The following is a 57671-nucleotide window of genomic DNA, read 5'->3' as shown; positions in this document are numbered from 1 at the left end:
ACCCTGGGCGCGTTCCGGGAGCCCGAGACGTTCTTCTCGGCCTGGACGCTGCTGGAGGCGGCGGTCAAGGCGACCGGGCGAGGGCTGTCGCGGGGCGCCCGCCAGGTCCGGCTGCACCGCCCGCCGGGGGCCGTGCGCTGCGTCCTGGCCGGGGTCGCCGACGGGAGCGAGTGCGCCTGGACGGGCCGCACGGACCGGTTCGCCGTACCCGGTTCGACCACGGAGGTGATGACGGCCGTGGTCACCCACGGCGCCCGCACCCCGCTCCGGCTGCACACCTGGCGGCTGCCGGAACCGGCTCGGCTCCCGGCCCCGGGACGGCCCCCGGGAGCCGCCGAACCCCTGCCCGACCGCGCCGCGCGGCGCGACGCCGCGGCCGTCCCCCTCACCTCGTCGGAAGAACTGGAGAGCACACCATGATGATCAGCGAGGAGCTGCGCCGGAGGATCCTGGACGACCGGGCCCTCGGCGCGGGCAACGCACTGCACCGACTGCCCCTGTACGGGCGGTCGCCGGACGAGCGGGTGCTGTGGCTGGACGGCACCTGGCAGGCGCCCGCGGGCGACCACCCCGAGGTGCTGACGCTCGGCGAGCTTCAGGAGGTCGTCGCGACCTACGCCGGGTTCTACCGGCGCAACGGGGTGCGGGCCAAGGACGCCGTCGCCATCGTGTCGACGTCGATCACCGACTTCGCGCTCAACCTGTTGGCGCTGACCAGCATCGGGGCGGTCGCGTCGCTCGTGAACGCGAACATGCCGCGGGAGACGCGGCGCGAGTACATCAGGCGGCAGCGGGTCGTGGGCATCGTGACCCGCGAGCCCTGGCACCAGGAGCTGCGCGGCCATCTGTCGGACGAGGAGCCGCCGGCGTTCGTCGCGCTCCAGACGGAGATCACGCCGGCGGACCGGGCGCACCGCCCCGAGAGCTACCCGTTCCGGCACGCCCCGAACGACCCGATCCTCATCTCGCACTCGTCCGGTACGACGGGCATCCCCAAGTCGGCCTTCCACACGCACGAGACGCTGTTCCACGGGGCGTTGAGCCGGCTGTCGGACGGCCTGGACTGCAGTACGCGGGCGCGGCTGCTGGCGCTGCCGGGGCACCATGTGTCGGCGATGTCGAACACGCTGCTCGGCCTGGTGCTGGGCGCGCCGGTGATCCACTTCACGGATCCCAGCGGGAAGGCCGTGCTGGACGGGATCGAGAAGTACCGTCCGACGATCGTCTTCGGCTTCACCCACACCTTCATGGAGATGGCGGGCGAGGACCTGTCGGACCGCGACCTGTCCTGTGTGGAGGGCTTCTACGCCTCGGGCGACGCGGCCCATGTGGTGCACATCAAGAGGCTGTTGGCCAAGGGGCGGCATCCGGTGACGGGCCGTGACCTCAAGCCGAAGACGCTGCCGGGCGCGATCTTCCTGGACATCTTCGGCTCGACGGAGATGGGTTACGTCCTCTTCGACTACGTGCACCGGCCGGGGGCGCCGAGCATGGGCCGCTGCATCGGGCGCCCCATGCGGTTCGCCGAGGCGGTGGCGCTCTCGGAGGAAGGGGCGGTGCTGCCGCCCGGCCAGGTGGGCCGGCTCGGGGTCAGGTCGAGGTCGCTGACGCCCGGGTTCTGGAACGACAACGTGCGCTGGCACCAGCAGTGGCTGGCCGGCTACTTCCTCACCGGCGACCTGGTGTACCGGGACGGCGGCAACAACTTCTACCACCTGGACCGCACGACCGACGCCATCCGCACCGCCGACGGCTTCGTCTACAGCGCGTACACGGAGGAGCTGCTGCTGGGCGAGTACGAGGAGATCCGGGACTGCACGGTGGTCGGCCTGGCCGACGAGGGGGTGCGGTTCGGCTGGGAGGACGAGGGCGTCGCGGAGACGTACCTGCTGCTCAACCTGGTCGAGGGGGCGACCCCGCCGGCGGACCCCACGGCGTGGGTGAACGCGGCGCTGACCAAACACGGGCTGCCCGAGGTCGCCGGTGCCGTGGTCGTCGCGGAGGACAGCATCCCGGTGGGGATCACCGGCAAGGTCCTCAAGCGGGTCCTGCGCGAGCGGGCGCGGACACTCGCCGTCGGGGACTGACGGCGGCATGGACCGACGGGTGGGCGACACGTCCCGTGCCGTCCACCCGGCCCCCCGGGGAACAGCCGGGGAGCGACGGGGAACACCGGAGAAGGGACCTTGGGAATGAGCGTCGACTTCGACGTGATCGTCATCGGCGCCGGTCTGGGCGGACTGGCCGCCGCCACCACCCTCCAGCGCGGCGGTCTGCGCACGCTGGTCGTGGAGCGGCACAGCATCCCGGGCGGCGCGGCCACCTCGTTCGTGCGGGGCCGCTTCGAGTTCGAGGTGTCGCTGCACCAGCTGGGCGGCATGGGCGGCCACGAGCCGCTGAAGGCGGTGCTGGACGAGCTGGACGTGACCCGCCGGGTGGAGTGGCTGGAGGACCGCGATCTCTGCCGGACGTTCGTGCCGGGCGAGGTCGATGTCACGTTGCCACACGACTGGGAGGCCCTGGCGGACGTCCTGGACGGCATCAGCCCCGGCAACCGCACGGAGATCGTGCGGTTCCTCGACCTCGTCCGGGAGACGGGCCTCTGGCAGCTGACCGCGCGGGTCAGCCTGCACCGGATGAAGGAGCAGCTGGAGTGGCTGAGGACGCTCCCCGACGTGCGGCGGTACGCGCTGCGGACGTTCCGTGAGGTGCTGGACGAGTTCTTCACCGACGACCGGCTGAAGCTGGTGCTTTCGTCGTACTGGAGCTACAACGGCCAGTTGCCGCACCGGATCGCGTTCGTGGACATGGCGCGGCTGCTGGCGCTCTATGTGGAGACCAAGCCGTACCAGGTGGTGGGCGGCAGCCAGGCGCTGTCGTCGGCGCTGGTCGAGTCGTTCGAGGAGGCGGGCGGCGAGCTGCGCCTCAACACCGACGCCGAGCGCATCCTCACCAGCGAGGGCGCCGTGGTGGGGGTGCGCCTTGAGGGCGGGGAGACCCTGGTCACCCGGCAGGTGATCTCCAACGCGCCGTCCACGACGACCTACACGCGGCTGCTGGACGATCCGGACGTGGTGCCGGCGCGCACGCTGAAGGATCTGCGGTCGCGGCGGCTCGGCTCATCGGCGACCTGTCTCTTCCTCGGGCTGGACGCGTCGGCCGAGGAGCTGGGGTTCACCTCGGCGACGACGTTCCTGTCGGCCGGCCTGGACGACGACCGGATCCTGCGGGCCGCCTACCGGCTGGACGAGCCCTGCCCGTTCGTGATCGCCACCTGCTACGACGTGCGACCCACCGGTTTCGCGCCGAGCGGCGGCGCCCAGGTGGTGCTGTCGTCGATCCAGTACGCGGAGCCGTGGGAGGCGCTGGCGCCGGAGGACTACGCGGCGGCGAAGGCGTCGTACGCGCGCTCCCAGCTGGAGCTGGCGGAGTCGATGGTGCCCGGGCTGCGGGACTCGATCGAGGAGGCGGAGCTGGCCACGCCGCTGACGTTCAAGCGGTACACCAACCAGCCGGGCGGGGCGATCTACGGCTTCGACCAGGACATCACCGACAGCTGGCTGTTCCACGACGAGGACCTCAGGCAGAACGTGCCGGGGCTGCTGCTGACGAGCAACTGGACGACGGCCGGCGGCTACAACTCCAACCTCGTGACGGCGGCCAGGCGATGTCAGCGGCTGCTGGCCGCGGGTGTCTGAACCAGAGGACCCAAGAGAAAGCGCAGGGAACATGACGGAGAATCCCTACACGCCCGCGGTCAACCCCCTCGCCCGGCTGCTCGACGGAGCGGACGAGGTGGTCGATCGGCTGACGGCGCACGCGGAGATCCAGGGGGAGCATCCGGCCGAGGCACGGGCCGAGGTGGAGCCGCTGCACCCGCGGAAGATGGAGCTGACGGTGGCCGAGGCCATCGAGGAGACCGCGACGACGCGGACGCTGCGGCTGCGGCGCCCGGACGGCGGGGACCTGCCGCCGTTCCGCGCCGGGCAGTACATCAGTCTGGACGTGCGGGTCGGGGAGGTGCGCACCAACCGGGCGTTCTCCCTGTCGTCCAGCCCGACCAGACGTGACCACTACGACGTGACCGTGCGGCGGCTGCCCGGCGGGCTGGTGAGCGGGTACCTGCTGGACGAGGTGTCCGTGGGCGACCGCTTCACCAGCGGGGGCCCGATGGGCACCTTCACCCACGACCCGCTGTTCCACGGCGACGACCTGGTGTTCCTCGCCGGCGGCTCCGGGGTGGCGCCGGCGATGAGCATGATCCGGGAGATCGTCGAGCTCGGCCTGGAGCGCACGATGACGCTGCTGTACGGCTCGCGGCGCTCGGACGACATCATCTTCCGCGAGGAACTCGACGCCATCGAGCGACGGCACCCGAACATCGTGGTGCACCACGTGCTCGCCGAGTCCGAGCCCGGCTGGACGGGCGCGGTGAAGCCGCTGGACGCGCCGCTCATCGCCGAGCTGGCCGGGCCGCTGGCCGGGCGGATGACCTATCTGTGCGGGCCCGCCTACAAGTACCCGTATCTGATAAGCGAGTTGGAGTCGCTGGGGCTGCCTGGACGACGCATACGCAAGGAGGCCAACTACGTGGCGGCACCGCCGCCGGACGATCCTCGGTGGCCGGCCGACGCCGACACCAAGGAGGAGGTCACGGTCAGCGTGCGGGGCCGGGGCTCGTTCCGGATGCCGCGCGGCAGGGAGCTGATCTACGCGCTGGAGGAGAACGGGATGCCGCCCGAGGCGTCCTGCCGCTCGGGGGAGTGCGGCGACTGCCGCGTCAAGGTGTGCTCGGGCGAGGTCTTCCACGCCGAGGAGGCCCGGCTGCGCATGGCGGACCAGCGGTTCGGCTACGCGCATTCCTGCGTCGCCTATCCGCTCACCGACATCGAGGTCGACTTCAGAACCGGCAACGGATTCTAGCCGATCGACCGGATCAACCGAAAAACAATCGCAGCCCCCTTGGCGTGGAATCCAAAATATGATGTGCTGGACGTGCACGTTCCCCAGCCGCCGGAAACCACATTCCCCCAAGGCGAACCCATGCGTCCCGAAGCATTCAACAGGAGGTATCAGCATGCCTACTGACCTGCGAAAAGTGATCGTAGAGACGCTCCGCGAAATGAATTTCGAAGTGGACTCGGTAACCGATGAGACGCCACTCGGGGACGGCGGGCTCGAATTGGAGTCCCTCTCCCTCGCGGAAATCACCATGCAGCTCGACAACTTTGGCGTTGAATTCTCCGACGAGGAGATGGAGAAGCTGGCCGGAATGACCTTCGGTGAATTCACCGAAGAGGCCAAGCGCCGCGCCGCGGGAAACTGACCCGCCCCACCATGTCCTGGCGCCCCGTCCCGTGCGGACAGGCCGGATGAAGGAGATGTGACGTTGTCGCAGCCGACCAGGGCGATGTGCGTCGTGGGGGCAGGGCCGCGAGGACTCGCCGTCCTGGAGCGGTTGAGTGCCCATCACGCCGACGGACGCCGACAGGTCGTCCACGTGGTCGACCCCTTTCCGCCGGGGCCAGGACGCACGTGGCGCACCAGGCAGTCCCACCATCTGCTCATGAACACGGTGACCTCCCAGGTGAGCCAGTTCACCGACGACAGTGTCCGCTGCTCGGGGCCGATCAGACCGGGGCCGAGCCTGCACGGGTGGCTGCGTCGTTCCGCCGCCGGCGCCGACCGGATGTGGGCCGGCGCGGAACGGCTCGGTCCCGACGACTACCCCTCGCGCGCCCAGTTCGGCCACTATCTGGAGTGGGGGTTCCGGCACCTCGCCGAGAACGCCCCGGCCGGCCTCAGCTTCGTCGTCCACCGCGCGACGGCGGTCGCGCTGGACGACGGCGCCGACGGCCAGTGCGTCACCCTGGACGACGGCACCCGGCTCGTCGGCCTGGACTCCGTGGTGCTGGCCCTCGGGCACGGGGCCAACCAACCAACCGCCGAGGAACGCCGGTTCGCCGCCTACGCGGACACCCACGGCATGCGCTACCTGCCGCCAGGCAACCCGGCCGACATCGATCTCGACGGCATCGAGCCGGGCGAGACCGTCGCCGTGCGGGGTCTCGGTCTTGCCTTCTTCGACGTGCTGTCGCTGCTCACCGAGGGCAGGGGCGGCAAGTTCGTCCCGTCCCCCGACGGCCTTCAGTACCTGCCGTCCGGTCAGGAGCCGGCGCTGTACGCCGGCTCCCGGCGCGGGGTGCCGTACCACGCGCGCGGCGAGAACCAGAAGGGGACCGCGGGCCGCCACGAGCCGCTGTTCCTGACCCCGGACGCGATCCGCCGGATAAGGGCCACCCCCGACGCCACCTTCCGGCGCGACGTGTGGCCGCTGCTGGACGCCGAGGTGCGCGCGGTCCACCGACACGCCCTCGTCGCCGAGCGCGCCGGCCGGGACACCGCCGACCGCTTCCTCGCCGAGCTGCTGGCCGCCCCCGCCGGCGACCACCCCGGGATACTGCGCCGCCACGGGCTGACCGCGCGGGACGAGTGGGACTGGCGGCGCGTCGAGAACCCGTGCGCCGGGCGGGAGTTCACCGACCGAGAGGACTTCAACCGGTGGCTGCTCGGCCATCTGCGCGAGGACGTCGGGCACGCCGGGCGCGGCAATGTCGACGATCCGCTGAAGGCCGCCCTCGACGTGCTGCGCGACCTGCGCAACGAGGTCCGGCTCGCCATCGACCACTCCGGCATCACCGGCGCCTCCTACCGGGACGAGGTGATGGGCTGGTTCACGCCGCTCAACGCCTATCTGTCCATCGGGCCGCCCAGGTCCCGGATCGAGGAGATGATCGCGCTCATCGAGTGCGGGGTGCTCCAGATCGTCGGCCCCGGGGCCTTCGTCCGGCCGGCCCCCGGCGGCGAGAGCTTCACGATCGGCTCGGCCGTCGTCGGCGGGCCCGAGGTCCGGGCCACGACCCTGGTCGAGGCCCGCATCGCCGAACCCGACCTGCGCCGCAGCACCAACCCCCTGCTGCGGCATCTGCTCGCCACCGGACAGTGCCGCCCCTACCGGATACCCGACGGCGCGGGCGCCTACGAGAGCGGCGGCCTGGACGTCACCGCGCGGCCCTACCGCGTGGTGGACGCCTCGGGCGTGCCGCACGCGCGCCGCTTCGCCTACGGGGTGCCGACGGAGTACGTCCACTGGGCGACCGCCGCCGGCATCCGGCCAGGTGTCGGCTCGGTGATCCTGGAGGACGCGGACGCCATCGCCCACGCGGTGTGCGCGTCATGACGGCACACCGGGTGAGCAGGACGTCCCCTCCGCCCCCATCCGCCCGGATTCCGCAGGGAGTCACGCCCGTGGACACGACCACGATGTTCGATCCCGAACTACTCGGTCTCCCCCTCTACGACGACCAGCACCGCCGCTTCGCGCGGGAGATCGGCATGTGGTGCGACGGCTACGGCGAGGTGTGGGAGACCGCGCGCCGCGCTCACCCGGACGAGGCCGGGCGCCGGCTGGTGGAGCTGCTCGGCGAGGACGGCTGGCTCGCCGGGCTCGACCCGGCGGCCGGCCCGCACGAGCTGCCCACCGACACGCGCGCCCTGTGCCTGGCCCGCGAGGCCCTCGCCTACACCGAGGACCTCGCGGACTTCGCGTACTCCATCCAGTCGCTGGCCGCGACCCCGCTGATCCGCTTCGGCGACGAGGAGCAGCGGCGGCGCCATCTGCCCGGCATGGCGAAGGGGCTGCTGGTCGGCGCGTTCGCCGTGTCGGAGCGGGAGGCGGGCTCGGAGGTCGCCGCGGTCGGCCTGACCGCGCGCCGGACGGGCCAGGGATACGTCCTCGACGGATCCAAGGCGTGGATCGCGCATGCCACGATCGCCGACCTGTTCGTGGTGATCGCCCGTACCGGCGAGGGTCCTGGGCCGCTCGGCCTGACGGCGTTCCTGGTGCCGGCCGACACCTCGGGGGTGCGGGTCGAGCCGTTGGACGCGCTCGCCCCGCGTTCCTTCGGGCATCTGGTCCTTGAGGGCTGCCGGGTGCCGCCCGAGGCCGTCCTCGGGCGTCCGGGCAAGGGCTTCGTCATCGCCCTCGACCTCCTCCAGCGGTTCCGGATGACGGTCGCCGCCGCCGCGCTCGGCTTCGCCCGCCGCGCCTTCGACGAGGCGCTCGCCCACACCGGGGAGCGCCGCGCCTACGGCGGCACCCTGTTCGACCTCCAGCTGGTGAAGGCGTCGCTGGCCGACATGGAGATCCGGCTCCAGGCGTCGGCGCTGCTGACCGCGCGGGCCGCCTGGGAGTGCGACCGGGGCAGCCGGGGCTTCGCCCGGCACTCCGACATCGCGAAGGTGCACGCCACGGAGGCGGCGCAGCTGACCGTGGACGCGGCCGTGCAGCTGGCCGGCGCGGCCGGTGTGGTCAGGGACGGGGTGCCCGAGCGGCTGTACCGGCAGATCCGGTCGCTGCGCATCTACGAGGGCAGCACGGACGTGCTGCGGCTCGCCGTCGCCGGCTCCCTGGACGCCCGGCGGGCCGACCGGGTGCGGGCCGCCCGTTCCCCGGAGGAGGCCCGATGACGCGGCTGTGGATGCGGCACGAGACCCGGGCCACCGAACGCCGGGCGCCGCTGGTGCCCGAGGACGCCGCCCGGCTGGTGGCGCGGGGCGTCTCGGTCACCGTCGAGGAGTCGCCCCAGCGGGCGTTCGCGCTCGACGACTACGTCCGCGCCGGCTGCGCCACGGCGCCGGCCGGCAGCTGGGCCGAGGCGCCGGAGGACGCCTATGTCCTGGGCCTGAAGGAGCTTCCCGCGCGGCCGCCGGCGCTGCGGCACCGGCATATCTTCTTCGGCCACGCCTACAAGGGCCAGGCGGGCGCCGCCGAGTTGCTCGACCGGTTCACGGCGGGCGGCGGTGCGCTGCTCGACCTGGAGTACCTGACGGACGACGCCGGAATCCGGCTGGCCACCTTCGGCTACTGGGCGGGCTATATGGGCGCCGTCCTCGCCGTTCTGCACCGGCGCGGGGCGCTTCCGGCGCCGCTGGCGCCACGGGGGCGGCCGGAGTGGGAGGCGTTGCTGCGCGCTGGCGGGGGCGGCGACGACGTCAGCGCGCTGGTGATCGGGGCGCTGGGCCGCAGCGGGCGCGGGGCGTGCGACGGGCTGGAGGCCGCCGGGGTCGCCCCGGTCCGCTGGGACGTCGAGGAGACCCGGGTCCTGGACCGCGCAGCGGTGATCCGTCACGACCTGCTCGTCAACACGGTGCTGGTGACCAGGCCGGTACCACCGTTCCTGACCCCGGCGGACCTGGACGCGGCGGGGCGCCGGCTGTCGGTCGTCGCGGACGTCTCCTGCGATGTGAACTCGGAAGTCAACGTGCTCCCGGTCTACGACGCCGTCACCGACTGGGACCGCCCGGCGCGGCGGCTGCGCGGCGGCGACCGGCCGCTGGACGTCATCGCCGTGGACAACCTCCCCTCGCTGCTGCCGGTGGAGGCCAGCCTGGCGTTCTCCGCCGAGCTGTCGCCATGGTTGGCGCGGCTGGGCGCTGGGGACGGAGTCTGGGTGCGCTGTCTGCGGACCTTCGCGGCGGCGCGGGCGATCAAGGAGGAGAGCCATGGGCGTTGAACGGCGGCGGGCGAGCGGCACGGTCCACTGGGTGGGCACCGGCCTGTCCACGGGCCGGACGGGGCTTCGGGTGCTGTGCGAGCGGGCCGCGCGGGTCGTGGTGTGGGACCGCACCGCCGAACGGGCGGGGCTGCGACTCGGCTCGCTCGGCCTGGCCGGGCGGGCCCGGACCCGGACGCTGGAGATGGCGGCCCTGGCGGCCGAGGTGGGGCCGGGGGACGTGGTCGTCTCCATGCTGCCGGCGACCGAGCATCTCTCGCTGCTGCGGCTGGCCCTCGCGGGGCGCGCGCACTTCGCGTGCACGAGCTACACGTCGGCGGAGCTGGAGGAGGCGGCGAAGGAGGCGACCGCGGCAGGTCTCGTCGTCCTCACCGAGGCCGGACTCGACCCCGGCATCGACCATCTGATGGCGCACCGGCTGATCGAGCGGGCCCAAGCGGCCGTGGGCGACACGGCCGCCTCCGTCGACTTCACCTCGTACTGCGGCGGGCTGCCAGCCGTGCCCAACGAGTTCCGCTACCGGTTCAGCTGGGCGCCCTACGGGGTGCTCGCCGCGCTCGCCTCGCCCGCGCGCTACCTGCGGGACGGGGAGCCCCGGACGGACGAGCGGCCCTGGGAGGCGACGCGTCCGCTGGTCCTCGCCGGGGAGACGTTCGAGGTCTACCCCAACCGGGACAGCCTGCCGTTCGTGGCGCAGTACGGCGTCCCGCCGGGCTGGCGGCTGTCGTCGTTCGTCCGGGGGACCCTGCGCAACGCGGGCTGGCGGGCCGCCTGGTCGGAGGTCTTCGACACCGTCGAGACCGGCGACCAGGCGCGGATCCGGGCGCTGGCCACCGAGTTGGCCGCGCGGTACCCGACCACCGAGACCGACAGGGACCGGGTGGTGCTGGCCGTCGAGCTGGCCGTCCACGACCCGGACGGCGCCACCCGGTGGCGGGAGCGGCAGCTCCTCGACGCCCGCGGGGACGCCGCCGAGAGCGCCATGGCCCGCTGTGTGTCGCTGCCGCTCGCCCACGGGGTGACCCGGGTCCTCGCCGGCGCGCTGCCGGCGGGGGTGAACCGGGCGGCCCACTCCGCCGCCGAGGCGGCGCGCTGGATGGACTTCCTGGGGGAGCACGGCCTCCACTTCGCCACCCACCGTCCGCAGGACCCACCGACCGATCCGCATCCCTCTCTCAACGAGCGCGGCGAGCCCCCCAAAGGAGAAGCCCGATATGGTGCATGAGCCAACCCGCTCCGGCGCGGAGCACTTCCGCTGCCTGGGAGTCGGCGTGGGACCGGCCAATCTGAGCCTCGCGTCCCTGCTGCACGGCCGGCCGGACGTGAGCAGTCTCTTCCTCGACCGGAAGGCGTCCTTCAGCTGGCACGACGGGCAGCAACTGCCGGGGAACACCCTCCAGGTCTCCCTCTTCAAGGACCTGGTGACGCTGGCCGACCCGAGGAACCAGTTCTCCTTCCTGTCGTACCTGCACGACCACGGCAGGCTGTACCACTTCGTCAACGCCCAGTTCGAGGCGGTGCCCCGCGTCGAGTTCCGCAACTACCTGGCGTGGGCGAGCCGTTCCAACAAGAACATCGTCTTCGGCGAGACCGTCCGCGAGGTGTCCTTCCAGGACGTGTTCACGGTCGTCACGGACCGGCGGACGGTCACCGCTGACAACGTCGTCGTCGGCGTGGGCAGCCGGCCCTGGGTGCCCGCGCATGTCCGCGACAAGATCGGGCCGACCCAGTTCCATGTCAGCGAGTACCGGGACGCCTCCCATGACCTCGGCGGCAAGCGGGTCGTGGTGATCGGCGGCGGCCAGTCGGGCGCCGAGGTGTTCCTCGACCTGATCTGCCAGCCGGGCGCGAAGCTGCCGCGCCGGGTGTCCTGGGTGTCGCGGCGCGGCAACTACTTCCCGATCGACGACTCGCCGTTCACCAACGACTACTACATGCCGTCGTACGCGGACTACTTCTTCGGCCTGGCCCCCGAGGTGCGGCACGCCTTCAACCGGCGGAACCTGCTGTCGAGCGACGGCATCTCGGAGAGCACGCTCAAGGAGATATACCAGCGCGCCTATCTGCACCGGTTCGCTGAGAACAACGTCGACCTGGTCGGCCTGTACCCCAACCGGGAGGTGACCGAGGTCGACAACGGGGTGTACGGGGACTGGCAGGTGACGGCCCGGCACAACGACCACTCGGAGGCCACCGAGGTGTTCGAGGCGGACGTGGTGATCTGGGCGACCGGTTTCCAGCCGACGCGGATGGACTTCCTGGACCCGATCGCCGACCGCCTGGAGCGCGAGGGCGACGAGCTGCGGATCGACGAGGACTACGCCGTGCACTGGGACGGCCCCGAGGACCGGCGGGTGTTCGTGCAGAACGCCGCCCGTGGGCAGCGGGGGCTGGCCGACCCGAACCTGAGCCTCAACGCCTGGCGCAGCCAACGCATCGCCGACCGGCTGGCCACGGTGTCGAGCAACGAGCAACTGCCCTCGTTCATCGAGTGGTCGAGCAAACCACGCGCCGGGAGGACCCCGTGACGACAGGTGCCGCACCCGGCACCGTCGTGGTCGGCGCCGGCGTCCTCGGCTGTCTGGTGGCGCGGGAACTCCTGGCCGCCGACCCCGGCGCCCGCGTCACGGTCGTGGACCGGGATCTGGTGGCCGCCGGGGCCAGCCGGCGGTCGGCTGGCCTGCACTTCCCGCGCGGGGCCAGCCCCGAGGTGCGTGCCATGGCCGCCGAGAGCCAGCGTTACTACGCCGAACTGGCCGCCGAACGCCCGGAGTTACCGATCCACTCCCTCGGGATGACCGTCGTGGCGCCCGAGCACGCTGGCCCTGCGCTGCGCGAGACATATCTGCGGGAGGCGGCGCTGCGGCCCGCGACCGCCGTGCCCGACGGCATCACGCTGCCGGCGGGCACGGCGGCCTGGACCGGGGACGGCTGCCAGTACGCCGATGTCCCCGCCCTCACCCAGGCCCTCGCCGCCGAACTGCGCCCGAGGGCCACGTTCCTTGAGGGCGTGACGGTGACCGGGGTGAGCTCGGACAGCGACGGGGCGCGGCTGGCGCTGGGCACCGGGGAGACCCTCAGCGCCGAGCGGGTGGTGATCGCGCCGGGCCCCTGGCTCGCGGCGAAGGCGTGGCGGCATCTGGTGGAGCCGCTCGGCGCGCGGGTGAAGAAGATCGTGGCCCTGCACATCGAGGAGCCGCCGGGCGAGCGGGACGGCGCGATCGTCTTCCAGGACGAGGACGCCTTCCTGCTGCCGTACCGGCACCGGGGCCACTGGCTGTTCAGCTACACCTGCGCCGAATGGGACGTGGACCCGGACCACGTCGCCCCGGGGCTCGCCCCGGCGCATCTGGCCCAGGCCGGCGAGCTGCTGCGGCGCTACGCGCCCCGCCTGGCCGAACGCTGCGTCTCCGGGCGGGTGTTCTGCGACGCGTACGCGCCGGGCGGGGTCCCGCTGGTGCGTCCGCTCACCGACGACGGGCGGCTCGTCTTCGCGGGCGCGGCGGGCGGCTCCGGGTACCGGCTGGCCCCGGCGCTCAGCCGCGCGACCGTCCGTCTGCTGCTCACGCGAACCCCGTCCGGCGGGGGCCACAAGGACCGGAAGGACACGACATGATCATCAGCGAGTACGACCCGCGGGCCCTGGAGCCGGCCTTCGGCATCGGCATGAGCGGCGTCGAGGGCCTGGGGACGGGCGCCGGCTGGGGGCGGGTCACGCCGGGCGGGGCGTCCACCAGCCATCAGCACGACGAGACCGAGTTCTTCGTCATCGTCGCCGGCGAGGGCGAGTTCGTCGTGGACGGCCGCCGCCATCCGGCCCGGCCCGGCACGTTAGCCCTCTTCGAGCCGTTCGAGTCGCATGTGCTGGAGAACACCGGCGACGCCGACCTGGTCTTCCTCACCCAGTACTGGCGCGATCCCGGACGGGCCCTCGCGTCGGCGGGCGAGGACACGCGGCTGGCGTTCGGGGAGCGCCCGGTGTTCGTGTTCTCCACACCGCCGACCCCCAACGGCGATCTGCACCTCGGGCACCTGTCCGGGCCGTATCTGGGCGCGGACGCGTTCGTCCGCTTCCAGCGGATGAACGGCACCGAGGCATGGCATCTGACGGGCAGCGACGACTACCAGAGCTATGTGGTGGGCGCCGCCCGCGACGAGGGCCGCGCGCCGGCCGAGACCGCCGCGCACCACAGCGCGGAGATCGCGCGGACGCTGGCGCTGATGGACATCGTCCCCGACCAGTACACGGTCACCGACGCGGAGCCCGACTACCGGCGCGGCCTGACGGACTTCTTCTCGCGGGTCGTCGCCTCCGGCTGGGCCTCGGTCACCGAACGCGACGCCCTGTTCGACGGGGAGAGCGGCCAGTACCTCTACGAGGTCGACGTCGAGGGCGGCTGCCCCGGCTGCGGCGCGGGCACCAGCGGCAACATCTGCGAGGAGTGCGGCGAGCCCAACACCGTGGTCGATCTCGTGGGGCCGCGCTCCCGCACGTCGGACGCCGAGCCGCGGCGGGCGCCGCTGGCGCGCTGGTCGCTGCCGCTGCACCTGTTCCGCGAGGAGGTCGCCACCCACCACACGCTGGGCCGGGTCCCGGCCCGGCTGCGGGAGCTCGGCGACCGGCTCTTCGCCCGCGCCGCCCTGGACATCCCGCTGTCCCACCCCGCCGACTGGGGCGTCCCGCCGGCGGAGGGGGACACCGAGGGGCAGGTCATCTGGGTCTGGCCGGAGATGTCCTACGGCTTCCTGCACGGCATCCAGGCGCTCGGCGCCCGCCTGGGCCGGGAGTGGAGGGCCGCCGCGCCCGAGCAGGACTGGAAGATCGTCCACTTCTTCGGCTACGACAACAGCTTCTACCACTCGGTGCTCTACCCGGTGCTGTACCGGCTGGCGCACCCCGGGTGGACGCCGGACATCGACTACCACGTCAACGAGTTCTACCTGCTGGAGGGCGAGAAGTTCTCCACCAGCCGCCGCCACGCCATCTGGGGCAAGGAGATCCTCACCGAGGACACCGTGGACGCCGTCCGCTACTTCCTCGGCCGCACCCGGCCCGAGGGCGAGCGCACCGACTTCCGCCGTGCGGAGTTCGCCTCGGCCCTCGACGGCACGCTGATCGGGACGTGGCAGCGCTGGCTGGGCGACCTGGGGGTCCGGATCGCCAAGCACTACGACGGCACGGCACCCGACGCGGGCACCTGGACGCCGGAGCACTCGGCGTTCCTGGCCCGGCTCGGCCGCCGGCTCGACGCGGTCACCGGGGCGCTGCGCGCCGACGGCTTCAGCCTGAACACGGCCGCCGCCGAACTCGACGGGCTGGTGGCTGACACCCTGGAGTTCTCCCGCCGGGAGGCCAGGACCGCCCAGAGCGAGGGATGGCGGGGCGAGGCCAGGACGGCGATCGCGCTTGAGCTGGCGGCGGCGCGGCTCCTCGCGCACGTGGCCACTCCGCTGATGCCGCGCTTCGCGCGCCGGCTGGCCGCCACGCTCGGGCTGCCGGCGCCGGCCCAGTGGCCGAGGACGGTGGAACTCGTCGCGCCGGGCAGCGAGATCCGGCTCGCCGACGCCGTGTTCTTCACCCCCGCCGTCGCACCGGCCGGGGACGCCAGCCAGGAGCCCGGCCGATGACCCAGGACACCATCGGCCGTCTCGTCAGCCGGGAGCCGGCCGCCGGGCGCATCGCGTTCGCCGGGCTCCAGGGCACGCGCACGCTCGAACTCGCCGATCTGTACCGGCGTTCGGGCCGGGTGGCGAGGTGGCTGCGGGAGCGCGGGATCGGCCCGGGCGACCGCATCGGCATCCTCGCCGCCAACGGCCCCGCATGGGTGCTGCTCGATCTGGCGGCGCTCCGGCTGAAGGCGGAGACGGCAGGGCTTGAGCCGGGGAAGTTCACCCCCGACGCCCGGCTGCTGGACCGCTACGGCCTGAAGCTGCTGTTCACCGACCGGCCCGTGGCAGCTCCCTCCGTCGTCTCCACGGCCGAGGTGACCGAGGCCGCCGAACGGGAGGAGCTGGACAACGGGCCCTCGCTGCCGCCGGTGACCTGGGGGCCGGAGGAGATCACCACCGTCAAGTTCACCTCGGGCAGCACGGGCGAGCCCAAGGGGCTGGGCGCGAGGGCCGGCAGCATCGACAGCTCACTGCGGGCCGTCCAGGAGATCTTCGAACACGGGCCCGGCGACGATCTGTTCGTGTTTCTGCCGCTCTCCCTGCTCCAGCAGCGCTACTGGATCTACTCGGCACTGCTGCACGGCCACGACGTCACCGTCAGCACCTACGAGGCGGCGTTCGCGGCCCTGCGCCGGACCCGGCCGACCGTGGTGATGGGAGTGCCCGCCTTCTACGAGACCGCCAAGCGCCAGATCGAGGCGCGCCGGCGGCGGGCCGGCTCCCTCGACGAGGCCGCCAAGGCGGTGTTCGGCGACCGTGTCCGCTATCTCTGGACGGGTTCGGCGCCGGCGCCCCCCGAGACCCTGCGCTTCTTCGAGGAGGCCGGGCTGCCGATCTTCGAGGGCTATGGCCTCAACGAGACCTGCATCGTCACCAAGAACCATCCCAAGGCGCACCGGGAGGGCAGCGTCGGGCAGGCGCTGCGCGGCAAGGAGCTGCTGATCGACGCCGACGGCGTCATCCACGTCCGCAGCGAACACCCCGTCAACACCCGCTACCTGTACTCCCGTCCGGGCGACTCCGAGCGGGTGTTCGCGGCCGACGGCACGGTCCGCACCGGCGACCTCGGCCATCTCGACGAGGACGGCTTCCTGTTCGTCCACGGCCGCGCCGACGACGTGATCGTGCTGGACAACGGCAGGAAGGTCATCGTCCGGCCGATCGAGGAACATCTCAAGGCGGACCGGGCGATCGCCGACTGTGTGCTGTTCTGCCCCGGCCAGACCGAGTTGGTCGCCGTGGTCTCCCCCGCCGCCGTGCCCGCCGACCTGGCGGCCGTCGCCGCCCGGCTCGCCCTGACCAACGCCGCGCTCACCCGGGACGAACGGATCAGCCGGGTGATCGTGGCCGAGGAGCCGTTCAGCATCGACAACGGACTGCTCACCTCCCAGTACAAACCGAAGCGGCGAGAGATCCTCGCCGCCCACCACGCCGCCGTACACGACCCCGAGGAGGGAATCCATGCGCCCTGAGCTGGAGACCGCCGCCCGCGAGCAGTTCAGCGCCGTCCTGACCCATGACGTCGACCCGACGGCCCTCGACCTCGACGCCGACATGGCCGGCCGCTACGCGCTGACCTCCCTCAACAAGGTGCTGTTCCTCACGGAGTTGTGCGAGAGCACCCAGGTCGACCTGGCCCATTTCACCGAGGACGAGCTCGCGGAGATGCGGACCCTGCGCGATGTCACGGAAGCACTCGCACGACACGCCGGGCCAGTGGGAAACTGAGCCATGACCTGGTCCGAGAAGGCGTCAACTGTGCTCAAGAACGAGCACGTCGAGTTGCGACCGGTCACCGAGGCGGACCGTGAGGGGGTCAGGGCGGTCGCCATGGACCCGCACATCTGGCGGTACTTCGTGTCGGCCGTGGAGAACGAGGGGGACTTCAAGACCTTCTTCGACACCTGCCTCGCGGACCATGCCGCCGGCCGCCGGGTGGTGTTCGCCATCACCGACAGGGCGAGCGGCCGGATCGCCGGCAGCATGAGCTACGGCAACCTGGCCGAGGCCGACGCCCGCCTGGAGATCGGCTGGTCCTGGCTGGGCCGCGACTTCCGCGGCACCGGCGTCAACCGCTGGGCCAAGTACCTGCTGCTCCGGCAGGCGTTCGAGCAACTCGGCGCGGAGCGCGTGGAGTTCAAGACCGACATCCTCAACGAGCAGGCCCGCCGTGGCCTGCGCAACATCGGCGCGGTGGAGGAGGGCACCCTGCGCAGCTTCAACTACATGCCGGGGGGCCGCCGCAGGGACGCGATCTTCTACAGCGTGCTGCGCGCGGAGTGGCCGGCCGTGAGAGAGCGCCTGGAGGCCGATCGCCCCTGACCACGGGGCGGTGCCGCTCCCCACCGGGACGCCACCGCCCCTCGGCACGTGCCGCGCCGCCGCCCAGCCCTCTTCGTGGGGTTGGCATCTGACGTCGCGTCGGGCAACGTTTTCCCAGTTGTGATGAGACGCGCCGCTCGGACGTGATCGCGAGTGGCAGGCTGGGCGGGTGGGCCCTGACACCACCGACACCCCCGACAGCGAGGCGCCGATGATACGAAAGCGACAACAGTCCGACCGTGAGTTCGCGGCGGCCTTCGCGCGCAGACCGGCCGTGGCACGCCGGGGACTGCTGCCGGGGCGGCGGGTGTTCACCTCCCTGGTCTGGGGGGTCGCCCTGGTGGCGGTGGTCACCGGCTCGGTCCGGCTCGTCGGCGTCGTGCTGCCGGGCGGCGACCAGGGCGAACCCGTCGCCGCCCCGGCGCCCACCGCGCCGCCCCCCGAACCCGAGCCCGAGCCGGCACCCGAACCCGAAGGGCCGGCGGAACCGCCCGAGGAGCCCGAGCCGGAACCCGAGCCCGAGCCCGAACCGCCCCCTCCGCCGGCGCCCGAACCCGAGCCGGAGCCGGAGCCGGAACCAGAACCCGAGCCGGAGCCGGAGCCGGAACCCGAGCCGCTCCAGGAGGAGCCCGCCTTCGTGCCGCAGGACGGCGCGATCTACTCCCTGGTGGCGACCACCGCCGACGACCGCTGTCTTGACGTGCCGAACAGCAGCTCCGACACCAAGGTGCTGCTCCAGCAGTGGGAGTGCAACGGCACCGGCGCCCAGCAGTGGAGCCTGCGCATGTCCGACGAGCCGGACTACTTCGCGCTGATGTCCATGGGCAACTGCCTGGACGTGCCGAACGGTTCCAGCGAGCTGGGCCGGAAGATCATGATGTGGACGTGCAACGGCCTGCGCCCCCAGAAGTGGCGCGCCGAGCCGCTGGGCGACGGCACCGTCCAGCTCGTCTCCCGGGTCAACGGCCTCTGCCTTGAGGTGGCCGGCGGGTCGGTCAACATGGGGGCTGACATCCGCCAGTGGACGTGCAACGGCACCGTCGGCCAGGCGTGGCGGATGGAACGCGTCTGACGCCGAGAGGCCGGAGGAGAGACCGGAAGGGGGCCTGCCGTACCCGCTGGCGGGTACGGCAGGCCCCCGACCACGAGACCGCCGGCGCGTCAGACGCGGAAGATCTCAAGGAAGCTGCTCCAGAACCCCTTCTTCGGCCGGTCGGGCGCGCCAGCTGTGCCCGGCGTGCCGGGCGCCGGCACGCGCGGCACCGGCTGCGCGGCGACCGAACGCGTCGGGGTGGGCCGGTACGCCGACGCCGTCCGGGTGGCCGGGGCGGGAGCGAACTCGACGGGCAGCGTGGCCAGGGCCCGGTGGAAGGGCCCAGGACGCCACTGGAGCTCGCCAGCCGACTCGCTGATGGCGATGTCAGGCAGCGCGTTGAGGAGCTGCTCGATGGCGGTGACCGCGACGACCTGGGCGAGGCTCTTGGCGGGGCAGGCGTGCGGGCCGGCTCCCCAGGCGAGGTGGGCGCTCCGGCCGTGGGCCTGACCGGCCTCGGCGAGGGCGGGGTCGCTGTTGGCTCCGGCGAAGCTGATGACGACCGGCGTGTTCGCCGGCGCCAGCACCCCGCCGAGATCGACGTCCTGCAACGGGAAGTGCGTCGCGTAGTTGGCGATCGGCGGGTCGTTGAGCAGCACGCGGTCGAGGGCGTCCTCGATCCCCATGCTCGGCCCGTCGTCGCCGCCCCGTTCCAGCAGCAGGAGAAGGGAGTTGGCGATGAGGTTGCGCTCGGGCTCCACGCTGGCGCCGATCAGCATCACCAGCTGGTCCTTCAACTCCTCGTCGCTGAGGCCGGCGGAGTGCTGGACGAGCCAGGAGGTGATGTCCTCGGCCGGGCTGCGGCGCTTGAGCGCGATCAACTCCAGGAAGCAGTCGGCCAGTTCCTCGCTGGCCCGCAGCGAGTCCCGGCCGTCGAACATGTCGGCCATCGCGGTCGTCACCCGGTCGCCGATGGCGGCGGGGCAGCCGAACAGCTTGTTGATCAGCAGCATCGGCAGCAGCTTGGCGTAGTGGTTGACCAGATCCGCCCGGCCCAACTCACTGAACTGGTCGATGAGATAGGCGGCGATCGGCTCGACGTCACGCCTGACCCGCGCCACGTTGAGCCGATCGAGGCTCTCCGTGACCGCCTTGCGGAGCCGAAGGTGCTGGGCACCGTCCGTGAACAGGCAGTTGGGCCGATAGGCCATCATCGGCAGGACGGGGCTGTCGAGTGGTATCCGGCCCTCGTTGAGCGCGGTCCAGCGGCGCCCGTCGCGGGCGAACAGGCCGGGGCTCTGGAGCACCCGCCTGGCGGTCTCGTGCTCGACGACGAGGGTGGCCTCGACGCCGGGGGCGAGTTCGACGGGGCCGGCGGGGCCGTGCTCCCTGATGTAGTCGTAGACCTTCTCCGGTGCGGCGGCGAAGTCGGCGTCGTACATGGGGCATCTGGCCGCGCCGGCGGCGTTCGAGTTGTGAGCGTCCATCTTTGTGTCCTTTGGGGGCCCGGGCCGTGGTCCGGGGAGGGGGGTCAGGCCACGCGGTCGAGCAGATGACGGACCAGGGCTATCAGCGCGTCGGTGGAGGAGCGCCGGTTCCGCGCGTCGCAGTAGACCACGGGTGTGTCGGGGAGCAGGTCGAGAGCCTCGCGGATCTCCGCCTCGTCGAACCTCTCCGGATCGGAGAAGGCGTTGACGGCGATCGCGTACTCCAGGCCGTACTCGTCGATCAGATCGATGACCGGGAAGGTCTCCTCCAGCCGTGCGGGGTCGATCAGCAGCAGGGCGCCGAGCGCGCCGCGGGCCATGTCCTCCCAGACCTGGACGAAGCGCTGCTGCCCCGGGGTGCCGAACAGGTACAGGACCAACTCGTCGCTCAGGGTCAGCCGGCCGAAGTCCAGGGCCACGGTGGTGGTTGCCTTGTTCGGCACCCCGCGCAGGTCGTCCACGTGCACGGACGCCTGCGTCATCTTCTCCTCCGTGCGCAGGGGAGCGATCTCCGACAGGGACCCGATGAAGGTCGTCTTTCCCACGGCGAAGTGGCCCACCACCAGGATCTTCGCGGCGGTGGTCACGTCGTCCGAGACATAGATGGAACGGTTCACCGTCGAGTTAGCCGATGTTGAGGGCTTCGAGTCCATGAAGAACCTTCTCGAGAATCGGTCGGGGAACGCGCTGGGCCGGGGCCGGTTCGGCGCGGCGCAGGAGGTGGCCCTGGTCGGACAGGTCGGACAGCAGCAGCCGGGTGACGCCGACCGGCAGTCCCAGATGCCCGGCGACCTCGGCGACCGAGAGGTAGCCGCCCTCGCACAGCTCCCAGATGGCCCGCACCTCGGGGCTGGCCCCGCGCGGCAGCTTCCGGTCGGGGGCCAGGCAGACCAGGGCGTGGAGCGCCAGCTCGCTTTCCGAGGGGAGGCGACGGCCGCCCGTGATGACGTAGGAGCGGACGAAGCCGCTGGTCCCTGGGGTGTCCTCGCGGGGCCAGGTCATGCGTCCGCGCCCGTGGTCTCGCGCAGCTCCGCGCTCATCGCCTTGGCCAGCGCGCTCACGGTCTTCTGCATCCGGATCGACATCGCCTCCATATCGACGTCCAGGGTGGTGGAGACGGCGAGGTAGGAGCCCCGGCCGCCGGCGATCAGGAAGATCCATCCACCGTCGAACTCGATCAGCGTCTGCTTCCACAGCCCGCCCTCACCGACGAAGGAGGCCACGCTGCGGCAGAGCGACTGGAGCGAGCTCATCGCGGCGGCGTTCCGTTCGGCGTCGTCACGGCCGATGCCGTCGGAGCGTTGCATGAGCAGACCGTCCGCCGAGACAAGGATGGCGTGGTGTGCCCCACGTACTTCGAGCACGTCGTTCAACACCCAGGACAGATTGGCGCTCACTGGCTCTGAGGTCCTTCCGCGTTGTCTGAGTCTCGGCCGAGCATGGTTCCGCGAGCGAACGCCTTGAGGCGTGTGGCCGTCTCCTCGCTGGTTCCGTCCGCTTCGGACGACGGGTTGGGGGGCGAGGCCACCACGCTGACGGCCCCGTTGCGGCGCCGGCGGCGCTTGGGGAGGCCCCCGGCCGTCTGCCCGACGACCAGGGAGGCGATCGGGGTCGGCTTGACCTCCTCCGCCTCGTCGTTGTCGGATCGGTCGAACACGACGGCCGCGGGGGCCGGGACCTCCGCCGTCAGCAGGCTCTCCGGCACCCGGATCACGGCCCGCACGCCGCCGTAGGGCGAGACGGCGTCCACGGAGACATGGAACCCGTAGTGGGCGGCGAGCTTCCCCGAGAGGGCGAAGCCGAACTTGGGCGGGTCGCCGAGGCTGGTGATGTCCACGGCCCCGCCCGTCGTGAGCAGGGACGCGGCGCGGGCCTTCGTCTCCTGGTCCATACCGAGGCCGGCGTCGTCCACGATCAGGCAGATGCCCGTGGGGACGACCTGGATGTTGATCTCGACGGGCGAGCCGGGGGCGCTGTACTTGGTCGCGTTGTCGAGCAGTTCGGCCAGCACCATGGCGATGGGTTCGACCGCCCGGTTGCTGACGGCGACGTTGGCCTGCGAGTGGATGCGCACCCGCTCGAAGCTGCGGATCCGGCCCTGGGCGCTGCGCGCCACGTCGTACACCGAGGCGTCGCGGTCGCGCCGGCCGAGCCAGCCGCCGCAGAGCACCGAGATGCCCTTGGTGCGACGGCTGAACTGGCTGCCGGTGTGGTCGACCAGCATCAGGTCGGCCAGGTAGGCGCGGTCGTCACCGTATTTCTGCTGGAGTTCGTCCAACAGGGCCAGTTGCTCCTCCGCCAGGGTCGCCAGCGTGCCGACGGCCGACTTCAGGGTGGCCTTGGTCGCCGCCTCGGCGTCCTTGCGCACCTCCTCAAGATCGGAGGTGTGCCGGGAGCTCGCCGACGAGTGGACCGCCCGGAGTTCGGCGAGCTGGCCCTGCACGGTGGTCAGGTCGCCGGTCAGGGCGTTGTTGCTCGCCCTGAGCTGGATATTGGTTCTCCGTGCTCGTGTCACTGCGAAGACCGCAGCGATGAGCACCACGAGTAGGACCCACAGGAGTGGATCCTCTAACAAAGACGTCATGAGACTCTCTTCAAGTCGCCTCGCGTCCGGAGACCGATCGGTGGGGTGAACCCGGAAAAGCCACCGCCGCCGTGCGGTCGCAAGCCTTACCGGGAGATCAACGATCGCTCCTTCACGATGGGGCTGCTGTGGCTGTCCCCCGCACGTGCGTGACGCATCGTCAGCCCGCTGAAAAGCGTAATGATCTTAACAGTCGAGGCCGCGTCGCTGGATCGCCCGAGGGCCGGCTCGGTTGCCCACCGCGTGACGATCGTCGGCGGTTGTGGACGGCTGGCGGAGCAGTTGTGCCTGGCCAGGGGCGGTCCGGTGGGGGCCGGCCACGGCCCCGCCCCCGACGGCCGTCGAACGGGCCAGGGGCGCGACCGCGCCGGTCAGTTGGAGGCCGCTCCGGTGTGCAGCATCGGGTGACGGCCCGTCAGCTGGTCGAGGGTGTCGAACGCCTCGGTGAGCGTCAGGGCCCGGGGGATCAGGGCGCCGATGACCGACTCGACCGTCTCCGGCAGTTGGCGTACCTGCTCGGTGGTGAGCCGCTCGTGCGCCAGCAGTTCACCGCTGTGCGCGGCCACATAGCGCAGCGCGAACAGCCGTTGCAGATCCCGCAGCGGCTCGCCCGCGCCCGGCGCTGTGGTGCCTTCGGCGGCGGCCAGGAGCTCGGCGGCGGCCAGCCGGTGGACGTGGGCGTCCACGAGGGCCAGGGCGGAGGTGGAGGCGCCGTTCCAGCGCTCCAGGGGCGAGCCGGCCCGCCGGGTGCGCAGCCGGGTGCGGGCCCGCTCGTGCCTGATGCGCTCCAGATCGGCCAGCAGGTCGAGCAGATGCTCCGGGTCCAGCAACGAGCGGCCGGCGGGCGGGACCTGGCTGACCGGCCGCGGGGAGAAGCCGCCCAGCAGCATCTCCCCGGCGGCCTTCACCCAGATGACCGTGTTGTCGCCCTCCGCCGTTATGGTGCCCTCGTTCGCCGCCAGTTGGCCCGCGATCCCGTTGGAGAGCAGCAGTCCCTGCGCCCCGCACCGCTCACGGCACTCGGTCATCACCTGCCTGGCCTGCCAGGTGATCCAGCCCTTCGCGATGGCCACCAGCCGCTCGGTGTCCTCGCGTTCGGCCTCCGCCACCCGCGCCCACCGCCGCGTCACGGCACGGTGCAGCAGGGTGGCGGCGTAGGTCGTGGCCAGCGCCTCCACGAGCGGGGCGTGGTGGGTGCGGTGCGCGAACAGCGGCACCCGCTGTCCGCTGGTCATGCCCGAGGTGACCCGCTGGTGTGCGTGCCGCACGGCGACCGTCAGGGCGTGCCGCATGGTGCCGAGGCTGTAGCCGCTCATGCAGAGCTTGCCGGCGGTGACCCGGCCGATGGAGCGCAGGAACCGTTTGCGGGAGCTCCCCAGGGAGGAGGTGAACCCGCCCTCGGGCGTCAGGCGCCCGTGGTCGCCCTGGAGCATGGCCGTCCAAGGCAGTCGGACGCCGTGGAACGAGGTGGCGCAGTGGTCCACGGGGCTGCTGGCGGTCTGCGGGAGCGGTTCGACCTCGACGCCCGGCAGATGGCGCCCGCTCGCGTCGGTGAGCGGCGTCAGGAAGAGGAAGACGCCGTGGTCCGCGTCGTCGATCACCAGCCGCGCCGCCACCAGCGCGTCCTTCGGGCCGCCGACGCTCGATGTGTTGGGCATCCACTTGCGTGCCCCCGGGGTCGGCGTGTCGAGCGTGAGGGTGCCCGTGGCCCGATCGAGGGTGGCCGTGGTCTGTAGCTGAGGCGCGTCGTTCCCGTGCGCCTGCTCGGTGCAGAGGAAGGTGCCGACCCGCTCCATCCGCAGGTAGGGCCCCAGATCCCGGTCGCCGTGGTCGTGTTCGCGCAGGCTCCCGAGGAACAGGTTGTAGTGGATGCTGAGGATCGTCGTCAGGCCCGCGTCCGCCACTCCGGCCCACTCGTGCAGTGCGCTCAGCGCCTCGGCGTCACCGGCCAGGGCCCAGGGGTCGGGCAGCGCCGCGTTCACCACACGCAGCCGCCGGTACGACAGCTCCGTGCGCTCCTGGTGTGTCAGTCCCTCCTGGTAGGCGAACGCGGCCGAGCCGAAGAGGCGACGCCACGGCTCGTGGAGGTCCTCCCGCGCGTCGAACAGCAGCTGGGTGAGTGCGGCGGACGAGGTCAGGGGGCTTAACTCTACGGGGAGTTGGGAGACAGTCACCGAAGGAAAGTAACCCGGGGTCGCGCTAAGCGACATTATGATGATCACCACGATTGAACCGCCTGGTTCCGCGGTAGGCGTCCACCGCCGACGGCCGATGCCTGACCTGCGCCAAGGGCCTCCTCAGCCATGCCCTGCCGGGCGGCACCGACGAGCAGCCGATCGCCGCCGAACCGTCCAGGAAGCAGCCGGTCGACGAGGACCGGGCGGCCGAGGACGTCCGCGCGCTCGTCGCGCGGTTGCTCGCGCGGCTGCCGCACCGAGGTGACGGCGACCAGCACCCACGGCGCGGGCACGTTCCGCCTGCCGCGCTCCCTCGCCACCGTCCCGCTGGGCCGGATGCGGGGGTCTGGCCGAGCTGGTGCGGCGGCGTGCGGACACCGCCGTTCGCCGCGCACGCCTGGGTGGAGGCGGACGGGCCGCGGGTCGGCGAGCCAGAGCCGCATCGCCGCTGACGCCGCGTCAGAGGCGGTGCAGGCGCCAGGTCTGGGCGGGGGTGCCGTTGCACCCCCACTGGCGGACCTTCTCGCCGAGGCTCACGGAGGCGTTCGGCACCTCAAGGCAGTAGTTGCTGAGGACCGCGACCAGTTGCACGGCGCCGTCGCCGAGTGGCTCGATCCGCCACTTCTGGGGCTCCGACCCGTTGCACTGCCACATCATCATGTCGATGCCGTGCTCCGTGCTGCCGAACGGCAGGTCCAGGCAGTTGCCCATGGCCGACAGCGTGAAGGTGTCCGGCTGGTCGGTCCCGCCGACCAGCCACTGCTGGGCGTCGCTGCCGTTGCAGTTCCACTGCTGGATCGGCCCGCCCACCTCGGTGGTGCTGTTCGGCACGTCCAGGCATCTGGTGGCGTTCTGGAGCGCGTAGACGCCGCCGACCTGGGGGAGGCCGTTCTCCTCGCGGAGGAGCTCCGGGTCCGGATCGGGCTCGGGGTCTGGCTCCGGATCCGGGTCCGGGTCCGGTTCGGGGTCGGGGGGCGGCGGCGGGGCGGGGTCGGGCTCGGGGTCCGGCTCCGGTTCCTCCTCGGGCTCCTCGGTCGGCTCCTCGGGCGGTTCCGCCGGCCCTTCGAGCACGGGTGCCGGCTCGGGCTCGGGTTCGGGGGGCGGCGCGGTGGGCGCGGGGGCGGCCACGGGTTCGCCCTGGTCGCCACCCGGCAGCACGACGCCGACGAGCCGGACCGAGCCGACGATCAGCGCCACCAGGGCGACCCCCCAGACCAGGGAGGTGAACACCCGCCGCCCCGGCAGCAGTCCCCGGCGTGCCACGGCCGGTCTGCGCGCGAAGGCCGCCGCGAACCGAGGTGCGGACTGTTGTCGCTTTCGTGTCATCTGGTTGCCTCGGGGTCAGGACGTGGACAGGGGCACGGGCAGGTCGTTCTCGTCCAGGGCCATCAGCTCCTGGTCCTTGGGCGCGGTCAGTTCGGCGACCCGCATCGCCTGGTGCTCCGTCATCTGCTGGAAGAGCTGGCGCGCGGTGCGTCCGTTGCCGAAGCGCTCGCCCCTGGGGATGGCCCCGATGTGGGTGGCGAGCGCGGAGCGGGCTCCCTCGGTGAGGTCGTAGCGGTGCCGGCGCGCGTGGTGCTCCACGATCCGCACCAGCTCCTCCGTCGAGTAGTCGGTGAACAGCAGGCTGCGGGTGAACCGGGACGCGAGGCCCGGGTTGGAGCCGATGAAGCGGTCCATCTCCTCCGGGTAGCCGGCGGCGATGACGACGACCTCGTCGCGGTGGTCCTCCATCAGCTTCACCAGGGTGGCGATGGCCTCCATGCCGAAGTCCTGCGCGACCCCCGGGGGCGTCAGCGCGTACGCCTCGTCGATGAACAGCACGCCGCCGCGCGCCCGTTGGAACGCCTCGGTGGTCTTGGGGCCCGTGTGGCCGATGTACTCGCCGACGAGCGCGCTGCGGTCGACCTCCACCAGATGGCCCCGGGAGAGCAGCCCGAGGGCGTGCAGCAGCCGGCCGTAGAGCCGGGCCACGGTGGTCTTGCCGGTGCCGGGGTTGCCGGCGAACACCAGATGGCGGCTGAGCGGCGGCGCCGGCAGCCCGGCCTCCTGCCGCATCCGGACGGTCTGCATCAGCTTGACCATGCCGCCGACGTCCCGCTTGACGTTCTCAAGACCCACCAACTCGTCCAGCTCCGCCAGCAGATCGGTCAGCGACTCGACCTCGGGCGCGTCGTCGTCGGAGCCCTGCCGGGGGTGCGCCGACCCCGGCGCGGTCGCGGCCTGGCCGGAGGGCGTGGCCGCGGCCCGCCCGCCGGAGCGCGTGGGCCCCGCGGGCCCCGTGGGCCCCTGGGGCCCACGGGGCGGCCCTGCGTCCCGGCCCTGGCGGCCAGGACCCGGCTGCCTGGCGCCTGGCGCGGCGGCGCCGCCGCGCGGGGCGCCGGGGAGCCGGGGTGCGGCGACGTTGATCGCCACGCAGTTCTCGAACGTCGGGTTGGCGTCCTCGGCGACGCCGAGGTCGTGCGCGGAGTCGAAGACCCGGCAGCCACGGAAGCGGGGCGCCGCGTCCCTGCCGACATGGATCGAGGGGAAGCCGCTGGCGATCACATCGCAGTGGTCGAACGTGCCACGGGAGCTCTCGCCGACGCTCACCCCGTGTTTGCCGGTGCGGGCCACCCGCACCCCGCGCACGCGCGGGTCGGCGCCGGCCGCCAGCTCGATGCCGTTGCCCTGCTGGCCCGTCACCGAGCAGTGCAGCAGCACCGACTCCTCCTGGGAGCGCAGACGCACCCCCGTCTCGCCGCCGCTGATCCGGACGCCGCGCATCATCACCCGTGCCTGGTCGCGGACTTCGACGCCCGACAGCCTGGCGCCGGCGAGGGTGGACTCCTCGATCTGGGCGCGCGCCGTGTGGTCGAGACGCACGGCGGAGCGGGCCGCGTTCTCGACCCGGCAGTCGGTCAGCAGCGCCTCCGCCGCGTCCTGCACCAGCACCCCGTTGCGGCCGGCGCCGAAGAGGCCGCTGCCGCGCAGCAGCACCCGGGAGGCGTCCAGGGCCCGCAGCGCCGAGCCCGAACCCCCGTGCACCCGCAGCTGGTCGGCGCGGAGCACGGCGGACCCCGAGACGGCGACGCCGATCCCCTCCACGTCCATGATGCTGGTGTCGTCAAGACGGGCCAGCGCGTCGCCCGTGACATGCAGCGCCGTGTGGCGGGCGGCCCGCAGCCGGGTGCGGCGGGTCACCAGGACGCCGCCGGCCGTGGGGTCGGCCAGCTCGGTGGCCAGGTCGTGGTCGAGCGGGATGTCGCCGACCGGCCGGCCCGCCCCCGGCACGACGGTGCGCGAGCCCAGCACCTCGGCCCGGCCGTGGGTGACGAGGCAGTCCTCCAGGGTCAGGCCGGCCGCGTCCTCGACGCGCAGCAGCGTCTCCCCCGGGTCGGTGCCCCGGACGACCAGGCCGCGGACCCGGCAGTTGGGGGCGGCGACGGTCAGCGCGCCGGCCGCCGCCGGCACGGCGATGGTCACCGAGCCGTTGCCGTACTGCGGGACCAGCGTCACCCGGCGGATCAGTCGGAAGGACTCGTGGTACTCGCCCGGCGCGATGCTGATCACCGCCCCGTCCGGGGCCGCGCCGAGGGCCTGGGTGATGGTCCGGTGCGCGCCCCTGGTGCGGGGCGCGACGCGGATGCGGTCGTCGGTCACGGTGTGTTCTCCCAGTCGGGCATCACGGGCGGCGGGTAGGGGCTCAGGTGGCCGAGGACGGGAAGGTCGGTGCCGAACTCGGGCAGGGGCGGGGGCTCCAGCATGGCCGCCGCCACCACGGACCCGTCCGGGAGGGGCGGGGGTTCCACCGGGGTGCCCGCCTGGACGCCGGTCGTGGGCGGGACGACGCCGATCGAGTCGCGGACGAAGGGCGCCAGGACGAGGATGCCGATGGACTTGTCGATGAACTTGGTGACGATCGGCGCGAACGTGAAGTCGATGGCCCCCTGCCGGTGGTACCAGCGGGTGGCGGCGGTGTTCTGGAGCGAGTTCTTCGCGATGCCGGTGACCACCGTGCCGAACGCCGCGCTGGCGGCGGCGGCGCCGGCCAGCAGGGCGGCCTCGCTGATCGAGACGTCGTGCCTGTTGCCCTCGGAGTCCTTGATGCCGAAGACCTCCAGGGCGGCCAGGTTGCCGAGGAAGGCGCCGAGCGGCGCGGCGACGAAGCCGTCCTTGATGAAGTCGTAGGTGCCGCCGCGCCAGCGGAGCACGAACTCGTTCGACGCCCACTCGCCCGCCCAGTCGTCGTCGTCCTGGCGGAACCGGTAGGGGAAGCCCCGGTCCTGCCAGTTGAGCCCGAGCCGGAACTGGGTGTGCTGGGCGGCCAGGTTGTGGGCTCCGATGAAGCTGGTCTTGACGGAGCTGGAGATCGTCGCGCTCAACGCGGCCTGCGCCACGTCGGTCCAGGTGAACTCGCCCGGCAGGGCGGCCAGGACGGCCAGGGTCACCAGGAAGTCGAGGACGAACTCCTGCCCGAACTCGACCAACATGTGCTGGATGTTCCGCACCGCGAACGGGGTGTAGGTGGACTCGCCGGTCTCCGTCACCGGCGACCCCCAGGGGGTGCGCCGTGGCTGTCGGTACATCCGCTCGAAGCCGCGGTACTCGTTCATGACGCCGATGTAGTACGTCTCCCGACCGGAGTACCGGAGGTCGCCGGCGAACCGGCCGGCGCCCTCGGCGGTGAACGACGAGGCGGGCAGCTCCCGCACATAGCCGGCGACCGACCGCTCGGTGATCACCTTCCACTGGTTGGTCTCGGTGTCCAGGACCCAGCGCCGCCACTGCTTGGACATGCTCTCCAGCTCCTGGAACGAGCCGTCGTCGCCGAACGGGGTCTTGCGGCGGGCCACGGCGCCGCCCTCGAACTCCTTCCAGGTGAGGGCACGGAGGTTGTCCTGGGTGCGGCCGAGGCCGGTCAGGCTGGCGGGGTCGGGGAAGTACTCCCGGGTGCGCAGCGGCTTGTAGTTGAACGCCTGCCGCAGGGCGCTGCCGACCTCCACGGGCAGCTCCTGGACGACGGTGTGACCGCCACCGGGGCTGGTGTAGGCGCCCGCCGGCGGGTCGGCGCGGCCGGCGGGGATGTCCACGACGCGGTCCTCCCAGCGCCGCATGTCGTCGAACCAGTGCCTGATCCGCTGCTCGGGGGCGCCGAAGGACATGATGTTGCCGTGGCGGTCGACCTTGTTCCAGCGCCACTCGTCCGGCGCACCGTCGGCACCGGCCCGCGACCTCCAGGAGACCACGGTGGTGTTGTCCCCCAACAGCCGCACCTCGCGCACCAGTTGAGGGCCGGTCGGGGTGTTGACGAAGTCCCGGTAGGACTCGCGGTCGAAGTAGTTGTGGTGGCCCATGTCGTTCCGCGAGGCGAGCTTGCGGTATCCGCTGGTCCCGTCGCTCCCCGTCCAGGCGATCTTCCCTGCCCCCAGGGGGCTGTCCTTGTAGCGGCTGACGACCTGGAGGTCGGCGCCGCCGGGCCCGATGCCGGGGAAGGTGTCCTGGCGGCCCAGCAGCTTCCCGTGGTGGTTGTAGAGGACCCAGTCGCTGTGCGTGTAGGCGTTGGCGGCCGGCCGGTTGCCGCCCGCCGGGGCGGGGTGGTCGCCGTGCACGGTGCGCTGGAAGTCGAGGTCGCCGTTGCCGGCCGTGCCGGCGGGCCGTTCGGCGGGGCGGGGGCGGAAGTCGAGGATGTTGCCGTCCTTGAAGCCCATCCGGGCGACCTGCCACTCGGCGCCGGCCGCCCTGGTGTACCAGTCGCCGTTCGGGGGGACGTCGGCGCGGAACTGGTCCTGCCAGGCCACTTGGTTGCGGTCCTTGTTGACGCCGGCCGGCGGATTGACGAAGTGCTCGGTGTCGAAGGTCCGGTGTCCGGACAGCTTGCCGGGGCCCTCCGTCCAGGGCAGGTGGTCGGCGTGCCGGACGGCGCCGGGTGGCAGCGCGACATCGTCGCCCACGGTGAGGGTGTTGCCGTTGGTCAGCGGCCTGGTCTCCCCCGATATCCGCCCGCCGGACGGCACCGTGACGGTGTTCCAGCCGCGCGAGCTGATGCCCTGGATGCCCCGCTGGACGATCTCCCCGGCGGCGTTGGTGCGTTGGAAGTCGAACGTCTGGTACCGGCTGTCCATCATGAAGGCCGCGTGGTTGCCGTCGGTGGTGAAGCGGTGGTTCCGGTGGAAGAACCCGTTCGGCAGCAGGAAGTGCAGCCCCTCGCGGGCGCCGGTGTCCACGTTGCGGAACTCAGGGGAGAGCAGCCAGCGGTAGAAGTTCGGCGGGCGCTGCTCGGCGTTCCGGTGGTTCCGGAACATGCCCCCGTCGGGCTCGACCCGGCCGACGCTGGTCTCCTTGCCCTGCGGGGAGACGGTGATCCAGCCGCCGTTCGCCTTGGGCAGCCCGTCCCCGCCCAGCTCGAAGGACTGGAAGTTGCGGATGTTGTGGGTGGCGTATCCGCCGGTCTTCTCGCCCACCAGGCTGAGATCGCCGGTCCGCGGATCGGGCATCCGGTCCCTCCAGCCGTGGCCGAACGCCCCCCAGCGGCGCTCCCCCGTGGCCTGCGGCGCGAAGTCGGCGTCGTAGCGGTACCAGCGGCCCTGTTCGCCGGCCTTGAACGAGAACGCGTTGCCCGGATCGCGGTGGGCCAGGATGTAGCCGCCCTGCGGGGTCTCCCGGTAGTGGTGGACGGGGCCGGACTGGGAGCGGGAGATGTGCCAGCCGTCGTGGTAGTCGAAGAACGTCTTCTTGCTGGTGCCCCAGATCCGGATGCCGTGCCCGGCCGCGTTCCCGTTCACGTCCAGCTCCTGCCAGCGTTCGCGCTGGTTCTTGCCGATCCGCACCCCGCCGTAGGTGTTGACGAAGCTCTCGACCGTGCCGGGCGCGTGCGCGTCCAGGCTGCCGCCGCCGGGCAGCGGGCGGCGTTCGAAGACGAAGCCGCGCAGGCCGTCGACGTTGTTGGTGAGCAGGGTGATATGCCCCTCGTTGACGCCCTTGACGTCCACTCGGCCCCGGTCCAGCAGGGGCGCGACGGGCGGTGGCGCGACGGAGCGGGGGACCGTGGCCGGCGCCCCGTCGGCCGGGGGCCGGTAGGCGGGGTTGGGACGCCAGTGCTCCCAGGTGCCGCCGGTGATCTTCCCGCCGGCGTCGTGCTGGTAGGTGACCTTGTAGAAGTGGTCGTCCTGGCGCACGCCCCGGTTGACGATGTTGATCCGCTGCTCCACCAGGCGGCCGTCGATGCCGTAGTCCTTCCACTCGCCGTCCCGCAGTCCGGCGGCGTGCTCGGTGGAGCGGAAGTTGGCGCCCTCCGGGGTGAGTCGTTGGCCGTCGAGCCGGTTCAGCTCGCCGTCGCGCACCGCCCCCGGCCGGCCCGCCGCGTCGACGTCGAAGAAGCGCCGGCCACCGCTGTCGCCCAGGGCGACCACCCGGTGGGTGGTGACCGTGGGCGGGCCGCCGCCCTCCCAGTCGAAGACGCGGCCGACCCGGACGTGGGTGGCGGCGTCGGCCGCGCCGATATGGACGACGACCCGGCCGCGGGCGTCGATCACCCAGGTCTCGGAGCGGTCCGCGTTGCGCACCCGGACGCCGGTGCCCGGGTCCGGGCTGGTCGGTATCGCCTGGCGGCCCGTCACCGACCAGCCGCCGACCGCGGTCCTGTCGTGGTTCAGCAGGTCGAAGGCGCGGAAGACCTGGCCGTCGCGGACCGTCTCATGGGTGCGGACCAACGTCCCCGGCAGGGCGTCCCCCGCGCCGTCCAGCGTCGTCTCGGTGAACCGGAAGGCGCCGGTGACGCCGTCGAAGTACTCGGTCGTCGGGTTGTCCGTCCGACGCAGCAGGACATCGTCGTCCGCCGTCCGGTGGACGGTGGTGTTCGGCACGTCGGCGCCGTCGTCCGCGCGGGGCGCCGGCAGCGTCCGGTGGTCGGCCACATCGGTGAAGACATGCGTCGGTGGCCGGGCGTCGCCGGCCCTGCTGAGGGTGAGCACCTCGTGGGTCACGGCGCCGGTGGCCGGGTTGACGGCGGCGTGCAGGGTGTTGTGGTGCACCCGCATACCGCCGTCGGCCTGGGGGACGACGGTGACCGGAATCTCACGCCGGCCGCCGGGGGGCCGGACGGTGGCCCCCGTAAGGTCGGCGGGCAGCCGTAGCCGGTAGTTGTTGAACGTCCCGCCCCTGGCGGTGAAGGTCTCCTCGACGAAGCCGCCGTCGAGCCCGTGCCGGCGGGTGACGCCGGCGTCGTTGGTGAACTCCCAGCTGTCGCGGCCCGGGTGGAACCGCGCCGGGTGGCCGGCGCCGTCCGGCTGGCGCAGCACGGGGCCGCCGGGGCCGCCGGGGCCGTCGGCGACCGGCCGGAAGACGAAGGCGTCCGGATCGCCGTGGCGGGGGGACAGCGGCACGGCGCTGTGGGTGACCTGGCCCCGGTGGGTGACCACGGTGTGGGCGCCGCCGTCGCCCGCCTCGGCCCGGTAGCCGGCGTAGCCGTCCCAGCGCTGCGGGACGGCGGGGGTCGTCGTCCCGTCCCCGGCGCGGAACTGGGCGACCGGGGCGCCGCCCCGGTGGTCGATCTCCAGCGTCCTGGCGGGCCCGCCGCCCCGCACCGGGTAGCTCTCCTGGACCAGTTGGCTGCCGGGGCCGGCCTCGCCCGCCGTGATCCGGTAGTCGAGGGTGCCGCGCTCCCAGGTGACGCCGAGGGTCCCGGTGCCGTCGTCCGCCGTGTCGAACCGCGGGTTGTGGTGGCCGTCCAGGCGGCCGTTGGAGTCGATGAACAGATGCCGTCCGTCCGCCTGTTGGGAGCGGACGGCGATGCCGGCCGTGCCGTCGGGGAGCGTCACCGGCAGGGCGCCAGGGTGCGGCTGGGCGTGCTGGTCCAGCACCCGCTGGGTGCCGTCGGCCCGCACCAGGTAGCCGCCGCCCGGGAGTTCGCTGACCTGGCTGCCCGGCACCTCGGCGCCGGCCCGCACCAGCCGGGGCGCGCCGTCCCCGGCGCGGGCGCCGGGGCCTGGGACCACCAGGTCGGCGGCGTCGAAGCCGGGCGTCCCGGCGACGCGGTGGACATCGCGGAGCAGCGCGCCGCCCGCCGCGTCGTGCACGGCGGTGCTCGTGCCCCGGACGATCTGGATCTCCCGGCCGGCGAACGTGATCTCCCCGGCGCCCGCGATCTGGACCTGGCCGCCCGGCTGCCGCTCGACCACCCGTGGCCCGGCGCCGCCGGTCCCGGTGTGCAGGGTCAGATCCGGCCCGTCGGCGTGCCGGCCGCCGAGCGGGAGCGGCACGTCGGCGGCGCCGCCGGTGCGGCCGAGCCCGATCAACTCGTCGCCGGTGGTGATCAGATGCTCATCGGGGCGGGTCGCCACCACCTCGGTCCCCGGCACGGGCCTGCCCGTGTCGTCCACCACCCGCGCGTTGCCCCCTGGGGGCACGATCAGCCGGTTGCCGTCGAGCGCGGTGCCGCCCCTGATGCCGTGGTCGAGGTGCTGGAGCCGGCCGCCCGGGCCGTGCACGGCGACCGTCTCCGGGGAGCCCACCCTGGTCACCCGGTGGCCGTCCCCGGTCGGGATCACCCGGGCCCCGTCGATCACGTCGCCGCCGCGCGTCTGGAGCACCGGCGGTGGCGGGGTCGCGGCGGCGCCCGGGTCGGCGCCTCGGGCGGGCACGAGGACGTAGTCGTCGGTGGCCTGGCCCTGGAAGTCCCACAGGCGTTGGCTGGTGCCGAGTTCGGCGCCGGCACGGTCCACCACCACGCCGCCGCCGTGCGTGTCGTGGGTGACGCGGAAGCTCTGGTCGCCCAGCTCGTCCACGGAGGTGCCGGGCACCGGCTGTCCGGTGGCGCGGTCCACGAGGGCGGGCCTGGCGTCGGCGTCGAGCGCGGTGTTGGGCACCCGCACCTCGTGGTTGGCCCAGGGGCCGGCGTCGAACTGGTGGGTGCGCAGCCGCCAGTCGCCGGTTGTCGCGTCGTACCGGTGGGTGATGTTCCCCCGGACCACGGTGACGGTGTTCCCCTCGACCGTCGGCGCCTCGCCCCTGACCTCCCCCGCCGGGCCCCGCAGCACGGGCGGACCGCCGGCCTCCGGGGTGACGAGGAAGTCCTGGGGCCCGTCGCCGTCCGCGCGGCCCAGCGGCAGCCCACCGTGGGGGTGCGCCCCCGCCGGGTCCACGGCTGGCCGGCCCTGGACGGGCGGGTCGATCCGCGTGGTGGGCATCATGAAGACGATCCGGTCGGTGTCGTCCAGGCCCGGCGGTGTGACGGTGGGACGGCCGGACGACTCGATGAGCTGCCGCCGGACCGCCGCCTGGTCCTCGGGGCCGAGCAGCCGGTACTCGTCGGGGCCGACCCGGTGCATCCCGGCGCCGCCGGGACCCTCGCCGGTGAACCGGCCGGTGTCCGCCGAGAAGTGCGCGCCCCGGTTGTCGGCGGTGTAGACGCTGAATTGGCGTTCCGTCGCCGGATGGGGATTCGCGCGCGTGGGCTGGGGCGTCGACTCCCGGTACTCCACCCGCCGGTCCGTGAGCGGGACCCCGTCCACGTCGCGCGGGTGGGGGTAGACCTGGCCGTCGGAGCGGACCAGCACCAGCAGGTCCGGGCGCCCCTGCTGGCCGGTCAGCGTCCGCACCGTGTGGCCGACGGAGCCGTCCGCGCCGATCAGGCGGGTCGTGTCGCCGGTCTTCACCAGGTGTTCGCCGGTGCTCAGCGGAGTCACCAGCGAACCGTCCACGAGCCGGCCGTCGGCGTGGACCACGACGGCGGGGCCGGTGCCGCCCCTGGGGATGAGCACGAACTCGTCGGCCGCCGCGCCCGGTTGGCCCGGCAGCTCCACCACGTCGTGGGTGCGGGCCCCGGTGGCGGCGTCGATGACGACCGGGTCATGGCCCGGCACCCGCACCAGGTGTCCCGCGCCGTCGCCGACCCGGGCCACGGACGAGCCCGGCACCGGCTGCCCCGCCGCGTCGACGACCCGGGGCGCCGCGCCGGCGGACAGGACCATCTCGTGGCCGCCGACCAGCTGGTGCCGCAGCCCGTTGAAGCCGCCCGTCAGGTCGTAGAGCGTGGTGGTGCTCCCGCCCGCCGGGCGGATGGTGAGCGAGGAGCCGTCGACGCCCGCCGTCACATGCGGCATCGGCCGGCCGTCGGGACCGTGCACCGTGGGGGTGCCGCCGTCGCGCAGCGGCACGGTGACAAAGCCGTGGGGGTCGCCGTTGCCCGTGCCGAGCCGGATCGCGTCGTGGGTGTGGACGCCCGAGGCGTCGACCACGCCGGGGCGCTGGCCCGGCACCCGCACCAGGAACGCGTCCCCGTCCCAGGGGACGACGGCCGCGCCCGGCACCGGGGCGCCGTCGGGGCCGACGACCCCCGGACGGCCGCCGGGCCCGGGGACCGTCAGCCGGTTGCCCGCGCCGAGCGGGCCGCCGGCGCGGCCAGCGCCCGAGCCCAGCAGGGCGCCGTCGGGGCCGTGCACGGTGTAGGTGGCGGCGCTCTGGACGACGATCCGGTTGCCGTCGAACCCGCTCGTCACCTCGTCGCTGAAGAGCCGGCCGTCGCTCCGGTACACGGCGGGCGCCTCGGTGCGGCCGGCCGCCGGGGCGAGCACCAGATCGGTGACGTCGCCGTTCCGGTTCTTGAGCGTCACCGCCGGGGCGACGCGGCCCGCGTCGTCCACGAGCAGCGGCGCCCCGCCGCCGATCCGCACCAGGTTGCCGTGCTGGCCGAGGGGGGTCACCGAACCGCCGGGGCCGGCGGGGACGACCTCGTCGACGCCCCTGATCAGCACGGGGCCGCCTCGGTGCCCTTCGCTGGGGATCGCCAACGTCCAGCGGTGGCCGCCCTGTTCGGGCAGCCGGATCACGTCGTGGGTGCGGACGCCGTCGGCGCCGACGAGCAGCGCGGGCCGCCCGGGGCGCTCGACCAGCAGCCCGTCGCCGCCGATCCGCCTGACCTGGGCGCCGGCCAGCGGCTCCCCGTCCGGGCCGGCCACATAGGCGCGCCGCGCCCCCGGGTCGACCATCAGCGCGTGGCCGCCCGGGCCCGGCAGCCGGTGGGAGCTGCCGAGCAGCGCGCCGTCCAGATCGTGGAAGTGGATGGTGCCGCCCGGACGGTGGACGGCGAAGGAGTCGCCGAGGAACCCGACGGGGGCGGGGTCCGGCTCGCCCTGACGGCTGAGGAGGATCGGGGTGCGGTCGCCGCCCAGCGGCACGGCGGCGAACTCCCCGGTCGTCTGGTCGCCCCGCCCGGTCAGCGGCACCACGTCGTGGGTGCGCTGGCCCGAGGAGTCCACCACGGCCCCGACCCGCTGCCCCGGGGCGGTGAACGACCAGCCGAGGTCGCCGACCCGGGTGGCGTCGGCGCCCACGACCCGTGCCCCACCGGGGCCGACCAGCCAGGGCGTGGCGCCCGGCGGCGTGACCACGGTGTGGCCGGCCAGCGGCCCGGCCCCGTGGGGGTGCGCTCCGGCGCCCGGCGGTATCGCGGCCGGGCCGCCGCCGCCCGCCCGGGCCGGCGCGGGCGGCGGCGGCCCGTCCGGCACCAGGGCCTGCGAAGTCGCGGCGGGCGGCGGGGTGTTCGTCGGGGTGGCGGACCTGGCCAGCGGGGCGATGCTCTCCACCGTCACCACGCCGGAGCCGGGCTCTGCCTGGCCGCCCTGGCGGCCGGGCGGCCCGCCCTCGGCCCCGGCGCCGTCCCCCGCGCGGGGCGGGGCGGTCGGGACGCCCTCGACCGGGGCGGCGGCGCGGGTGCCGACGGCGCTGAGGTTGACCGGCCGGATGCCGTCGACCGGGGTGGTGATCTCCCCGACGGTCTGACGGACCGCCGGCGCGGCGCCGCTGCCGCCCACGGCCCCGGCGTTCACCGGTGGGACGAGCGCCTGGGTGGGAGCGGCGAGGTCGCCGGTGGCCTGCGCCACCGACGCACCGCCGGGGCGGCCGACGGCGCCGCCGCCCGCCTGCCCGGGGAGATCGCCGAGTTGGCCGCCGCCGGACGCGGACGGCAGCGGCCTGACCGTCGGCACCACGGCCACCACGTCGTCGGTGACGGCGCCGGGGTTCCCCTCCGGCGCGGTCCCCCGCGCGCCCGGGGCCGCCGGCGCGTCCACCGGGCCCAGGTGCGTGTCGGCGAACTGGCGGGCGCCCGCGCCGGCCTGGGCGATGTCCGGGGTGCCGAGGCCCCTGCCCTGGTCGGCGAAGTGCACCGGGATCGGTGACACCGAGCCGAGGTTGAGATCCTGGGCGCCGTCCCCCGCCGTGCCACGGCCGGCGCCGCCCGGGACCCCCGACTGCCCGCCGACGAACGAGACGGGCTGCCCCCCCGACAGCGCGCCCGGGACGTTGCCGCCGCCGTGGTGGGCGGCGGTGATGCCGCTCACGTCGCCGCGCGCGGGGGTGACGCCGGCCGCCGGCATGGGCGACATCTCGCCCAACTGCTGCGTCCCGCCGATGTTGACGACGGGCAGCTGGCCCTGGGAGCCGCCGGCGGACGCGATCCGCGACCCGTCCGCCCCGTCCTGGAGCCGGATCGGGGAGAACGAGCCCTGCGACACGTCGATCGTGGCGTTGCCACCGGCGCCGACGCTGCCGTTGGGCACGATGCCGCCGACGTGGACGGTGCTGCCGTTCGGCATCGAGGTCGGGGTGACGCCGCCGCTGATGGCCGAGGTGGTCGTGGCGGTGGGGGCGGGCGTCGTTGTCGGGGTCGGGGTCGCGGTGACGACGGGCGTCGTGGAGGTGACGGAGGCGCCGGCCGGCGTCGGGGTCGCCGTGGGGGTGGTGATCGCGGTGGGCGTCGGCATGCTGGCGGGCATCGGCGTCTGGACGCCGACGATCTGCCCGCTGGGCGAGGGCATGTGGGTGACGACGGTGGGCGTGCCCGCGATGTAGAAGTCGCCCGCCGTGTTGCCGATGCCGTCGGCCGTGGTGTTGGCGACGACGGGGCTCGGCGGGGCGAGGCCGCGCCCCTGGTCGGCGAAGCTCACCGCGATCGGCTGCACGGGCCGCAGGTCGGCCATCGATCCGCCCTGGCCCCCCTGTTGGGTGGGCAGGTCGTTCATGGTGCCGCCCGGACGGTCCAGGCCCCTGGGCAGCGTCGGGGTGGGGAGCGACAGATCGGCCACCGAGGAGTTGGGCGACGGGATCGGGGACCGGCCGCCAGGCCCGAGCAGGGAGACGGTGGAGGAGTTGCCGGGCGTGGGGGGCGCCAGCGTGAGGTCGGCGACGGAGCCGAACGCGCTGGACGGGGTGAAGCCGCCCCCGATGGTGATGATGGGGGCGCCGCTGACGTTGCTCCAGGCGTGCTTCGGGGGCGCGGCGAGGTAGTTGGCCACGTTGGAGCCGCCCGGCTGGTAGCGCGCCCACAGGGCCGAGTTGACCTGGGGGCGGCCCATGTTGTCGAAGCCGTGCAGGGCGCGCACGTCGATGACGTTGGTGCCGTGCACGACGGCGCCGGCCCGGTACTGGCCGAGGACGCCGCGGTTCCACAGCGAGATCTTGAAGGCGCTGGCCAGCCCGGAGAAGGACTTGACGCCGATCTCGCCGACGTTCACGGGGAGGAAGATCGCCGTCCAGCCGTACCGGGTGAAGTGGGCGGCGATATAGGTGCCGAAGTCCTTGACCCAGGTCATCTTGAGGGCCATGGGGCTGCTGGACCAGGCGCCGCCGATCCTCAGGTGCTTGTGGGTGTTGGCGATGATGCTGCCGGCTCCCTTGAAGGAGCCCCAGGAGCCCTTCCCCACGTTGATCACCAGCTGCCGGAAGGAACCGCCGGCGCCCGCCCAGCCCTTGCTGCCGAAGTTGCTGATCGCCCGGGTGATACCGGCCACGTTGAGGCCCCTGGTGGTGGGCACCAGCATGCCGAGGACGGAGAGGACGAGTTCGGTGACGCTCGCCCGGCCGCCGGCGAAGTCGATGGCGGTCTTCACCAGCAGGACCGCGCTCAGGGTGAGGAAGAGGATGGCGGTCGGCCCGCCCAGGATGATCGCCGGGAGGATCAGCGCGATCACGAAGAACTGGAGGAACTTCCAGAACGCCTCACACGGGTCGATCATCGAGCTGATGTTGGAGCCGGCCTCCTGGATGGCGCTGGCCGCCGTGGCCGCCGCCGCCTCCAGGGCGTCCCCGGCGTTCTCGGCGGTCTCCTTGTGCCCGGCGAACTCGGCGTCGTCCTCGTCCATGCCGTCGACGGCGCTCAACGCCCCGTCGGCGATGCCCTGTTGGGTGACCATCGCCTCGTGGTAGGTGGTCAGCGCCGTGCGGACCGACTCGTGCGCCTCGGCGAAGCTCTGGACGAACTTGCGCACCCGGTCGTCCATCTCCTCGCGCAGCGCCTCCGCCGTCTTGCCGATGAAGAACTCGCTGTTCTCCCGCATCAGCTCTTCGAGGTCGTCGTCGAGTTCGGTGGCGAGGTCGACGATGGCCTTCTGCGCCTCGATCAGCGCCTCCAGCCGGTCCGGGTCCCCCGGGGTCGGGTCGCTGCCCAGATCGAGCGCGCTCCAGTCCGGAGGTCGAGGCATGTCCTGGTCCCTTCCCTTCGCGGGCGACGACGGTGAGGGCTCGCCGGGGGCGCCCCTCGCAAGCTCTACGCACGAGAGCGCCCGGGGGTTCACCGGATTTCCGCGCCGGCTGAACCTTCCGCCGGGCTGGTGCGTGGAGGGGGTGGAGACGCACCCGGGCGGGGGCGTTGGACAACCGGCAGTGGAGGGAGGCGCGATGGCCGACTTCGCCATGGACTACGACAAGCTCTACGCCATGAAGCGGGGGCTGCACGACCTGGCGGACCGGGCCGACTCGGCGGGCGGCGCGGACGCGTGGCAGGAGATCGGCGACGGGACCGCCAGCTCCAACCAGTCGATCTTCGGCAACTACAACCTCTCGTACCAGTTCCAGGTCTTCTACGGGCTGTCCAAGACGCGGATCAACGACGGCAAGGACAAGTTGAAGCAGTTCGGCGACATGTTCGGCGGGGTCGCCGACGTGCTGCTGGAGCAGGACGCCGGGATCGCCGCCGGCGCCATGACCATGACCGGCTACTCGGAGCTGGACAAGTGGCTCGGGGAGCGCGAGGCGTACTCGGACTGGGAGGAGAAGAAGGAGACCTGGGACGACTACGCCGAGGAGATCGGCGCCGGCGACTACTTCGCCGAGCATCCGGACGCCGACCCGGCGGAGGTCTGCTCGGTGGACGACCCCCCGGGCTGGTGCGAGCAGTGGCAGAAGGACCTGGGCGACGGCCGGCCGCCGTGGCCGGGACCCGAGCCCGACAAGCCGCCGGAGCACCCGCCGAACCGCGTCCAGATCACCGATGAGGACGGCAGCAGCGTCGACGTGTACCTCACCTACGACGACGAGTACAACGTCACCGAGGAGAAGACCGTCATCGAGACCTCGGACGGCAGGACGGTCACCACGACGGTCGAGTACGAGGGACCGCCCGACCCGAGCGGCCCGGCGGACGACGACGACACCTTCGACCGCCGCGACTACACGGTCACCACCATCGGCCCCGACGGCACCGAGAGCGTGGCCGAGTACACCATCGAGGACGACGGGTCCGGCACCCAGAAGGTGACCACGACCACCACGGACGACGACGGCGACGAGGAGGTCACGGTCACCGAGTACACCAGGGACCCCAAGAGCGGTCCGGACGACAAGAAGTGGGAGTCGGACTGGGAGGAGGTGGAGGACTGAGCCCCTCCCCAGCGGCCCCGGCCCGCACCACCAGCAGCCAGCCACGACAGGAAGTGAGCCCTCATGCCCAACATCAGCATCACCTACGAGGACGTGGACGAAGCGGCGTCCGCGATGAACAACTCCAGGACCAACACCATCGAGCCGGCCGTCGACGCGGCCCATGCGGCGATCACCGACGCCCTGGGCAGCTCCCTGGTGCTGCCGGAGACCAACGCGGCGATCACCGACCAGTACAACCTCCTGCACGAGCAGCTCCAGCAGCTGTGCAAGGCGATCGAGGGCTTCGCGAATCAGTTCGTGGAGATCAAGAACGGCATGATCGACTTCGACCAGCAGTACGCGGAGAACATCCGCAACCCGAAGTGAGGCGGGCATGGCAGACATCTCAGCCGACTACGCCGGCATCGCCGAGACATCGAGCAAGCTCAGCGCGCAGTGCAACATCATCGTGCCGGAGATCTACGACCTCCTCGCCAAGGTGGGCACGCTGCTGGACAACGGCCTCTACCTGGAACAGGCCAGTCCCGCGCTGAAGACCGCTTACGAGGAGTTCAGCAAGTCCATGCAGATGGCGGCCAGCAACATCCAGAACTGGGCCAATCTGTTCACCGGCATCAACGACGCCTTCAAGAGCAACGACTCCGCGCTCTTCGCCGCGACGCTCTCCAGCATCGACGGCGAGGGCGGTCTCGAACTGACCGCCGACGAGGTGGAGACCGACACTCCCGACGCGCCGCCCTGGCAACCGCCCGGCGGTGATCTGGGCGGCACGCCCGTCACCTGGAACGACGACCGCAGCTCGATCACCCAGGGCTGACCGCTCCCCCGGCACGGTGCCGAACCGGCGCCGTGCCAGGGGCCCTTCTCACTGGAGCACGGTCAGCGGCACCTGCACCGCCAGCAGCCGCCCGGCGGGGTCGGCCGTCCAGGCGCGGCCAGGAACGGCCGGGGGACGCAGGTGGTCGGGCGTCAGCCGGGCGCCGATCAACTCGCCCTCGTTCAGGGCCTTGGGCGCCAGCAGCAGCCCGCGCCGGCCCCGACGGGCGATGCCGATCCAGCCCAGGCTGGACATGCCGTCGGCCGGTCCTGCCAGCAGCAGCCCGAGGCCCCGGTCCCGGCCGGCCGAGGCGACCTTCCGCAGCGGACCGTCCACCCGGGTGTTCACCAGCAGTTCGGCGTCGTCGACCACCACCACGGTCGGCCGGCCCGCCAGCGCGTCCAGCGCCGCCTCCAACGCCTCGGGATCCGGATCGACATCGTCGATCACCCGCGCCAGGCCGTGCGCGGCGAGCCGCCGCAGCGGCGACTCCCTGGGCGTCAGCACCACCAGCGAGGTGCCGCCGGTCACCAGCGAGACGCACATCGCGGCGAGCGTGGTGGAACGCCCGCTGTGCGGCGGGCCCGCCACCAGGAAGGACCCGGAGCCGGTGGCGAAGTCGTGGCCCAACGCCCCGCCGGTGTCGCCGCCCATCCCGAGCAGCGCCCACAGCGGGCGGCGGGCCGCCTCGTCGATCTGGTCGGCGGCCTCCTGGAAGCCGATCGCCTCGGGCAGCGCTGCGACGCTGAACGGGCGCAGCTCGTCCGCCACTCCGCCGTCCCTGATCGTCGCCTGCCGACCGATGGCCCGCACCACGTCGGCCTGGTCGCCGCCCTTGGCGAGGGCCGAGAGCGGCAGGGTGAGGATCTGTCCCTCGATGGCGCCGGGCGTCGCCCAGCCCCGCCCGGCCGGCACCTGCTCCGGCACCGCACGCCGGTTGACGCCCACGATGGCGTAGTCCATCCGGTCGGACTGACGCAGCAGGAGGCGCCGGTCGTTGTGCTGGCCCGGACGGCCGCCGAGCAGCATCCGCTCCGAGGTGGCGATCACATGGACGCCGGCCGTGGCGCCCTCCCGCAGCAGCCGCAACATCTCCTCGGTGAGCCGGCCGCCGTCCTGCTTCTCCCACTGGCTCACCAGGGCGTCCCAGCCGTCGATCAACAGCAGCAGATGCGGCGGGCGTTCCTCCCTGGGCAGCCGGGCCCGCGCCTCCGGCAGCGATGTCACGCCCTGCCGGGCGATGACCTGCTGGCGGTCGGTCAGCTCCGTGACCAGCCGGCGCACCAGCCGCTCAAGGCGCTCGGCGTCGTGCCGGGGCACCACGGCGCCGCAGTGCGGCAGGGCCTCAAGCGGCGCCAGGCCGCCGCCGGCCGCGTCGATGCCGTAGACGTGCAGCTGGTCGGTGGTCAGGTGCAGGGCGGCCGAGCCCGCGATGGTGCGCAGCGTCTGGGTGCGCCCCGAGCGCGGCGCGCCGATCACGTAGAGGTGGCCGAAGGTGCCGAACTCGATGTGCCCGAGCCGCTGTTCCTGCCGGCTCGGCACGTCGAAGAGGATGTAGGGCACCGGCGGCAGCGCGGCGGCCCCGGGGTGCGGGTCCTGCTCGGGGCCGGTGAGCGGCAGCTCCTCCGGCAGCGGCGGCAGCCAGGGCCTGGGCTGGGTCTCGAAGTCCTCCAGGGCTTCCGTCGCCGCCCGGACGGTCGCCACCAGCGCGCTCAGATCGGTGGCGGGGTCGACGGGCGCGGCGCCCTTCTCGCCCGTTGCCTCGTCGGCGTCGTGTTCGTCGGCCTCGTCGGCGTCCGCCGCGTCCGCGATCGGATCGCCGCCCTCGTGGATGACCCTGGCCGCCGGCAGCGGATGGCCGAGCCGCTCCGGGCTCAGCTCCACACCCTGCACGGTGCGCGGCACGGTCCTGGCGCCCGGCGCGTCCGGGTCCTCGTCTGGCCGTTCGGCGCCGACCCAGGCCGTCTGGAACGGCAGCGGCGGCCCGTCACCCCTGCGGACCAGGGCCCGGCCGGGAGTGGCCGGGGAGATCGCGGCGGCCGTCGGCGCGTTGATGATGTCCGTGCTCTCCATCCGGTCGGTGACGCGCAGGGCGACCCGGAGGTTGGTGTTGGCGCGGATCTCGTTGGAGACGGCGCCCGCCGGGCGCTGCGTGGCCAGCACCAGGTGCAGGCCCAGGGAGCGGCCCCGCTGCGCGAGGCTGACCAGCCCCGGCACGAACTCCACCTGCTCCCGCACCAGCGTGGCGAACTCGTCGATGATCAGCAACAGCCTGGGCAGCGCCGGCAGTTCGGGCTCCCGGGCGCGCTTGGCCCGGTACTCCTTGTGGTCCTTCACCTCCACGTCGGCCAGCAGCTGCTCGCGGCGGCGCAGCTCGGCGTCCAGCGAGGCCAGCGCGCGCTCCACCAGATGCCCGTCGAGGTCGGTGATCATCCCCAGGGTGTGGGGGAGTTCGGCGCACTCGCGGAACGCGCTGCCGCCCTTGTAGTCGATGAGCACGAACGTCAGCTCGTCGGGCCGGTTCACCGCGGCCAGCGAGGCGATCATCGTCTGGAGCAGCTCCGACTTGCCCGACCCCGTGGTGCCGCCGATCAGGGCGTGCGGCCCGTCCGCCACCAGGTCCAGCTGGGCGGTGCCGTCGTGTCCAGCGCCGACGGGGAACGCCGTGCTGGCGGGCTGGCGTTGCCACGCCCGCACCAGGGCCGCCGGGTCCGGCGGCTCCTGGCCGAGCAGCGGCAGCAGCCGCACCTCGGCGGGGATTCCCGCCTCGACCTCCACGGTGACGTCGCGCAGCGGCGCCAGCGCGCGGGCGGTCCCCTCGCACCACTCGGGCGTGACCTGGTCGGCACGGATACCGGAGACGGCGGGGGCCCCCGAGACGCGCATCGTCAGCTGGTTGCCGCTCGCGGTGACGACCGAGGTGCACTCCTCGGGGAGCAGCGACTCGCGTTCGTCCAGGCAGAGGCTGTAGATCCGCAGGGGCGGCCCCTGGGTGAGGACGCCGATCATCCCCGGCACCTCGCGCAGCCGGTAGGCGCCGTCCAGGACGACCAGGATGTCCGGCTCCCCCGGGGCGACGGCCGCGTCGCCCGTGGACTTCCCGGAGACCGCCGCGCGGGACTGGAGGTCCGCGTAGAGCTCGCCGACGCGCTGGCGGGTGGACGCCGGGTCGCGGCCCAGCGCGACGAGCGGCGTCGTCGCGGCGCCGGCGCGGGCGGGGCGCAGATGCTGGAGCCAGCGCACCCAGGCCCAGTCGGCAAGGTGCTCCTCGTCGGTGAGCACGACGATCCGCAGGTCGCGGGGGCTGTGCAGGACGGCGGACTGGATGATGGCCCAACGAGCCACGGCCCGCACGGTGTCGGGGGTGCCGGTGAGGCCGATGACGCCGAGCATCGGCAGCTCGGCGCCGATGGGCACGTCGGACAGCCGCCAGTGCACCTGCCGGTGGTTGCTCTCCCTGGCCTGGTCGCTGATGCGTTTGAGCGAGGCGCGGTTCACCACGCCGAGGCGCAGGGTCAGATAGTCCCCGTGGTGGCGGCGCCGTTCCCACAGCTGGTGGCCCGGGCCCTTGACGGTGAGCAGCAGGGACGCGGGATCGGGCGAGGCGGTGTTCCGCTGCCGGCGTTCCTCCACCGTCGCGCGGCGCATCTCCCGCTCCAGGGCGGCCCGGCGCAGCCGGAACCTGCGGAGCTGCTCCGCGTGTTGCTTGCGGTTGCCCCGGCGCCCCATCAGCCAGTTGCCCACCGCCATCAGCGGGGTGAACAGGATGAGGATCAGGAAGTAGAAGGAACGGAAGAGCGCCACCATGGCGAAGCCCATGACCATGGGGGAGATCATCAGCATGAACGGGAACGGCCGTGGCCCTGGCGGCGGTGGGGGTGCCGGCAGGTTGAGGTTCTCGGCGTCCAGGTGCGGCAGGATGCGCGGCGGCCGGCTGTACTCGATGGTGAGCCCGTCCGGCGCGGGTCGGACGGCGGCGTCGGGCTCGAACCTGGGCGCCAGCCGCAGCAGATGGTCACCGAGGGCGAGGTCGGCGAAGGCGGGCCAGTCGTGGGAGCCGTCGTCCGGCGGCGGGCGGTACCCGGGGGGCGGCAGCGGCGGCTCCAGGGGCAGCCCGTCGGGGCCCGCCGGCGGAGGTTCGGCGCTGTGGCCGCCTGGCCCGCCGTCCCTCGGCCCCGCGGGCTCCTCGTCGGTGAGCGGCGTGCCGGTCTCCGGGTCCACGGGCGGCGGCGGGGTGAGGCTGCGCAGGCCGCACCGGAGCGGGTCGGCGTCCGCCGGCAGCCGGAACCGCACCGAGCCGTCCGTGTGCACGATGATCCAGGTGCCGGACTCAGGGGTGCCGGGGTCCTCCTCCCCCTCCCCCAAGTCCGCCGCTGGGCCCGGCGCCTCGCCGTCGGGCGAGGGGAGGCGGAGCGAGCAGCGACGGTCGGTGCCCACCTCGTGGCTGCCGGGGCCGAGCGGCCACACCTGCCCGGCTCCCGGGCCCGAGACATGCCGCAGCTCCAGCAACACCGGGTCGGACGCCGGGGGCCGCCAGGCCCGTGCGGCGTCGGGGACGGGCGGCGCCGGGCCGTCCAGGCCCAGCAACACGCCGTCGCGGACGCCGCCGGCGCCCAGCGGCGTCCCGGAGTCCAGCGCCTCCTCGCCGAGGTAGAGACGGGGTGTGTCCAGCGCGGCGGCGAGTTCGCCGACGGTGGTGTCGCCCGGCAGGTCCAGCAGATGGTCCGTGCGCCGCCCCTGGGAGTCGGCGGTGGTCACGGTGAGCTTCACGGGCAGTCCAACGGGTGTCAGGGACGGGGGGATGCGCGACGGTCAGGGGCGCCCTGGGCTGGGGGAGGGCACGGGCGCCTCCTCCTCGTCGACGTCGGCCCTCGGCGCGCTCACGGGCTCCGGCTCGTCCTCGCGCTCGGGGGACGGCGGTCCTGGGACGAGGGCGACGGGCGGGGCGGCGGGCCGCCGCACGGCGTCCTCGCCGGGCAGCTCCCCGTCCAGCTCGGCGTCGAGTTCGTCGTCCAGCTCGGCGAAGACGCGGGCGGTGCTGGACGCGTCGCCGCCGAGGTCGGGCGGCAGCACGGGCGGGATCAGCGGCAGCACCCGGGCGATGGCGCGGCTGAGCGCGTTGCCCTCGGCCACCAGGGGCGTCCCGACCAGCTGGATCTGCCCCGTCCGGTCGTTCAGCAGGGTGCGCGCGTAGCCGCGGCCCTCCCCCAGCAGCAGCAGTCGCAGCCCGGGGAACTCCGCGGGCGGCGCGACCAGTTCGGGGGGCATCGGGGCCGGCAGCTCGGCGCCGACCAGGAACGGGGCGAGCCCGGAGCGGGGCCCGAGGCGGGCGGCGGCGCGGTAGGCGGTGCGGATCGGCGGCCCTTCGAACGCCCGGTGCACCCCCTCGGCCACCACCACCGTGTCCTTCGGCAGCCGCACGTCCAACTGCGCCGCGACGGCCTGGTGCAGGGCGGTGGCGGCGCGCCGCTCCCCGTCGACGCAGACCATCGGCGGCCCGACGGCCAGGTCGAGGAACGCGCACCAGCCGCCCACCTCGCCGACCGCGACCAGCACCGGGTGCTCCTGGTCGGGCACCGGCACCACCGGCGGCAGATCGGCGCGTTCCGCGCTCCAGTGGTCGGTCTCGTCGTCGTCGGCGACCCACCAGGGGTCGGCCCCGGGAGGCGGGATCCGCTGGCCGGCGAGGAGGACGGTCACGGTGTGGCCGGCGACCAGCACCGCGTACGGCCGGGCGCCCTCGGGGCCCGCGGCCTGCCGGGCGGCGGCCAGGGCCCGTTCGGCGTCGCGCCAGGTCGCGGGGGCGCGCAGCCCGTGGACCAGCACCCGCAGCGAGCGCCGGTACCGCAGCCAGGACCGCACCGGCGCGGCGAAGGCGTGCGCGGTGATGGCGCACTCGCGGCGCACGCGGTCCCTGGCGGCCTTCCAGCCGCCCATCCGCATGGCCACGGCGCGGATGATCAGGAAGATCACCAGCAGCACCGCGACGATGCCGAGGATCCGGAAGATGGTCTCCCGGTGCCGGCTCAGGAACTCCAGTGGATCGGCTGACCTCATGCTGCCGGGAACTCCCGTCGCAGGGCGGACAGGGCGTAGTGCGCCCTGGATTTGACGGTCCCCCCGGGTATCCCCAGGAGGCGTGCGGTGTCGGCGCGGGAGTGGTCGCACAGGTGGACGTGGACCAGCACGTCGCGGTGGAGCGGGCTGAGGCCGGCCAACGCGCGGGTGATCGCCACCCGGTTGACGACGGCCTCGGCCACGTCGACGCCCTCGTCGGCCTGTCCGAGCAGACCGGTGGGCATGATGCCCGCCGGAACGCTCCGCTCGCGGCGGTGGGCGTCGAAGGCGAGGTTGCGGGCGACGACATGCAGCCAGGCGGCGAGCCGGTCGTCGTTCCGGGAGGGTTCCTGCTTGCCGGCGAACTCCCCGCTGAACTCCTCGGCGGCCAGCCAGGCGCGCAGCATCGTCTCCTGGACGATGTCCTCGGCGCGGTGCGGATCGCCGGCCGTCAGACGTCTGACGTACCGGAGCAGCCGGTCGCGGTACCGCTCGGCCGCCGGGAGTCTCGGGTGGGCACGGGCCACCGGCCGGCCGACCGGCGCCGGTGGCAGGGCGGCCGGCCGGGGAAGAGGGTGGTGAGGCGATTGGGCGTGGGACATCGCTGCTGCTCCAACGGCGCACTGGAAGGGGCTTCTGAGGCTATGTCGCGTCGAACCCGCCGAAGTTTCCGTTGAGTTGCGGAAGTTCATTTATAGAAGAGTCGGGACTGAACTGAGCTCAAGAGAACCTCTGAATTCTCTGGAGCCCCGTCAGTCCACGCAAGTTCGGGCGCGCGACCTCGACATTCGGGCAGCGAGGGCCCGTTGGCTGCCCGTTCGGGCCGGGACGATCCACGGCCGGATTCGCCCGGCGCTCCCCCGCACTCCGGCCGGGGACCGGCTTCGGCGCCGCCCGGGACCGCCTTGAGGGGATCTCGGCGCCCGTGCCATGCTCGCGAGGTATCGGGCACCCGACTGACCGGTCGGAGGGAGCCCGGAGGAGCCCCCGACGAGATGGGTGTCGCGTGAATCCGCTGTTGTTGCCGGTCGTCGCCGTGCAGGGCCTGCGTGTGCGGTCCGCCACCGAGGTCCTGCCCCCGGCGGCCGGGCCGCTCGCGGGCAGGGTTCCCGCGGGCGGCGACGCGGCCTCGGGCCCGGCCTCGGGTGACGCGCTGCGGCTCGGGGTGCTGGGCGAGTCGACGGCGGCCGGCTGCGGGGTCGACTCCCATGCCGACGGGTTCCCCGGTTGCCTGGCGCGGGAGTTGGCGGCACGCACCAAACGCCCCGTCGCCTGGGAGGTCGTCGGCCTGCACGGAGCGACGGCGCGGCGCGTCAGACACCGGCTGCTGCCCCAGCTCGAAGGGAGGTTCGACACGGTGGTGCTGCTGGCCGGGGTGAACGACGTGCTCTCCCGCCGCTCCCCCGGGAGTGGAGCGAGGATCTGGCGGCCGTCGTCGACGAGTTGGCCGGGCGCGCCGGCCAGGTGATCGTGCCGGGCATCCCGCCGTTCCGGGCGTTCCCCTCGCTGCCGAGGACGTTGGGGCGCTATCTGGACGAGCGGGCGCGGGCCCTGGACGAGGTGTCCCGGCGGATCTGTGGTGAGCGGCCAGGGGCGCGGTGGATCGATTCCGAGGAACTGCTGCCGATCGGTTCGGACTTCTTCTCCCGGGACGGCTTCCACCCCTCGGGCTCCGGCTACCGCCGATGGGCCGGATCGGTCGCGGCCAAGCTGCCCGGGTGACGAATCCGCCGGCCGGCTAAGGGAGTTCCAACAATTCGCGCCGGCGCCCCTCGGATATTCCCGATCCCGAACGGCCGACGGCCTCCGGCGCACCGGACGCGCCCAGAGGAGACGCCGGCTTTCCCACGGCCCACGCCGTCACCGGCTCTCCGCCTCGGGGCCACGAGGGCGCGCCACCGCGCGGGTGCCCCGCCCGAGGAACGACCGCCCGTCACCACCAGGGGCGACCGCCGCGGCCTCGGATGCCGGAGGCGAGGTCGGGGCGGTCGGGGCCGGCGCGGAGGTGGGTGTCGGCGGCGAGGGCCAGGGCGAGGACGAGGCCCGTCACGATGTAGCGCGAGGCGGTGTCCAGGTCGAGCAGCGTGAGGCCGCTGGAGATCGACGTGATGACGAGGACGCCGACCAGCGCCGACCAGGCGCTGCCCCGGCCGCCGAAGAGGCTGGTGCCGCCGATCACGGCGGCGGCGATGGCGGTGAGGTACGTCTCCGCGCCGCCCGTGCCCTGGTTCGCGGCGGCGAGCCGCCCCGCCGCGAGGACGCCGCCGAGCGCGGCCAGCGTCGAACAGGCGATGAAGCAGGACACCGTGGTGCGGCGGACCGCGACGCCCGCCAGCAGGGCGGATCGTCGGTCGCCGCCCACCGCGCGCACCGAACGCCCCCACCTGGTCCTGCGCAGCGCCACATCGACCAGCGCGACGAGCGAGACGAACAGGACCACCGGATAGCCGATGCCGCGTGCCGTGCCGAGATAGGCGACGGTGGCGGAGAGCAGCGCGGCGAGAGCGGCGGTGCGCCCGGCGAACTGGGCCAGGCTGATGCTCGGCAGGCCGGCGCGCACCCGCCGGGAGCGCCGCACCCACTGGCTGGCGGCGACCGCCGCGACCGTGAGGACGACCAGCGCCCAGGCCACGAGCGGCGGCAGAAAGCCCTGCTGGGCGAACCACACGAGCCGTGACTCGAAGGGCAGGTTGATCGATCCCTGAGGGCCGAGCACCCGCAGCTGCACCCCGGCGAGGACCAGCAGCCCGGCGAGCGTCAGCACCAGGCTGGGCAGCCCGAGCCTGGTGGCGCAGAATCCGTAGCCGAGGCCGACCAGGACGCCGACGGCCAGCGCGAGCAGGATGCCGACGCCGACGGGCCAGTCGTGCAGGCCCGTGGTGACGCCGACGACGGCGGCGGCGAGGCCGCTGACCGAGCCGACCGAGAGGTCGATCTGCCCGACCAGCAGGACGATGACCACGCCGAGCGCGATCATGCCGGTGGGGGCGCTCTGGAGGGTCAGGTTGACGAGGTTCTCGGCGGAGAGGAACGCCGGGTTGACGATGCCGAAGACGACCCAGATCAGGAAGAGGACCACCAGCGCCGGCACCGCGCCCAGATCCCGGTCGGGGAGGATGCGCAGCAGTCCCGGCAGGGCCTCGCCGCTCCCGGCGGCGCGTTCCCGCACGGGTGAGGCGGGGCCGTGGGTCATCGCGGTCTCCTGCCACTGGGGCGGCTGACCCCGGTCATCGCGGCGAGGAGGTCCTCGTATCCGGCGCTCGCCGCGTCCAGTTCGCCGCCGACCTTGCCCAGGCGCAGCACGACGAACCGGTCGGCGACGGCCTGGAGGTCGACGGCCTGGTGGCTGATGAGGACGACGGCGAGGCCGCGTTCGCGCAGCCGCTCCACCAGGTTGAGGACCTCGGCGGTCTGGCGGATGCCGAGCGCGGCGGTCGGCTCGTCGAGGACGACGACCCGGGGCGAGCCGAGCAGGGCGCGCGCCACGGCGACGACCTGCCGCTGCCCGCCGGAGAGGGTCCGCACGGGCACCCGCACCGATGGCACGCTGGTGGCCAGCTGCCCCAGCAGCTCCCAGGCCTCGCGCTCCATGGCGACCTCGTCGAGGAACCCGCCGCGCGTGGGCTCGTGTCCGAGGAAGAGGTTCTCGACGACGTCGAGGTTGTCACAGAGCGCCAGGTTCTGGAAGACGGCGGCGATGCCGTGGTTCCTGGCGTCCGCCGGCGAGTTGAACACCACCTCCTCGCCGTCGAGCAGCAGCCGCCCGGCGTCGGGACGGTAGACCCCGGCGATCACGCCGGCGAGCGTCGACTTGCCGGCGGCGTTGTCGCCGACGACGCCCAGCACCTCGCGCGGGTGGATGTCGAGGTCGATGCCGACCAGGGCGCGGACGCCGCCGAAGTTCCTGGAGACGTCGCGCAGGGACAGCACGGGCGCCGGACGGGAGGAAGCGGGCGTGTTCATGTCGTCTCTTCCCGCGTCTCCCGGTCCGTGCCGAGCCCGAGCCGGGCGCAGTCAGCGGCGTAGTGGCGGGTGCAGATCTCCTCTGTGGTGTGCACGCCGCCGACGATCAGGACGCGTTCCACGTCGTCGGCGCCGACCGCGCGGGGGGCGAGCAGCAGGCTCGGGACTCCGTCGATCACGGCCGTGGTGCGGGGCGTCTCGCCGCGCAGGACGCGTACGGCCAGCTCGGCGGCGGTGCGGGCCTGCTCGGTCGTGGCCTTGTAGACGGTCATGTGCTGGTCGCCCGAGATGATGCGCTGGGCCGCGGCCAGCTCGCCGTCCTGCCCGGTGACGGGCGGCACGGGGTCGAATCCGGCGGCCTTCATGGCGGCGATCGCGCCCCCCGCCGTGCCGTCGTTGGCGGCGTAGACGCCGTCGACGCGGTCGGCGAACTCGGTCAGCCGGCTCTCGACCCAGTCGGTGGCCATGTCGGGGCTCCAGTCGGGGGTGTCGTACTCGGCGAGCACCTCGATGTCCTCTCCGTCGAGCGCCCGGTGGACTCCGGCGGCGAGCCGCGCCGCGTTGGGGTCGGTCGGCGAGCCGTGGACCAGCAGGACCCCCGGCGGGCGCCCGTCCGCGCGTGGTCCGCGCTCCCTGACCGCGCTGACCAGGGCGGTGCCCTGGAGGTAGCCGATCAGCTCGCTGTCGAAGGAGACGTAGTAGTCCACATCGGCGTCGGCGATGAAGCGATCGTAGGCGATCACCGGCACCCCGTGGCGCTTCGCCTCCTGGACGATGCTGACGGCCGCCACCGTGTCCACGGCGTCGAGCACCAGGACGTCGGCGCCGCGCGCGAGCATCGACTCGGCCTGCTGCTGCTGGGTGGCGGCGTCCTGGTCGGCGTTGGCGTAGTAGACGGCGCAGGCGGGGCAGCGCTGTTCGACGACGCCGAGGAACGCGGGCCGGTCGGTGGTCTCGTAGCGGGCCGTCTTCACCTCGGGGAGCAGCAGCGCGATGGCGCCCTCGGGCGGCTCCTCGCGCGTGGCCGCGGACACCAGCACGGCGGCGGTCAGCGTCAGCACCAGGGCGCAGACGGCCGCGACCAGCGCGGTGCGATGTGAGCTGAGGCGCGCATACGGGTCGGCGGGGCGCCCGCTCATCCGCCCGCCCGCGGCGCGCTGGCGACGCCGGCCGTGTCGAGGGCGATGGCGAGGGCGCCGCGCACCTCGGCCGCCGCGCCGAGCTCGGCGGCGACGACCTCGACGCGGCCCGCCGTGCTGGCCATGGTGCGCTGTTCGACGACGGTCCGCATCGGGCCGAGCAGGATCTCGCCGGCCCCGGAGAGCTGGCCGCCGACGACGACGATCTCCGGGTCGACGAGGTTGCACAGGTTGGCGGCGGCGACGCCGAGGTGTTGCCCGGTGTCGGAGAGGACCCGGCGGCAGCCCGGGTCGCCTTCCTTGGCGCGGGCGATCACATCGCGCAGGGTGAGGTGGCCGTGGCTGGCGGTCAGCATCTCCAGGAGGGCGGGCGCGCCGACGAAGGTCTCCAGGCAACCCCGATTGCCGCAGCGGCAGATGGGGCCGCTCTCGTCGATCGTCACATGCCCTATCTCGCCGGCGCCGCCCGCGCGGCCGTGGACGAGTTGGCCGCCGAGGATGAGCCCGCCGCCGACGCGGTGCGAGACCCGGAGGTAGGCGACGGAGTCGCGGCCGACGGCGGCGCCGAAGCGGGTCTCGGCGAGCGCGCCGAGGTTGGCGTCGTTGTCGATGCCGACGGGGACGGCCAGCTCCTCGGCGATGATCTCGGGCACCGAGGCGCCGTCCCAGCCGCGCAGCATGCCGAGCGCGGTGATCCGCCCGGTGCGCCGGTCGACCGGGGCGGGGAGGCAGATGCCCACGGCGAGCAGTTCGTCGGGGCTGGCGTCCAGGGACTCGACCATCTCCATGATCAGCAGCGCGGCGCGGCGCAGCCCGGCGTCCGCCCGGTGGTCGGGCGCGAGCGGCATCGACTGGTCGCCGAGGACCCGCATCGAGGCGTCGGCGAGCGCGACCCGCAGGGAACGGGTGCCGAAGTGGACTCCGGCGACCAGGCCGAGGTTGCGCGCCAGGGTGACCTGGAGGGCGCGCCGGCCGCTGCGGGTGGAGGGGGAGGTGTGCAGGACGCCGCCGGCCGTCAGCTCCTTGACGATGTTGGAGACGGTCGCCGGGGACAGCCCTGTGACGCCGGCCAGCTCGATCTGCGTGAGCGATCCCCGGCGTTGGACAGCACTCACGATGCGGGCTCGGTTGGCCTCACGTAGTGAAGTCTGCGAGCCAGGTGTCACCCGGTCAGCGCGCACAGCGAGAAGGATAGCGGCTGACGTGCCACTTGGGGATCCCCTCGCGAGGAGTCCCTGGAGGACGGCGACGCCGGGCGAGCTTGGATACGTAATCCGACTGCAACCTCGCGATGAGAGCTTCTTTGGATTTACTTCTTGACTTCAAGCTCGGGGAGTTCTTTGATGAGCGCCGGACGACGCGGGCGCCGACAGCACGAGGGCGCGGGCGGCGCTCGGTTCGGCGACTCATCCCCATGCGCGCCGATCCCCCGATACGGCAACGAAGGCGTAAGGAAAACTCATGCGGGTCAATCGCAGAACCAGCGTGCTGGTGGCGGGCGCCGCCATCACCGCCCTGACACTCACGGCGTGCAGCGGCAGCTCCAACGACAACGGCGGCGGGTCGGGCGGCTCCGGCGGCGGCGACTCGTCCGCCGAGGTCGAGGTCTTCACCTGGTGGGCGGCCGGTTCGGAGAAGGCGGGCCTCGACGCCCTGGTCGCCGCCTTCGACGAGCAGCACCCGGACACGGAGTTCGTGAACGGGGCCGTGGCCGGCGGTGCCGGCTCGGCGGCCAAGGACCTGCTCCAGTCCCGCCTCCAGGCCAACGACCCGCCGGACACCTTCCAGGCGCACGCCGGCATGGAGCTGCTGGACTACATCAACGCGGGCCAGCTGGAGGACGTCTCCGACCTCTACGACGAGTTCGACCTGCGTGAGGCCTTCCCCGCCGACCTGGTGGAGCGGCTCACCCACGAGGGGAACATCTACTCCATCCCCTCCAACATCCACCGGGCGAACGTGCTCTGGACCAACCCGAGCGTGCTGGAGGAGAACGGTCTCGACCCGAACGCCGCCTACGACTCGCTCGACGACTGGTTCGCCGACCTGGACGCGCTCCAGGAGGCGGGCGTGACCCCGCTCTCCGTCGCCACCGCGTGGACGCAGGTCCACCTGCTGGAGACGATCCTCCTCGCCGACCTGGGCCCGGACGCCTACAACGGGCTCTGGGACGGGACCACGGACTGGGAGGGCGCCGAGGTCACCGCGGCTCTTGAGGACTTCGAGCAGGCCATGAGCTACACCAACGGCGACCGGGACGGCCTGGACTGGCCCGAGGCCACCCAGCTGGTGATCGACGGCAACGCCGCCTTCAACGTGATGGGCGACTGGGCGGTCGCCGCCTTCGAGGAGCAGGGCAAGGAGTTCGGCACGGACTTCACCGCCGTCCCCGTCCCGGGCACCGAGGGCGTCTTCGACTTCCTCGCCGACTCGTTCACCCTGCCGGTCGGCGCCCCGAACGCGGGCGGCGCGCACGCCTGGCTGGAGACGGTCGCCTCGCTTGAGGGCCAGACCGCGTTCAACGCGGCCAAGGGCTCCATCCCGGCGCGCACCGACGCCGACCCGGCGGACTTCTCGGAGTACCAGCAGACGGCCATCGACTCGTTCGCCCAGGACACCATCGTCTCCTCGCTGGCCCACGGCGCCGCCACCCCGGTGTCCACGCTGAACGCCGTGACGGACGCCACCAGCAAGTTCACGTCCGGGGCCTCCAACCTCTCGACGTTCCAGTCGGAACTCGCCGCGGCGACCGCCGCCGGCTGAGTCGGGCCTCCGCCCTGGGCCGGTGTCCCACGCGGACATCGGACACCGGCCCAGGGCCGGATTCCGGACCGCGCCGTGGCGCGCCGTCGACCCCCCGCGACGACGCGCCACGGCGCTCCAGGGAGACATCGATGATCAAATCCGTCAAACGAGTCGGGCCGCCGCTGCTGCTGCTGGCTCCTTCGCTGATCCTGGTGGGCATCTTCGTCTACGGGCTCATCGCCGTGAACTTCGGGACGTCGACGACCGACATCCACACCGCCGCCCAGACGACCGGCCAGGAGCCGTCGAGCAACGTCTGGTTCAAGAACTACTTCGACCTCCTCGGCAACGAGGCGTTCCAGCACTCCTTGAAGAACCTGGCGCTCTACACGCTGCTCTTCCTCGGCGGCACGCTGCTCATGGGCTTCGTGTGGGCCTGGCTGCTGGAGCGGCCGATCAGGGGCGAGAGCATCTTCCGCTCGATCTACCTCTTCCCGATGGCGGTGTCCTTCATCGCCTCCGGTGTGGTGTGGCGGTGGCTGCTGAACTCCGGTCAGGACCAGAGCGCCACCGGGCTCAACCGGCTGTTCCAGATGGTCGGCCTCGACTTCCTCCAGAACAACTGGTGGAACAACGTCGACTACGGCATCACCGCGATCGCGATACCGGCGATCTGGCAACTGTCCGGCTATGTGATGGCGCTGTTCCTGGCGGGCTTCCGCGGCATCCCCGAGGAGTTGCGCGAGGCCGCGCGGATGGACGGCACCACCACCTGGCAGCTCTACCGGCATGTGCTGTTCCCCCAGCTCTCGCCGGTCGCGCTCTCGGCGCTGATCATCATCGGGCACATGTCGCTGAAGTCCTTCGACCTGATCATGTCCATCTCGAAGCCGGCGAACTACCAGACCAAGGTTCCCGCCATCGACATGTACATCTACAAGTCGAGCTTCGACTACGCCAACGCCGCCGCCATCGGGTCGATCCTGCTGGTCATCGTGGCCGTGGTGGTCGTGCCCTATCTCATCCGCACGAATCGCAAGGAGAAGTGATGGCCACGCTCTCCACCCGGGCGGCCCCGCCGAAGGAGACCGCTGGCCAGCCGGGCCGGTCGAACGGCGGCCGGCGCGGCAAGGGGTTCAGCCTCGCGCGCACCCTGCGCTACGCCGCGCTGCTCTTCTTCCTGCTGATCGTCCTGATACCCGTCTATGTGCTGCTGGTGACGAGCTTCAAGGGCCCAGGCGACGCGTCGCCCGAGCGCGCCTGGAACCTGCCGTCCAACTGGACGCTCGACAACTGGCGGACGGCGTGGGACGCGCTGGCCCCGTCGATCTGGCGCACCCTCCAGATGGTGGTGCCCTCGGCGATCCTCGCCGCGGTGCTGGGCTCCCTCAACGGCTTCGTGCTGGCGCGCTGGACGTTCCGCGGGGCGAACCTGGTGTTCACCCTGATCCTGTTCGGGATGTT

General features: G+C 73.0%; 40 protein-coding genes and 1 pseudogene (2 of these 41 only partly in view). 24 read left to right on the top strand and 17 right to left on the bottom strand.

The annotated features are described in order from the left end of the window. The 16 genes from K4G22_RS20585 to K4G22_RS20510 all read left to right on the top strand — a co-directional run. A protein-coding gene (locus K4G22_RS20585; RefSeq protein ID WP_228081768.1) for a 4'-phosphopantetheinyl transferase family protein crosses the window boundary here: on the top strand, window positions 1-420 show its 3' portion. 405 nt of this gene lie to the left of the window's left edge; only the last 420 of its 825 coding nucleotides appear in the window; its start codon lies beyond the left edge, outside the window; the stop codon is at window positions 418-420. After that, window positions 417-2087 carry a class I adenylate-forming enzyme family protein gene (locus K4G22_RS20580; protein ID WP_228081767.1) on the top strand — a complete coding sequence of 557 codons (1671 nt, stop codon included), beginning with the start codon at window positions 417-419 and terminating at the stop codon, window positions 2085-2087. The genes K4G22_RS20585 and K4G22_RS20580 overlap by 4 nt, the downstream gene beginning before the upstream one ends. A 105-nt stretch (window positions 2088-2192) precedes the next feature. Beyond that, on the top strand, window positions 2193-3698 hold the full coding sequence (locus tag K4G22_RS20575) for a phytoene desaturase family protein (RefSeq protein WP_228081766.1): 1506 nt from the start codon (window positions 2193-2195) through the stop codon (window positions 3696-3698). 31 nt (window positions 3699-3729) lie between these two features. Beyond that, window positions 3730-4923, top strand: coding sequence for a 2Fe-2S iron-sulfur cluster-binding protein (locus K4G22_RS20570; protein ID WP_228081765.1), 1194 nt, complete (start codon window positions 3730-3732; stop codon window positions 4921-4923). Between the two features lie 154 nt (window positions 4924-5077). Next, complete coding sequence (locus K4G22_RS20565) at window positions 5078-5326, top strand: acyl carrier protein (protein ID WP_228081764.1); 249 nt, start codon at window positions 5078-5080, stop codon at window positions 5324-5326. A gap of 84 nt (window positions 5327-5410) precedes the next feature. Continuing rightward, entirely contained in the window at window positions 5411-7240 is a 1830-nt protein-coding gene (locus tag K4G22_RS20560) for an FAD/NAD(P)-binding protein (RefSeq protein ID WP_228084168.1), read from the top strand. A 68-nt stretch (window positions 7241-7308) separates the two neighbouring features. Continuing rightward, entirely contained in the window at window positions 7309-8529 is a 1221-nt protein-coding gene (locus K4G22_RS20555) for an acyl-CoA dehydrogenase family protein (RefSeq protein ID WP_228081763.1), read from the top strand. Continuing rightward, window positions 8526-9575, top strand: coding sequence for a saccharopine dehydrogenase (locus tag K4G22_RS20550; RefSeq protein WP_228081762.1), 1050 nt, complete (start codon window positions 8526-8528; stop codon window positions 9573-9575). The genes K4G22_RS20555 and K4G22_RS20550 overlap by 4 nt, the downstream gene beginning before the upstream one ends. Then, window positions 9565-10800 carry a saccharopine dehydrogenase C-terminal domain-containing protein gene (locus K4G22_RS20545; RefSeq protein WP_228081761.1) on the top strand — a complete coding sequence of 412 codons (1236 nt, stop codon included), beginning with the start codon at window positions 9565-9567 and terminating at the stop codon, window positions 10798-10800. The genes K4G22_RS20550 and K4G22_RS20545 overlap by 11 nt, the downstream gene beginning before the upstream one ends. After that, a complete protein-coding gene (locus K4G22_RS20540; RefSeq protein ID WP_228081760.1) occupies window positions 10790-12103 on the top strand; it encodes a lysine N(6)-hydroxylase/L-ornithine N(5)-oxygenase family protein in 1314 nt (437 codons plus the stop codon). Before K4G22_RS20545 ends, K4G22_RS20540 begins: the two co-directional genes overlap by 11 nt. Then, window positions 12100-13191 carry an NAD(P)/FAD-dependent oxidoreductase gene (locus K4G22_RS20535; protein WP_228081759.1) on the top strand — a complete coding sequence of 364 codons (1092 nt, stop codon included), beginning with the start codon at window positions 12100-12102 and terminating at the stop codon, window positions 13189-13191. Before K4G22_RS20540 ends, K4G22_RS20535 begins: the two co-directional genes overlap by 4 nt. Next, window positions 13188-15203, top strand: coding sequence for a class I tRNA ligase family protein (locus K4G22_RS20530; RefSeq protein ID WP_228081758.1), 2016 nt, complete (start codon window positions 13188-13190; stop codon window positions 15201-15203). Before K4G22_RS20535 ends, K4G22_RS20530 begins: the two co-directional genes overlap by 4 nt. Continuing rightward, window positions 15200-16717: an AMP-binding protein gene (locus tag K4G22_RS20525; RefSeq protein WP_228081757.1), complete on the top strand. Its 1518-nt coding sequence runs from the start codon at window positions 15200-15202 to the stop codon at window positions 16715-16717. Before K4G22_RS20530 ends, K4G22_RS20525 begins: the two co-directional genes overlap by 4 nt. After that, window positions 16707-16973, top strand: a complete 267-nt coding sequence (locus K4G22_RS20520; protein WP_228081756.1) for an acyl carrier protein — start codon at window positions 16707-16709, stop codon at window positions 16971-16973. The genes K4G22_RS20525 and K4G22_RS20520 overlap by 11 nt, the downstream gene beginning before the upstream one ends. 3 nt (window positions 16974-16976) lie before the next feature. Beyond that, window positions 16977-17567: a GNAT family N-acetyltransferase gene (locus tag K4G22_RS20515; protein WP_228081755.1), complete on the top strand. Its 591-nt coding sequence runs from the start codon at window positions 16977-16979 to the stop codon at window positions 17565-17567. Between the two features lie 169 nt (window positions 17568-17736). Beyond that, window positions 17737-18639: an RICIN domain-containing protein gene (locus K4G22_RS20510; protein ID WP_228081754.1), complete on the top strand. Its 903-nt coding sequence runs from the start codon at window positions 17737-17739 to the stop codon at window positions 18637-18639. An 89-nt stretch (window positions 18640-18728) separates the two neighbouring features. Here the strand turns inward: K4G22_RS20510 and K4G22_RS20505 are convergent, their stop codons facing one another. The 7 genes from K4G22_RS20505 to K4G22_RS20475 all read right to left on the bottom strand — a co-directional run bounded on the left by K4G22_RS20505 (window position 18729) and on the right by K4G22_RS20475 (window position 25126). Then, entirely contained in the window at window positions 18729-20087 is a 1359-nt protein-coding gene (locus K4G22_RS20505) for a cytochrome P450 family protein (protein WP_228081753.1), read from the bottom strand. A gap of 44 nt (window positions 20088-20131) precedes the next feature. Next, window positions 20132-20740 (bottom strand): GTP-binding protein, encoded by a 609-nt coding sequence (locus tag K4G22_RS20500; protein WP_228081752.1) that lies wholly within the window; start codon window positions 20738-20740, stop codon window positions 20132-20134. Beyond that, entirely contained in the window at window positions 20712-21089 is a 378-nt protein-coding gene (locus K4G22_RS20495) for a DUF742 domain-containing protein (protein WP_062207618.1), read from the bottom strand. The genes K4G22_RS20500 and K4G22_RS20495 overlap by 29 nt, the downstream gene beginning before the upstream one ends. Further along, window positions 21086-21484, bottom strand: a complete 399-nt coding sequence (locus K4G22_RS20490) for a roadblock/LC7 domain-containing protein (protein WP_228081751.1) — start codon at window positions 21482-21484, stop codon at window positions 21086-21088. The genes K4G22_RS20495 and K4G22_RS20490 overlap by 4 nt, the downstream gene beginning before the upstream one ends. Then, complete coding sequence (locus K4G22_RS20485; protein WP_228081750.1) at window positions 21481-22671, bottom strand: ATP-binding protein; 1191 nt, start codon at window positions 22669-22671, stop codon at window positions 21481-21483. Before K4G22_RS20485 ends, K4G22_RS20490 begins: the two co-directional genes overlap by 4 nt. A gap of 371 nt (window positions 22672-23042) precedes the next feature. Continuing rightward, a complete protein-coding gene (locus K4G22_RS20480) occupies window positions 23043-24845 on the bottom strand; it encodes an acyl-CoA dehydrogenase family protein (RefSeq protein ID WP_228081749.1) in 1803 nt (600 codons plus the stop codon). Window positions 24846-24889: 44 nt separating this feature from the next. Next, window positions 24890-25126, bottom strand: coding sequence for a hypothetical protein (locus tag K4G22_RS20475; protein ID WP_228084298.1), 237 nt, complete (start codon window positions 25124-25126; stop codon window positions 24890-24892). Window positions 25127-25216: 90 nt separating this feature from the next. Here K4G22_RS20475 and K4G22_RS32005 point away from each other — a divergent pair, with 90 nt between their 5' ends. Then, window positions 25217-25300 carry a hypothetical protein gene (locus K4G22_RS32005; protein WP_425336803.1) on the top strand — a complete coding sequence of 28 codons (84 nt, stop codon included), beginning with the start codon at window positions 25217-25219 and terminating at the stop codon, window positions 25298-25300. Between the two features lie 7 nt (window positions 25301-25307). On the opposite strand, the gene K4G22_RS20465 is transcribed toward K4G22_RS32005, so the two are convergent. The 3 genes from K4G22_RS20465 to K4G22_RS20455 are packed head-to-tail and all read right to left on the bottom strand — an operon-like array spanning window position 25308 to window position 40306. Then, window positions 25308-26174, bottom strand: coding sequence for an RICIN domain-containing protein (locus K4G22_RS20465; RefSeq protein ID WP_228081748.1), 867 nt, complete (start codon window positions 26172-26174; stop codon window positions 25308-25310). Between the two features lie 15 nt (window positions 26175-26189). Further along, a complete protein-coding gene (locus K4G22_RS20460; protein ID WP_228081747.1) occupies window positions 26190-28490 on the bottom strand; it encodes a right-handed parallel beta-helix repeat-containing protein in 2301 nt (766 codons plus the stop codon). Beyond that, the gene (locus tag K4G22_RS20455; RefSeq protein ID WP_228081746.1) at window positions 28487-40306 is read right to left on the bottom strand and encodes a hypothetical protein; all 11820 of its coding nucleotides are present in this window, start codon (window positions 40304-40306) and stop codon (window positions 28487-28489) included. The genes K4G22_RS20460 and K4G22_RS20455 overlap by 4 nt, the downstream gene beginning before the upstream one ends. 196 nt (window positions 40307-40502) lie before the next feature. Between K4G22_RS20455 and K4G22_RS20450 the strand changes: the two genes are divergently transcribed. From K4G22_RS20450 to K4G22_RS20440, 3 genes are all read left to right on the top strand, one after another. Continuing rightward, complete coding sequence (locus K4G22_RS20450) at window positions 40503-41483, top strand: serine/arginine repetitive matrix protein 2 (RefSeq protein ID WP_228081745.1); 981 nt, start codon at window positions 40503-40505, stop codon at window positions 41481-41483. Between the two features lie 63 nt (window positions 41484-41546). Continuing rightward, the gene (locus tag K4G22_RS20445) at window positions 41547-41852 is read left to right on the top strand and encodes a hypothetical protein (RefSeq protein ID WP_228081744.1); all 306 of its coding nucleotides are present in this window, start codon (window positions 41547-41549) and stop codon (window positions 41850-41852) included. A gap of 7 nt (window positions 41853-41859) precedes the next feature. After that, window positions 41860-42303, top strand: a complete 444-nt coding sequence (locus K4G22_RS20440) for a hypothetical protein (RefSeq protein WP_228081743.1) — start codon at window positions 41860-41862, stop codon at window positions 42301-42303. A gap of 48 nt (window positions 42304-42351) precedes the next feature. Here the strand turns inward: K4G22_RS20440 and K4G22_RS20435 are convergent, their stop codons facing one another. The 3 genes from K4G22_RS20435 to K4G22_RS20425 are packed head-to-tail and all read right to left on the bottom strand — an operon-like array spanning window position 42352 to window position 48887. Further along, complete coding sequence (locus K4G22_RS20435; RefSeq protein ID WP_228081742.1) at window positions 42352-47073, bottom strand: FtsK/SpoIIIE domain-containing protein; 4722 nt, start codon at window positions 47071-47073, stop codon at window positions 42352-42354. A 42-nt stretch (window positions 47074-47115) separates the two neighbouring features. Continuing rightward, window positions 47116-48360 (bottom strand): hypothetical protein, encoded by a 1245-nt coding sequence (locus tag K4G22_RS20430; protein ID WP_228081741.1) that lies wholly within the window; start codon window positions 48358-48360, stop codon window positions 47116-47118. After that, entirely contained in the window at window positions 48357-48887 is a 531-nt protein-coding gene (locus tag K4G22_RS20425) for a sigma-70 family RNA polymerase sigma factor (RefSeq protein WP_228081740.1), read from the bottom strand. The genes K4G22_RS20430 and K4G22_RS20425 overlap by 4 nt, the downstream gene beginning before the upstream one ends. A 398-nt stretch (window positions 48888-49285) precedes the next feature. Here K4G22_RS20425 and K4G22_RS32000 point away from each other — a divergent pair. Beyond that, window positions 49286-50082, top strand: a pseudogene (locus tag K4G22_RS32000) (SGNH/GDSL hydrolase family protein). 211 nt (window positions 50083-50293) lie between these two features. On the opposite strand, the gene K4G22_RS20410 reads toward K4G22_RS32000, so the two are convergent. Genes K4G22_RS20410 through K4G22_RS20395 form a run of 4 tightly spaced genes read right to left on the bottom strand, consistent with a single transcriptional unit; the run spans window position 50294 to window position 54577 of the window. Continuing rightward, on the bottom strand, window positions 50294-51553 hold the full coding sequence (locus K4G22_RS20410) for a sugar ABC transporter permease (protein WP_228081737.1): 1260 nt from the start codon (window positions 51551-51553) through the stop codon (window positions 50294-50296). Next, entirely contained in the window at window positions 51550-52323 is a 774-nt protein-coding gene (locus K4G22_RS20405; RefSeq protein ID WP_228081736.1) for an ATP-binding cassette domain-containing protein, read from the bottom strand. Before K4G22_RS20405 ends, K4G22_RS20410 begins: the two co-directional genes overlap by 4 nt. Beyond that, the gene (locus K4G22_RS20400) at window positions 52320-53462 is read right to left on the bottom strand and encodes a substrate-binding domain-containing protein (RefSeq protein ID WP_228081735.1); all 1143 of its coding nucleotides are present in this window, start codon (window positions 53460-53462) and stop codon (window positions 52320-52322) included. The genes K4G22_RS20405 and K4G22_RS20400 overlap by 4 nt, the downstream gene beginning before the upstream one ends. Next, a complete protein-coding gene (locus tag K4G22_RS20395; RefSeq protein WP_228081734.1) occupies window positions 53459-54577 on the bottom strand; it encodes an ROK family transcriptional regulator in 1119 nt (372 codons plus the stop codon). Before K4G22_RS20395 ends, K4G22_RS20400 begins: the two co-directional genes overlap by 4 nt. Window positions 54578-54923: 346 nt before the next feature. Here K4G22_RS20395 and K4G22_RS20390 point away from each other — a divergent pair, with 346 nt between their 5' ends. The 3 genes from K4G22_RS20390 to K4G22_RS20380 form a co-directional block, all read left to right on the top strand. Next, entirely contained in the window at window positions 54924-56225 is a 1302-nt protein-coding gene (locus tag K4G22_RS20390; protein ID WP_228081733.1) for an ABC transporter substrate-binding protein, read from the top strand. A 131-nt stretch (window positions 56226-56356) separates the two neighbouring features. Continuing rightward, a complete protein-coding gene (locus tag K4G22_RS20385; RefSeq protein WP_228081732.1) occupies window positions 56357-57256 on the top strand; it encodes a carbohydrate ABC transporter permease in 900 nt (299 codons plus the stop codon). Next, window positions 57256-57671 carry the beginning of a carbohydrate ABC transporter permease gene (locus tag K4G22_RS20380; protein WP_228081731.1) on the top strand. The gene runs 487 nt beyond the window's last position, so only the first 416 of its 903 coding nucleotides appear in the window; its start codon is at window positions 57256-57258; its stop codon lies beyond the right edge, outside the window. The genes K4G22_RS20385 and K4G22_RS20380 overlap by 1 nt, the downstream gene beginning before the upstream one ends.

The sequence above is a fragment of the Streptomyces profundus genome (assembly GCF_020740535.1).
Lineage (GTDB): Bacteria > Actinomycetota > Actinomycetes > Streptomycetales > Streptomycetaceae > Streptomyces > Streptomyces profundus.
The sequence above is the reverse complement of the archived record's forward strand: the minus strand, read 5'-3'. Positions and strand labels throughout refer to the sequence as shown.

Excerpts from the sequence above, each read along its gene's own strand:
- K4G22_RS20580 (WP_228081767.1), top strand. The coding sequence starts at position 417 with ATGATGATCAGCGAGGAGCTGCGCCGGAGGATCCTGGACGACCGGGCC.
- K4G22_RS20575 (WP_228081766.1), top strand. The coding sequence starts at position 2,193 with ATGAGCGTCGACTTCGACGTGATCGTCATCGGCGCCGGTCTGGGCGGA.
- K4G22_RS20570 (WP_228081765.1), top strand. The coding sequence starts at position 3,730 with ATGACGGAGAATCCCTACACGCCCGCGGTCAACCCCCTCGCCCGGCTG.
- K4G22_RS20565 (WP_228081764.1), top strand. The coding sequence starts at position 5,078 with ATGCCTACTGACCTGCGAAAAGTGATCGTAGAGACGCTCCGCGAAATG.
- K4G22_RS20560 (WP_228084168.1), top strand. The coding sequence starts at position 5,411 with ATGTGCGTCGTGGGGGCAGGGCCGCGAGGACTCGCCGTCCTGGAGCGG.
- K4G22_RS20550 (WP_228081762.1), top strand. The coding sequence starts at position 8,526 with ATGACGCGGCTGTGGATGCGGCACGAGACCCGGGCCACCGAACGCCGG.
- K4G22_RS20545 (WP_228081761.1), top strand. The coding sequence starts at position 9,565 with ATGGGCGTTGAACGGCGGCGGGCGAGCGGCACGGTCCACTGGGTGGGC.
- K4G22_RS20540 (WP_228081760.1), top strand. The coding sequence starts at position 10,790 with ATGGTGCATGAGCCAACCCGCTCCGGCGCGGAGCACTTCCGCTGCCTG.
- K4G22_RS20530 (WP_228081758.1), top strand. The coding sequence starts at position 13,188 with ATGATCATCAGCGAGTACGACCCGCGGGCCCTGGAGCCGGCCTTCGGC.
- K4G22_RS20525 (WP_228081757.1), top strand. The coding sequence starts at position 15,200 with ATGACCCAGGACACCATCGGCCGTCTCGTCAGCCGGGAGCCGGCCGCC.
- K4G22_RS20520 (WP_228081756.1), top strand. The coding sequence starts at position 16,707 with ATGCGCCCTGAGCTGGAGACCGCCGCCCGCGAGCAGTTCAGCGCCGTC.
- K4G22_RS20515 (WP_228081755.1), top strand. The coding sequence starts at position 16,977 with ATGACCTGGTCCGAGAAGGCGTCAACTGTGCTCAAGAACGAGCACGTC.
- K4G22_RS20505 (WP_228081753.1), bottom strand. The coding sequence starts at position 20,087 with ATGGACGCTCACAACTCGAACGCCGCCGGCGCGGCCAGATGCCCCATG.
- K4G22_RS20500 (WP_228081752.1), bottom strand. The coding sequence starts at position 20,740 with ATGGACTCGAAGCCCTCAACATCGGCTAACTCGACGGTGAACCGTTCC.
- K4G22_RS20495 (WP_062207618.1), bottom strand. The coding sequence starts at position 21,089 with ATGACCTGGCCCCGCGAGGACACCCCAGGGACCAGCGGCTTCGTCCGC.
- K4G22_RS20485 (WP_228081750.1), bottom strand. The coding sequence starts at position 22,671 with ATGACGTCTTTGTTAGAGGATCCACTCCTGTGGGTCCTACTCGTGGTG.
- K4G22_RS20465 (WP_228081748.1), bottom strand. The coding sequence starts at position 26,174 with ATGACACGAAAGCGACAACAGTCCGCACCTCGGTTCGCGGCGGCCTTC.
- K4G22_RS20455 (WP_228081746.1), bottom strand. The coding sequence starts at position 40,306 with ATGCCTCGACCTCCGGACTGGAGCGCGCTCGATCTGGGCAGCGACCCG.
- K4G22_RS20450 (WP_228081745.1), top strand. The coding sequence starts at position 40,503 with ATGGCCGACTTCGCCATGGACTACGACAAGCTCTACGCCATGAAGCGG.
- K4G22_RS20445 (WP_228081744.1), top strand. The coding sequence starts at position 41,547 with ATGCCCAACATCAGCATCACCTACGAGGACGTGGACGAAGCGGCGTCC.
- K4G22_RS20440 (WP_228081743.1), top strand. The coding sequence starts at position 41,860 with ATGGCAGACATCTCAGCCGACTACGCCGGCATCGCCGAGACATCGAGC.
- K4G22_RS20430 (WP_228081741.1), bottom strand. The coding sequence starts at position 48,360 with ATGAGGTCAGCCGATCCACTGGAGTTCCTGAGCCGGCACCGGGAGACC.
- K4G22_RS20410 (WP_228081737.1), bottom strand. The coding sequence starts at position 51,553 with ATGACCCACGGCCCCGCCTCACCCGTGCGGGAACGCGCCGCCGGGAGC.
- K4G22_RS20405 (WP_228081736.1), bottom strand. The coding sequence starts at position 52,323 with ATGAACACGCCCGCTTCCTCCCGTCCGGCGCCCGTGCTGTCCCTGCGC.
- K4G22_RS20400 (WP_228081735.1), bottom strand. The coding sequence starts at position 53,462 with ATGAGCGGGCGCCCCGCCGACCCGTATGCGCGCCTCAGCTCACATCGC.
- K4G22_RS20390 (WP_228081733.1), top strand. The coding sequence starts at position 54,924 with ATGCGGGTCAATCGCAGAACCAGCGTGCTGGTGGCGGGCGCCGCCATC.
- K4G22_RS20385 (WP_228081732.1), top strand. The coding sequence starts at position 56,357 with ATGATCAAATCCGTCAAACGAGTCGGGCCGCCGCTGCTGCTGCTGGCT.